Raw genomic sequence first — 40969 nt, forward strand, 5'->3', positions numbered from 1 at the left:
ATTAAGTAAGCCTTCCCTAATCAATGGAAATCAATTAGGGAAGGCTTACTTAATTTCTGTTTCAGATGCTTTCGCGCCGGATCGGGCACGACATGCAGCGCGGGCCGCCGCGGCCGGAGCCCAGCTCGGAGCCCGTGATGGCCAGGACCTCGATCCCGGCCTCCGCCAGGCGTGCGTTGGTTTCCACATTACGTTCGTACCCGACGACGACGCCCGGCGCGAGGGCGAGGGTGTTGTTCCCGTCGTCCCATTGCTCGCGTTCGGCGGTGACCGGATCGAGGCCGGTGTCGATGACGCGAAGCCGGTCGATTCCCATTGCTTCGGCGGCCGCGGTGAGGAATGGAGCCGGGCCTTCCACCTTCACCGAACCGTCGTCGGTCGGCCGCATGGTGAATGCGGTCAGCGAATCACGGGAAAGCGGATACATGACGACGGCGTCGGCCGCGACCATCGTGCAGACGGTGTCCAGATGCATGGTCGCGCGGGTCTGCTGGATCGGGACGGCGAGCACGGTGTGCGCGATCCCGTCGGCGAACACCGACCGGGCGAGGGATTCCGCGCCGGCCGCGGTCGTCCGCTCGCCGACGCCGATGGCGAGGACGCCCGGCGAGAGCAGCATGACGTCGCCGCCCTCGATCGGCGCCGAATGCGCGCCGTACGCGCGGGACGCGTGCCGGAACCACGGGTGATAGGCGTAGATGAGGTCCAGTACGGCGGTTTCGCGGACACGGGCGGGCATGGTGAGCGAGGAGACCGCGACCCGGTCGCCGATCCACGCGGACGAGTCACGGGTGAACAGCAGGTTCGGCAGCGGATCGACGGCGAAGTCGTTCGGGTGGTTCATCAGCCGGACCAGTGAGGCGCCCTCGGCGGCTGGCAGTTCCTCGAAGGTCATTCCGGCCATCAGGACCTCGGCCAGCGTCGCCGGGGCCGCGCTCGACAGGTGGGAGCGGAGCGAATCGGCCAGGTCGGGCCCGAGCCGCCGCTCGTCGACGGCCGCGTGCACGCCCGCCGCGTGGGCGCGGGTGTCCGAGAGCGCCGTGCGCAGCGCGTCGGCCAGCAGCAGCACCTCGACACCGCGGCCGCGCAGCACCTCGGCGAACGCGTCGTGCTCCTCCTGCGCGCGGTCCACCCACGGGATGGAATCGAACAGGAGCTGGTCGTTGTTGCGAGGCGTGAGCCTTTTGAGCTCGTTGCCGGGCCTGTGCAGCAGCACCGCACGCAGGGGGCCGACTTCGCTGTCAACTCGGGGTGGAGTCGTCTCGTCAATCACGGTTTCACACTAGCTAGGGAAGCCAGGAAACTCGCCCTTTGAGCAGCGCGTATCCGACGAAGGAAACGAAATCCAGCGCGGTGTGCGCGGCGATCAGCGGCCACAGCCGGTTCGTCTTCTGCCACAGCCTGCCGAACACCAGGCCCATCACGACGTTGCCGACGAAACCGCCGAAACCCTGATACAGGTGATAAGAGCCGCGAAGCACCGAAGACGCGACAAGCGCGGTGTTCTCGCGCCAGCCGAGCTGCCGTAGCCGGGTCAGCAGGTACGCGACGACGAGCACCTCTTCGGCGAACGCGTTCCCGAAGGCCGACAACGTCAGCGTGATCGGACGCCACCACGTCTCGCCCAAAGTGGACGGTTGCACCGACAGGCTGAACCCGAGGCTGTAGGAGAGGAAATACAGTCCCAGCCCCGGAATCCCGATCACCGCGGCGAGCAGGAGCCCGTGGACGACGTCGCGGCCGGGCCGCCTTTTGTCGAGCCCGATCTCCGCCAGCTTCATCCCGCCGCGCCACAACAGGTACAGCCCGAGCGCTCCCCAGCCGACCAGCTGGCCGGCGCTCAGGAGCTGCTTGAGCAGGTCTACCAGGCTCAGGGTCGCCTGGGGGACGTTCAGCTGGGCCTGTTGCTGCGCCAGCGGCACCGGCTGCAGCAGCGAGTCCACAAGGGACAGCAGACTGCGTAGCCCGGACAGGCCGAGGGTGATGCCGAAGACGACGACCAGTTCGATGACGATCGCGCGGCGGCGCGCCGGATCTTCCACGAATTCCGGCAGCGCCGGGCGTTCGGGACGCAGCCAGCTCATCGGCCGCACGTTACCGTCGGGTCATGCCAAGGAGTATCGCGACCAACGAAACCGTCGACCGGGCCGCGCTCGTCGACTTCCTGTCCACCCGTCACCGCGCCATCCTCATGACCACCAAGGCCGACGGCGGACCCCAGCTTTCCCCGGTGACCTGCGGAGTCGACGCGGAAGGCCGCTTGGTCATCTCCACCTATCCGAAGCGGGCGAAGGTCGTCAACATCCGGCGCGAGCCGAAGGTGTCCGCCTGTGTCCTGTCCGACGAGTGGAACGACCAGTGGGTGCAGCTGAACGGCACCGCCGAGGTACTCGACCTCCCCGACTCGGTCGAGCCGCTGGTCGACTACTTCCGCGCGATCTCCGGTGAGCATCCCGACTGGGACGAATACCGCGAAGCGATGGTGAAGCAGGGCAAGAGCATCATCCGCGTCACCATCGAATCGTGGGGTCCGATCGCCAAGGGCGGGTTCCCGGCGGAACTCGCCTAACCCTGGGGGAAGTAGGGGCAGCCGACCAGACGGCGGATCTCGCCGCTCAACTGCTGCGGCCCTTCGACCGGCCGCGAGAACGCGAGCCGGACGTCGTGGTCGCCGGAGTCGGCCTCGACGCGCAACCGCAGGCCGTAGCGGTCCAGCCCCAGTGGCCGGATCCAGCCGCCGCGCAGTTCGGCGGGCACGTGCTTGGCGAGCTGCTGGACGACGTCGGCGTGGTCGGTCTCCAGATGCCGCAGCCACGCGGCCTCGTAGTCGTGGAACGGATCCGGCGGCGCGGCACTGAACATATGCGGACGGAGCGAGTGGGTGCCCTCGGCGTCCGCGAGCACCAGCGACGCCGGAGTCAGCCTCAGCAGCGTCAGGCCGTGCCCGACGTCCAGCAGCCGCTCGTCCGGGCGGGTTTCGGCGATGGAGACCGCACGGGCCCGCGCCGACACCTCGGAAAGCGGCCGGAGCCAGCCGGTGATCCACAGCAGCCCGCGGATGGGCTCGCGCAGGTCGACCGGCGCCTGATCGGTCAGTTCGACCATCACCGCGAGCTCGCCGCGCTGTGCCTCGTGCGCGCGTTTCACCAGGTGGTGCTCGTCCGGCAGCAGGATGCTGACGCTGCCGCTCGTGTGCACGTGGTGCAACTCCGGGATGACACGGCCGCACTGTCCGGGCAGGTCACGCTGCTCGGCGGTCGGCATCAGCGTCGCCGGCCCGTTGCGGGTGGCGATCGTCTTCGCGCGTTCCGCGGGGTTCGGCGCCGGCGGGCGGCGGATGGACGTCGGTGTGGTCACGGCTCACCTCCTACTTAGGTGAGCCTAACCTGATCTGGCCGCCGAGTGGAAGTAGCCTGGATCACGTCTCACCGCACGCGTATACGTTCACCTGGTGGAAGACCACAGAATCCGGGTGCTCGAACCACCCGAAGGGATTCCGGCGAAGAACATGCCGGTCCTGACAGCCCTTCTCGACCGCAGCACCCTGACCGCCGGGACGATCACCGTCGCGACCGGACTGCTCGTGGTGCTGGGTGCCGTGCTCGCGGTTTCCGGGGGCTACGGGATCGCCGTGCCCTCGGCCCTCCTTGTCCTCATGACACCGTCCGCGCTCTACTTCGGCTACTCCGCCCTTGCCGGATCCTCGTCGATGCGGAAGCTGACCGGCAAACCGTTCCGCCTGGTGAGCGGGCTGGACGGCGCCCTCGTCGCCGGTTCACGGGTGAGCGTTCCCCTGGACGGGCGGTGGCTCGTCATGCGGCTCCCCGTCCCGCTCCTGGCACAACTCGCGGCCCGGCGGCGGCTCTGGGTGCTCGGCCGGTTCTTCGTGCTGCCCGGTGTCGTCGTCCCGCGTCGCGGCGCTGTCCGCGACAAGCCGGTGAAGGGCTCGGTCCCGTTCGCCTTCGAACCGGTGTCACCGGGCCGCATGCTCGCGACGCAGCGGCGACTTCTCTCGGCGTACTACTTCATCGGTGTCGTGATGCTGCTCGTCGCGAGCGCGTTCGGTTTCTGGACGTCGGCGGACTATCCGCGGCGGGACAGCGTCGTGGTGAGGAGCGCGTCGGTTTTCGGCTACGGCTGCGCGGTGGGTGCCGTCGGGCTCGCGATCGTCGCCGTGGTGCTGCTCAGGAAGCTGCCCGAGCCGCGGTGGACCGAACTCGCCGTCGTGTCCGGGCCGGCGTCGGTCAACCTCTTCGGCATGGTCACGTGCAAGGGCCGGACCGTCCTGCCCGGCGGTCGCGAGGTCACCGTCACCGCCGGCGGTTCGGATCCGTCGCTGGCCGCCAACATCGCCGCGACCGGACGGCTGTGGGTGCTCGGCGAACCGGCGGCCGGGAAGACGGCGCAGGCCGGAGTGCCGGGGTACGCGGTTTTCGGGCCGGTCAGATTCGGGCGGTAACGCGCCCTGATCCCCACGCGATCCACAGGCGGGGATCAGGGGGAGAAAATGCACGATTCGTCAGTTTCGCGTGTCCGTGTGCTCGAACCGCTTCGCGATCAGCTGGCGGTCGCCATGCCGGTCTTCGGCTCCGTGCTGGGAGCCATGCGCGGGGCCCGTGCTTTGTGGATCGTCGTGCCCTTGGCCGCGCCGGGGATGCCCGCCGCTTATCTGAGCGGACGTCTCGGTATCGCTCCGATGGTGGTGTTCCTCGCCCTCACGACGCCGGTGGTGTGCTGGGGGCTGTGGCGGTCGATCCCTTGGAAGGCCTTCTCCGAACTGGCGCGCAAGGCGCCGTTCCGCGAACTGTCCTTACCGCCGGAAGGGCTTTTCGCTGACAGGGCGAAGGTCTACTTCCAGCTTCCCGACGCGGATTCCGCGTGGGCCGAGGTCCGGCTGCCGAAAGCCGCCCGGCTTCAGCTCCAGGCACAGCGGCGGGTGTGGCTCCTCGGGCCCGACGAGAAGGGGCGCCGGTTCCTGCAGTTGCCGGGCGTCCTGTGGCCGCATCGGGTGAAGGTGGTGCCGGGCCTGCCCGGCGGCGCGGTGCGGCAGGACGAGGTCGAGCAGCGCATCGTCCCGCCCGAAGAGGACGTGGTCCTGATCGCGCACCGGCAACGGATCGTCCGTGGGATCCGCGTCTCGTTCGCGGCGGCGGTGCTCGTCTTCGTTCTTCTCGCGACGGTCCAGGTCTTCGCGGTCGTCGACGACGTGTCCAGAGCAGGCTCGGGAATCGCGCTTCTGACGCTCTACTCGATCGTGTTCCTGGCCTGGGGTACCGAGGCGGTCAAGGGGATGCTGAAACCGCTGCCGCGGGGGAAATGGACCGAGCTGGTCGCCGTTCCCCACCGGCCGCCGCAGATCGGCGGCACGGGCCTGGCGACCCTGGCCTGCCGGGTCCAGTGGCCCAACGGCTGGTGGAGCGACATCTTCCTGTCCAAGGTGGACCCGGCGCTCGCCGCGGACATCTTCGCCACCCAACGGATCTGGATCCTCGGGGAACCGTTCCGCGGTGCCACCACGTTCGCCGGCGTTCCCGGCCACGCCGTCCTCGGCCGCGTCAGATTCAACTGAGCGAGCGCCGCGTCGCCTCCTCGGTCTCCACGACACCCCGCCGGATCCCTTCCAGCTGCTCGCTCAGCTCGCCGATCGTGGTGGTGTCGAGCAGTGAATCGCCGGTGGCGGCCGAAAGTTCGGCCGCCCTGGCGACCAGGCCGTCGAGGCCGAGCGCGCCGGAGCGCAGCTGTGCCAGCAGTTTCCGTTGCGCGCTCGAAAGCCGGGTGTGCACGTCTTCCTGTGCCTGCACCGATTCGAGCGACTGGTTCAGGTCGCCGCGGATGTCGTCGTCGGCCGTCTTCAATTCCTTGCGCAGCCGGGCTTTCTCGGCCGACACCGCGCCGAGGTCCACACGCGCCAAAGCCTTCCCGGTGGAGGACGTGCGCGCGGCCAGCCGCCGGAGGGTGTCGACGGTTTCCTGTACCAGCGGCTCCATCGCGGCCACCCGATCCGCGAGCGGACCGGAGCCGAGCGAAGCGGAAATCGAGCGGAAGCCGTCGGCCGCCGCTTCCGCGCGCCGCACCCAGCCCGCCTCGGGTGAGCCCGGCTCGACGTCGGGAAGCGGCCGTTCTTCGGGCTCCGGCAGCGGTTTCGGTCGGGTGGCGGCGGCGACCCCGGCCCGGGCGGCGAGCACGGTCACGCCGACACCGAGCGCGGCGAGCACCGGCAGCTGCACGGCCCAGGCCGCGCCCGCCGACGTCGCCGCGAGGAGCAGTCCCCACGGTTCGGCGAGCTCACGGATGAAGCGCATATCCGAGGATCTCAGAAATTCGAGATCACGGCGGTGAAGACCTGATCGATCGAGTCCGGTTTGGACGAGTCGTACCCGACGCCCTGGGTGGTCTCGGCGATCTCCTTGAGCACGTTCAGATCCGCGTCCGAGCCGTAGGCGATGGTGAACAGCCGCACCGCCTCGCCACCGCCCTCGGTCCGCAGCTGCCCGACCAGGTTCGGCAGATCGATCCCGCCAGGGTCCTCGTTCCGGCCGTCGGTGAGCACGACGACCGCGTTGATCGCGTTCGGATCCAGCCGCTGCTTCATGAACTCGTAGGCCGCCAGCGACGAGTCGTAGAGCCCCGTCCCGTTCTGCGGGGTCAGCCCGTTCAGCCGCGACGCCAGCTCCTGCCTGCCCGGTTCACCGCCGATCGGCGACACCGGCCGGAGTTCGACATAGTCCTTGTCGCCGTCCAGTTTCGTCGAGAACATCCACAGCCCGACCTTGTCGGCGTCGCTGAACTGCGGCAACGACGCCACGGCGGCCTGCTTCGCGAGATCCATCTTGTTCTTGCCGGTCCCGCTGACGCCGTCGCCCATCGACCCGGAGACGTCGACGACCAGCAGCACGTTCGCCTTCTTCCGCAGGTCCTTCCACGACTTCAGCACCTCGGTCAGCACCGGCGGGCTCGGCGGGCGGATCAGGTTGAGCTTCGAGTCCGGCTCGGCGCCGTTCTCCTTCGTGGTCTGAGACCCGGGCCTCCCGTCGAACGTGCGGAAGCCGATGTCGCTGAACTTCTGCTGCGCTTCGGGGCCGCGCAGATGCGCGAGGAAGTCCGCCGAGACCTGCTTGCGGATGTCGTCGGTCCAGTTCAGCACGGTGAACGGGTGATCGGAGTTGAGCGTGCCGTCGCTCGGGTAGATCCCGACGAGGGGCACCTTCGGCGGCGCGTGCTGACCGCGTTTCGCCGGATCGTTCGTGGGATTGCCCTGGTTGTACCCGACGAGCGAGTTCTCCTCGACCGTCACCGCCGAGATGTACGACATCGCGGCGCCGCGGTCGTCGGCCTTCTGCAGATTCGTCAGGAACGTCAGCGTGTTGTCGCCGTAGTGGACGATGGCCTGCTCGACGTTCTGCACGAAGGTCCGCGCCTCGGGCTTCGCGAGCGCGTTCGCGGTGAGGTCCGAAGACGTGCCCGTCGCCGCGTAATAGGCGCCGATGGTGGCGTTCAGGCCGGAGGTCGAGATATTCGGATTCGTCTTGCCCAGCCGGAACTTCCCCCATTCCGGATGGCCGTATTTCGCCCAGCCCTGCGGATCCGTGGCGAGCGCGGCGAGATCCTTCCAGCCGATGCCCTTGCCCGGCCAACCGAGCGCTTCGGCCATCGGCTTCGGCATCGCGACGACCAGCGGCGCGTTCGCGACGGACTCGGGCTCGCCCTCCGGCACCAGCGCGGGGTGATCGGAGCCGGTGAGGTTCTGGCGCAACAGGTTCACCCAGCCGGCCGCGGCGGGCGTCCAGACGTCCGGCCGCGGGCCGTCCACCGCCTCGTTCCAGCCGCGGGCCAGCGCCTGCATCGCGGTGCCGGACGATTTCGACTGCACGAGCACGTCGACACAGCGCCCGGCCACCGTGCGGCCGCTGTACCCCTTGGCGATTTCGGCGACCACGCCCGCCTTCTCCGGCGATGACGACACCTGGAGCTTGACCGCGTCGCCCGTCGTGCACTTCGCTTCCGCGGCCTCCTCACCGGAGTCGCTCGTGAGCGCGCGCAGACCGATGATCAACCCGATCGCGACCACCGCGGCGGCCACGAACGCCAGGACCTTCCGGCCGCCGCGGGACTGCCCTGGATTCACGACCATGGAGAACCTCCCGGTGAGAAACACCGATTATCCGGAGGTTTCGCCTTGCCGGGCTTGGCGTTGCCGAACCGTTGCGGCCATGGCGGTACTTATCCCGCCATGGCCGCGACGGGGAAATCAGGCACCAGGGCCCCGGCCGGACCAGGTCCACGCGTAGCCGTGATCCTCCGACGCGTCCGCCGCCTCGCCGAGGTCCAGCGGCGCGAAGGTGTCCACCATGACCGCGGTCTCGTCGAAGAACTGCGCGCCGATCGACGCCTCCGCCGCCCCGGGCTGCGGCCCGTGCGTGAAACCGGACGGGTGCAGCGAAAGCGAGCCGACCTCGATCCCGGAACCCTTGCGCGCCTCGTAGTTCCCGCGGACGTAGAACATCAGCTCGTCCGAGTCGACGTTCGCGTGGTTGTACGGCACCGGGATCGACTCGGGGTGGTAGTCGACCTTGCGCGGGCAGAACGAGCAGACCACGAAGTTCGGGCCCTCGAACGTCTGGTGCACGGGCGGCGGCTGGTGCACGCGGCCGGTGATGGGCTCGAAGTCGTCGATGTTGAACACCCACGGGTACAGGCAGCCGTCCCAGCCGACGACGTCGAACGGATGGGTCGCGTAGGTGTAGCGCGTCAGCCCCGCACGGTGGCGCACGAGGACCTCGACGTCGGTGCCGTCGACGACCAGCGGCTCGGACGGCCCGCGGATGTCGCGCTCGCAGTACGGCGAGTGCTCCAGGAACTGGCCCTTCGCCGACAGGTACCGCTTCGGCGGGCCGATGTGGCCGCGCGCCTCGATGGTCAGCAGCTTGACCCCGTCGTCACCGTGCGGGAGCACGCGATAGGTGCACGACGTCGGGATGACGAGGTAGTCGCCGTCGCCGACCTCCAGCGAGCCGTAGATCGTCTCCACGGTCGCGCTGCCACCCTGGACGTAGAACAGCTCGTCGCCCGCCGCGTTGCGGTACAGCGGCGAAGGTTTGGTCGCGTGGACGAAGCCGATGGTGACGTCGGCGTTGCCGAACAGCCGCCGCCGGTCGGTGACCGCGTCGGCGTCGCCGAACTTGAGGTCGTGGGTCTTGAAGGCGCGGGGCTTGAGCGGGTGGTTCGGGGTGATCGGCCCGCGCTCGTCCTCGATCGCGACGGCGTCGACGATGGCGGTGGGCAGGCCGCGGTGGTAGAGCAGTGCCGAGTCCGCCGAGAAGCCCTCGACACCCATCAGTTCCTCGGCGTACAGGCCCCCGTCGGGCTTGCGGAACGCCGTGTGGCGCTTGTGCGGGATCTCGCCTACCTGCCGGTAGTAAGGCATCGGAATCTCCCCGGAACGTGTCCGTTGTGCGAACGATTTTGTCCTGATGTCGTACGCTACTAGCGTGTCAGTCGTGTCAAGCGCTGTGGAACTCACGCCACCCGGCCCCCGAGGAATCCCTCCCCTGTTCGCGCGGCTCGTCGACGACTCGGCGTTGTTCCCGCCCGGTGAGGCGTCCATGCCCGAAGCGCTGCGTGCGCACTTCGCGTCGAGGGCCGGTGAGCACTCCGGCGTCCTCGGTGTGTTCCTGTGCCAGGCGTCGCGGCTGCCCGAGCTCATCACCGAACTCATCAAGATCAAACCCAAGGAACCGCTGCCGCTGTCGCTGATCATCGACACCGGCCTCGGCGGGGTCCCGAAGGCGATCTCGATCGTCGAATCGCGCAGCGAGATCCTCAGCCTGCGCATGGTCGAGATGCCGGCGCCGTCGGACGTCGACGAGGTCTGGCTGGAGCGCGTCTCCGAGTTCGTGCCCGAGGACGTCATCCGCGTGGTCGAGCCGCGGCGCGGCGTCGGCTGGCTCGACGGCGTGCGGAAGGTGATCGAGCACGGCAGCTGGCCGAAGATCCGCTGCGGCGGCAAGGCGGGCGAGAACTTCCCCAGCGTCGACGAGGTCGCCGACTTCCTCGCCGTGGTCAGCGGCTCGACCGGGGCCTCGTTCAAGGCGACGAACAGCCTGCACCGCGCCGTCCGGCACACCGAGGAGTCGAGCGGCTTCACCCATCACGGGTTCCTGAACCTGATCGTGGCGTCCGCGCGCTGCCTCTCCGGCGGCGACGTGCGCGCCGCCCTCGAATCGACCGACGGCGCCGCGCTGGCCGCCGAGGCCAAGGGGATGTCGGACGAGGCGGCGAAGGCCGTTCGCGGGCTCTTCGCGTCCTACGCGGCGGCCTCGTTCGACGAGCCGGTCGCCGACCTCGGGGAACTCGGGTTGTTGTGACTCGTGAAGGGTCGCTGACCCTGGACAGAGGGCTCGCGCTGCTGCAAGCGGTCGCGGACGCCGGTGGCGAGGCGGCGACGATCTCCGAACTCGCCGTCGCCATCGGCGCGAGCCGGGCCGCCGTCTACCGGCTGCTCGTCCCGCTGTCCGAACGCGGCCTGGTGTGGCGCGACGGCAACAAGGTGCGGCTGGGCGTCGGCCTGCTCCGGCTCGCCGGGCAGGTCCTCCCGCAGCTGCGCGAGGCCGCACGGCCGGTGCTGCGCGAGCTGGCGGAGAAGGTCGGCGCGACGGCGCACCTGTCGGTCGCGCAGGGGGACCAGGCGCAGGCCGTCGCCGTCGTCGAACCGTCGTGGACGAGTTTCCACGTGGCCTACCGCGTCGGCACCCGCCATCCGCTGTCCGCCGGCGCGGCCGGCAAGGCGATGACACTGCGTCCCGGCGGCGGCGAAGGCTGGGTCACCTCGTCGGGTGAGCTGGAGGCGGGCGCCTCCGGGGTCGCCGCACCCGTGCGCGGTGTGCCGGGCCTGAAGGCCAGTGTCGGCGTCGTGTCCCTCGAGCCGCTGGACGCCTCCGTGGTCGGGCCCGCGGTCGTCGCGGCCGCCGTCCGGCTGGCCGAGGTGCTGAAGCAGCCCGAATAGGGCGTCAGCGGTGGCTGAGCAGCGGGCGCACCATCGTCGCCAGCAGCGTGAGGTCGACCGCGAACAGCAGCCGCTCGAACAGGCCGAGCGTGACTTCCTGGTGCGACGGGCCGGTGAGCATCGTCCAGACGAAGCCGCCGAGCACGATCACCACCGCGGCGAAGCTGGCCACCGAAAGCCGCCGGATCGTCGTGCGGCGCGGCTCCCACGGGCAGCGCGCGCGGCCGGGGCGGGTCAGCACCCAGGCGGCGGTGGGCAGCGCGAGGAAGGCCGCCAGGGCGGCGTAGTTGTGGATCTGGCCTGCCAGCGACCGGGCCTGGCCCTCGGGGTCGACGGGGACGAGCGCGAGGACGAACAACCCGGCGCACCACACGCCGAGCAGGACGAGGACGGACTCGTAGCCCTTGCGGTGCGCCTTCGCGATCCCGCCGAGCAGGGCGAGCGAACCGAACCCCAGCGCCAGGCACATCGCGCCGAACAACGGGGCCGCCGTCGAACCGGGCGAAAGATAGCCGTAGACGTACTCGGACAGCGTCTGCCAGATCGGGCTCACCTGGCTCGACAGCCTCAGGTGCAGATCGATCGAGATGGCGACGGCGACGGCCATGCCGAAGACCGCGAGCCTGCCGTGCACAGGGGAGACGGCGAGTGTCTTCGGCGAGGTCACGACCGGTTTCTCCTGGCACGTCGGGGCGGGTGTTCACCTTTTCGTTCCCGAAAGGTTACCCGGCGAACCTGTGAAAACCCCGTGCGCCTCAGAAGACGAGCTGGGCCAGCGCGAACAGGGAGAACCCGGCGAAGACGAAGCCCGCGACGCGCTGGATGAGCTTCGGGCGGATCCGGCTGCGGACCTTCGCGCCGATGAAGACGGCCAGACCGGCGACGGCGACCAGGGCGACGAAGGAGCCGAGGCCGACCGCGAACGGGTTGCCGAAGCGAGCCGTGAGGCTGGCCGTCGCGAGCTGGGACGCGTCGCCCCACTCGGCGGCGAAGAGCACGCCGAACGACGTCAGCGCGGAGCGGAGGAAGGTCGCCGGGCCGGGGCCGGAACGCGAGGCGTCCTCTCCGCCGTCCTTGGCGGGACTGAACCCTTCGCGAAGAAGCATGTACGCGCCGACGCCGAACATTCCGGCGACGATCGCGGTCACCAGCGCCTCCGGCAGCAAAGTGAGCACACTGCCGAACGTGGCCGCGATCGCGGATTGCACGGCGAATGCGGCGGTGACCCCGACGAATACCGGCCACGCGCGGAAACGAGTGGTGAGAACCAAAGTGGCGACAAGGGTCTTATCCGGCAGCTCCACGGCCAGTACCAGGCCGAACGCGCTGATCAGCGCCAGCATCGAGCTAGACATGATGGTTCTTCACCCCTTTCACTGCAACGATAAAGGGGCGATTCAGAGAAAGGCAAGCTGATGGCTTTTCCGAATCGGACGGCGTGTGCGGGCGAATTGTATTCCTCGGCCGGGCGGAATTGAGTTTTCGGCAAACCGAATTCTTTTTTCAGGCTTCGCTGGTAGCGTCGCCGGCCATGGACGAGAGAGCGCGGATCGAAGACGTGTGCAGGCGCCTGCAGGACCACTACGTGTTCCCGGACGTCGCCGAGAAGCTGACGGTGTTCCTCCGGGCGAGGCTGGGCGACGGCGTGTACGCGGGGCTCGACGATCAGGCGTTCGCCGTCGCGGTCACCGAAGACCTGCAGTCGGTCAACGGGGACAAGCATCTGCGGCTACGGCACCACGTCGACCCACTGCCCGAGGTGGACGGGGAGTCGTTCGATCCCGAGGAGTACCGGCGTGAAGCGGAACTGAACGGCCACGGCATCGCGTCGGCGCGGCGGCTGGCCGGGAACGTCGGCTACCTGGAGACCAAGCTGTTCTACGGGCCGGACATCGCGGGCGAGGCCCTCGCCGCGGCGATGACGCTGCTCGCGACCACCGACGCGCTGCTCATCGACGTCCGGGAGAACCGGGGCGGCGACCCGTCCGCGGTCGCGCTGCTGATCAGCTACCTCGTCGGCGAGCCCGTCCACTTCAACAGCATCTATCTGCGCGACGGCGACGTGACCAACCAGTTCTGGACGCAGCCGTACGTACCGGGCCGCAAGTTCGGCCCGGACAAGCCGGTGTGGGTGCTGACCGGGCCGACGACGTTCTCCGGTGCCGAGGACCTGAGCTACTCGCTGCAGCAGCTGGGGCGGGCGAAGACGGTGGGCGAGGTCACCGGCGGCGGGGCGAATCCGCGGAAGCAGTACAAAGTGGACACCCATCTGGATGTCACCGTCCCGGGTGGACGCGCCGTGAACCCGGTCACGGGGACCAACTGGGAAGGCGTCGGCGTCCAGCCCGATATCGCCGTCGCCGTCGAGGATGCTTTCGACACGGCGTACGCGTTGGCGCTGGCCCACGTGCTGACACTGGGGGACACGGGTCTGCGGCGGCAGGTCGCCGATGAGGCGCGTCTCACGCTCGCCAGCCTCGGCTGACCAGGGCGCGGGACCTACGTCCCGGCGAGATCGGGACCACTTGAACTGGCGGGCTCATCGGGCGTTGAGCAGGCTTGAGGCGTGGAGGTTCTCGATCTCGCTCGGTGGCAGTTCGGCATAACCACCGTCTATCACTTCCTGATGGTCCCGCTGACCATCGGGCTTTCGGTCCTGGTCGCCGGGATGCAGACGGCGTGGGTCCGCACGGGTGATCAGCGGTACCTGAAGATGACCAAGTTCTGGGGGAAACTCCTGCTGGTCAACTTCGCGATGGGCGTGGTCACCGGCATCGTGCAGGAGTTCCAGTTCGGGATGAACTGGAGCGCGTACTCGCGGTTCGTCGGCGACGTGTTCGGCGCGCCGCTGGCGATGGAAGGGCTCGTCGCGTTCTTCGTCGAGTCGACCTTCCTGGGGCTGTGGATCTTCGGCTGGGACAAGCTGCCGAAGAAGGTCCACCTGGCGTGCGCGTGGGCGTATTCGCTGGCGACCGTGGCGTCCGCGTACTTCATCCTGGCGGCGAACTCGTGGATGCAGCATCCGGTCGGGGTCGAGTTCGTCGACGGGAAGCCGACGATGAACTCGATCTGGGCGGTGCTGACGAACAACACCGCGCTGGCCGCGATCCCGCACACACTCGCGGGCGCGTTCTCGGTGGCGGCGGCGTTCCTGGTCGGCGTGGCCGGCTGGCAGCTGTGGCGCAAGCGTTCGGAGGACGACGAGCACCGCGCGGTGTGGCGTTCGTCGTTGCGTCTCGGCGGCTGGACCGGCGTGGTGGCGTTCGCGGTGCTGGCGATCACCGGCGACCTGCAGGGCAAGCTGATGTTCGAGCAGCAGCCGATGAAGATGGCGTCGGCGGAAGCGTTGTGCCATACGGAGAAACCGGCGAGTTTCTCGATCATCGCGATCGGCGACGTGCGGAACGCGAATTGTGAGGACGTCAAGACCTTCACCGTGCCCGCGCTGCTCTCGTTCCTGGCGCACAACGACTTCACGACCGAGGTCAAGGGCGTGGAGAACCTGATCACCGAGTATCAGGCGAAATACGGCACGCACTACCCGGACGACCCGCAGCTCGGCTCGCTCGCGGGCAAACCGATCGACTACGTGCCGAGCCTGCCGGTGACCTACTGGGGCTTCCGCGCGATGATCGGCTTCGGCGCGATCTCGGCCGGGATCGGGGTGCTCGCGCTCTGGCTGACCCGGCGCGGGCGGATCCCCGGGCAACGCTGGTTCCCGTGGCTGGTGCTCGGCGGGATCGCGACGCCGTTCATCGGCAACAGCGCCGGCTGGATCTTCACCGAGATGGGCCGTCAGCCGTTCGTGGTGGTGCCGAACCCGACCGGCGTCGACGGGGTGTGGATGTTCACGGCACAGGCCGTCTCGAAGTTGTCCACAGGTGAGGTGTGGACTTCGCTGATCGCTCTGACGACCGTCTACGCGGTGCTCGGCGTGGTCGAGGTCTACCTGATGCGCAAGTACGTCCGGGGCGGCGTCGACGCCGTCATGCCACCGAAGAAACCGGCCTCGACCAGCAAGAACAGCGACTCGGAAGGCGGTGACGGCGATGATGACGCGCTGGCCTTCGCCTACTGATCGCCTCTTACCCTCACGTACCCAGCCCCCCGCCCTTCCCGGGGGACGGCCCCGCACCCAGCGTATCGGGGGTATCGCTCAGGCGGGTTACCCACAGCCGATCTGTGGACAACTTGCGCGGTTGTGGATAACTCAGGGCGACCGGGGGGCGAGGGGGCGGCCCCGAGCGGCAGGGGCACGTTGCGAAAGCCACTTTCGCAACGCTCAAGGTTGCGAAAGTGGCTTTCGCAACCCTCGGGCCGGCTCCGCGACAGGCCACCGGGCCGAAGCACGCGAAGTGAACGAAGCAAGCAGGAGCATCCGATGACCCTCGAAACGATCTGGTTCTGCGTCATCGCCCTGTTCTGGCTCGGCTACCTCTTCCTCGAAGGTTTCGACTTCGGCGTCGGCATGCTCATGCCGGTCCTCGCGAAGGACAACACCGAGCGCCGCGTCATGGTCAACACGATCGGCCCGGTCTGGGACGGCAACGAGGTCTGGCTGATCGTCGCCGGCGGCGCGATGTTCGCCGCGTTCCCCGGCTGGTACGCGTCGCTGTTCTCGGCCGCGTACCTGCCGCTCCTGGTGGTCCTGCTCGCCCTCATCGGCCGCGGCGTCGCGTTCGAGTACCGCGGCAAGGTCGACTCCGACCGTTGGCGCCGCAACTGGGACCGCGTCATCGGCATCGGCTCGTGGATCCCGCCGTTCGGTGTGGGACTGCTCCTCGCCACCACCGTCCTCGGTCTCCCGCTCGACGCGGACGGCAATCGCGTCGGCGGCCCGTTCGCCGCCCTCAGCCTCGAAACGCTGCTCGGCGCGATCGCGGTCGTCGGGTTCTCGCTGGTCCACGGCGCCGCGTTCCTCGCGCTCAAAACCGAAGGCGACCTCCGCCACCGGGCGCGGAACCTGGCAGGCCGCCTGCTCCCGGTCGCGCTCCTGCCACTGCTCGCGTTCCTCATCGTCGTGCAGTTGCGCTCGGGCGACCTGTGGACGCTGTTCCTCATCGGCGTCGCGGTCGTCGCCGCGGTGCTCGCGTGGTTCAAGATCCGCATGGGCCGCGAAGGCCAGGCGTTCGCCGCGCTCGGCGGGGTGATCGCGACCTCCGCCGTCGCGATCTTCGTCGCGCTGTACCCGAACGTCTTGCCGTCCACTTTGGACGCCGCGAACACGTTGACGATCGCGGGTGAGGCGTCGAGCCCGTACACGCTGACCGTGATGACCTGGGTCGCGCTGTTCGGCGCCCCGGCCGTCCTGATCTACCAAGGCTGGACGTACTGGGTGTTCCGCAAGCGCATCGGCACCCGGCACATCCCACCGGTGCACGCACCATGACCGAACTTCCCGGCCGCGACACCCTTTCCGCCACGGAGTCCACAATGGACCCAGCGCGACCGGGGAAGGGTCCGCTCGGCGCGCTGGCTCCGCTTTCGAGTGCGGCGCGCCGGGCGTTGATCCTCAGTGGAATCCTCTCTTTCATCAATGCTCTGTTGCTGGTGGGACAGGCGTTCCTGCTGGCCGACGTCCTCTCCGCGGTCGTCCGCGGAACACCGGGGGACCGCGCCGCCCAGCTGGCCGTGCTGCTCGCGCTCGTCGCAGGGCGCGCGCTGACCGGCTGGGCGGTGCGGATCGTTTCCGTTCGCGCGGCCGCCCGCGCGAAGGAGGAGTTGCGCGCCAAAGCCCTCGATCACGCCTTGAAACTCGGCCCGGAATGGATCGCGCGCCGCGGCCACGGCGAGCTGACGTCGTTGACCACCAAGGGACTCGACGCGCTCGACGCCTATTTCACCCAGTACCTCCCGGCTCTGGTGACCGCCGCGATCGTGCCGCTCGCCGCCGGCGTCGCGATCCTGTTCGCCGACTGGCCGTCGGCCCTGCTCGTCGCGATCACCGTGCCGCTGGTGCCGCTGTTCGCCATCCTGATCGGCAAGCACACCGCCGAACGGGTCGCCGAAGCCGCCGACGCCGAACAACGGCTGTCGGGGCATCTGCTGGAACTCGTCCGCGCGCTGCCGATCCTCAGCGCGTTCCGTCGCGCCGGGGCGCAGGCCGAGACGGTCCGGAAGATCTCCGAACGCCATCGCCGCACCACACTCAAGACGCTGAAGGTCGCCTTCGCGTCGGCGTTCGCACTCGAACTGATCGCGACGCTTTCGGTCGCGCTGGTCGCGGTCGTCATCGGCGTCCGGCTCGTCTCCGGCGACCTGTCGCTGGCCATCGGGCTCGGTGTGCTGATCCTCGTACCGGAGTGCTACCAGCCGCTGCGTGCGGTCGGCGCCGCGTTCCACGCCAGCGAAGACGGTGTCGAGGCCGTGCGCCGGGTCGCGGACGTGCTCGCGGAACCCTTGCCGTCCAACGGCTCCGCGACTCCGGCCAAGGGCGAGGTCCACGTCGGGGGACTGCGTGTCGCCAGGCGGGGCGGATTCGCGCCCGACGGTGAGACGTTCAGCGTCCGGCCCGGCGAGATCACCTGGCTGCGCGCGCCCAGTGGCGGCGGCAAGTCGACGACGCTCGCCACGCTGCTCGGCTTCGTGCAGGCCCACGACGGGACGATCACCGTCGGCGGCACGGACCTCGCCGACGCAGACCTGGAGCGCTGGCGCGCGAACGTCGCCTGGGTGCCGCAGTCGCCGGTGTTCGGCGGGGGCACGGTCCTCGACGAGGTCGGCGCGGAAGACATCCTCGGCGAACTCGGGCTGACCGGACTCGCCGACCGGCCGGTTTCGAAGCTGTCGCAGGGACAACGCCAGCGTGTCGCGGTGGCGCGGGCGCTGGTGCGGATCCGGTCGGGCGCGTGGCTGCTGCTGCTCGACGAACCCACCGCGCACCTCGACGAGGTCAACGCCGCGCGCGTCATGGCCGCCGTCCGCGCGGCCGTGGACAACGGTGCCGCCGCGATCATCGCCGCCCACGAACGCGGCTCCGGTGTCGACATATCGACCGCGAATGGGGTCGAAGCCGGCGCCACCGCGGAAACCCGGGAAGTCCGGCCACTGCCTTGGCGCGAACTGCTGCATCCCAGGTTCTTCGGTGGCGCGTTGCTCGGCGCCGCCGCGTTGCTCGCCGGGGTCGCACTGACCGCGCTTTCGGGCTGGTTGATCGCCAAGGCGTCGCAACAGCCGCCGATCCTGACTCTGACGGTGATGATCGTCGGCGTGCGAACGTTCGGCCTTGGCCGCGCGGGGCTGCGTTACCTCGAACGGCTGGTCACGCACGACGCCGCGTTCCGGATCGCCGGATCCCTGCGTGTCCGGCTGTGGGAGTCGCTGGTGCGGCTCGGCCCGGCACGGGCACTTCGAGCGGGTGAAGAGCAGCGTCGGCTGGTCGGCGACACCGACACCGTGCGTGACCTGCTTCCGCGCGTGATCACTCCGCTGATCGTGGTCGCGCTGGTGGCCGTCGGCGCGGTCGCGGTCCAGGCCGCGGTGCTGCCCGAAGCCGGGCTCGCGCTGGCGGCGGCCGTGCTGGTGAGCGCGTTCGCGCCGCTGCTCGCGCTCCGGGCCGAACGCCGCGCGACCAGTGCGCTGGCCGCCGGACGGCGTTCGGTGTCGGCGCAGGTGCTGAGCCTGTTCGAGGCCGCCGCCGAACTGATCGCGTACGGGGCCGACAAAGAGCGTCGTCGACGAATCGCCACGACCGACGCCGCGCTGACCGCCGAGGCCCGTCGGCAGGCCTTCGGCGCGGGCGCGGCCGACGCCCTGATCATCCTGGCGACGGGGGCCGCCACCGTCGTGAGCACCGGGTTCGCCGTGAGCGCCGTCGCCGCCGGCGCGCTGAACCCGGTGCTCGCGCCTGTGGTCGCCTTGGTGCCGCTCGCGCTGGCGGAGGTCCTCTCCCTTCTTCCGCCCGCCGCGCAGCACTGGGACACCCTGCGCCAGGCCCGTCTGCGCCTCGCCGAGTGTCAGGAAAGGGTCGTTCAGGACGAAAAACGTCAGGAACGACCCTTTCCTGACACCGGCGGGGTGCGGATCCGCAACGCCGACCTCGGCTGGCCCGGCGCCGAGCACCCGGTCCTCACCGGCGTCGACCTCGACATCGCGCCCGGCACGCACGTCGCCGTCGTCGGCCCGAGCGGCGCCGGGAAGTCGACGCTCGTCGCGGCCCTGCTCGGCTTCCTCCAGCCGAGCAAGGGCGACGTCGCCGCACCCGCGAACGTCGCCTGGGCGCCGCAGGAACCGATGCTCGTCTCGACCACGGTCGCCGAGAACCTGCGCCTCGCCAAACCGACGGCGTCCGAGGCCGACCTGCGAAAAGCCTTGTACGAAGCCGTTCTCGAAGACGTCGAGCTCACCACGATGCTGGACAGCGCCGGGGCGGGTCTTTCGGGCGGGCAGGCACAGCGGGTCGCGCTGGCGCGGGCCGTGCTGGGCGCCGAGCAGGCCGATCTCGTCCTGCTCGACGAGCCCACCGCCCACCTCGACGAGCCGACCGCGCGCACCGTCCGCGAACGGCTCGGCGAGGCACTCGCCGGGAAGACCGTCGTCCACGTCACGCACCACGCCGTCGAAGCCGAGGAAGCGGACGTGATCCTGGAGGTCCGAGAGGGCCGCGTCACAGCGCGCGCCTTGGCCGGAGCCGACTAATGTCGATAGCGCTCATGGATCCCACGCTTGCCGCGCGCGCACTGTCCGCCGCCACCGAGATCACCGGCACCGCCCTGTCCGGTGACGACCCGGGTGACGTGCTGGAGACCGTGGTCGCCCGCGCCGTCGAACTGGCCGAGGCCGACCTCGGTCTCGTCATGGTGCGCGCGGACGACGGCCAGGTGGTCGCCGAGGCCGCGCACGGGGCCACCACCCAAGGCCTGCGCGGGCTGGCCTTTTCCGCCGATTCCGCGGCAGGCCAGGTCGCCCGCGGCGGTGGGCCGGTGGTCAGCGAGGACTTCACCGTCGATCCGCGCACGGCGCCGTTCGTGCCGCCGGAACTGCAGGGCTTCGGGCCGTTCGCCGCTTCGGCGTTCGGCGCGGGCGGGCGCGTCCTCGGCGCGCTCACCGTGTACCGCCGCCACGGCGGGGAACCGTTCTCCGCCAGCACGGTCGAGGTGCTCACCGCGTTCGCCGCGCAGGCGGGCGTGGTGCTCGCGCTGGCGGAGGGCGCCAACGCCCGGCACCGCGTGACCCTCTACCAAGAGCGTGAACGCATCGCGCGCGAACTGCACGACGTCATCGTGCAGCGCCTCTACGGCGCCGGGATGCAGCTCGACCGCGTCCGCAAGAACATGCGGAAACGCTTCGCGCAGGCCGACGGCGCGCGGCTGTCCGAGGCGATCGACCAGCTCGACCAGACCATCGAAGAGATCCGTGGCACCGTGCGCGCCCTGCGCAGCCCGGAACCGGCGAACCAGGCCGTCACCGCCACAGACCTCGCCGAGTCCGCGCGGGGCGAGGTGCGCATCGCGGGCGAGCTCCTCGGCTACCCGCCGACCCTCGAACTGTCGGGCGAGCTCGCCGACATCCCCGCCGAGCAGGCGGACCACATCCGCGCCGCCCTGCGCGAAGCACTGTCCAATGTGGTCAGACACTCCGGAGCGAGCGAAACCCGCGTGACGCTCAGCCGCGACGCGGAAGGCGTCAAACTCCGTGTGCGGGACAACGGATCCGGGGTCCCGCAGGGGGTCGCCAAACGCGGTCTCCGTCATCTCGCGGAACGCGCGACGACGTCGGGCGGGCGTTTTTCGATCAATTCTTCCCCGAGTCTGGGGACTTTGGTCGCTTTCGACGTTCCGCTCGACTGAACCGTGTAACGGCTGGGGCCGGGGCGCGACTCTATGTGCATCGAACGCGCCCCGAGCGCGGATTCCCAGCGAAAGGACTCCCTATGTCCTCGGTTCGTCGCGCCCTCGGCACGGCCGTCATCCTTGCCGGATTCTCCTTGTTCGGCCCCGCTTCCGTCGCGTTCGCGCTGGCCGAAGCGCCCGCGATCGCCGATCTGAACTGTCGTGACTTCCAGTATCAGGAAGACGCGCAGGCCGAACTCGAAAAAGATCGGTCCGATCCGCACAACCTGGACGATGACAATGACGGAATCGCCTGTGAAACGCGGCCCAAGCGTGGCACGGCAACGAGTAAAACGATCACGCCCGTCCCCGTGCCGACGTTCAAGGACAAGGATTGCGCCGATTTCCCCTCGCAGGCCGCCGCACAGGCCGAGCTCAAGAAGAACCCGCGAGACCCGCACAAGCTCGACGGTGATCACGACGGATACGCCTGCGAATCCCGGTTCGGGGAACCCGCGAAATCCGGTCAGGTGAAGGTGAAACCCGTCGGCGGCGTCGCGACCGGCGGCGGGGACGCCGTCGAAGGCAACGGTGGGTTCCTGGAGGTCACCGCGGTCGCGTTGACCGGCGCCGCGTTGCTGACCGTTTCGGCCGCGGGCGCGTCCCTGGTCCTTCGGCGGCGTGCGGAGCGATGATCCGGCCTTCCTGGCGCCGGTGGCCGGTTCCGCTGGTCGTCGGCACGCTCATCGGGGTGGTGCTCGCGGCCGCGCTGACCGCGTGCGCCGTCCCTCCGCCGGGCAAGGTCGCGTCACCGGCGCCGCCTTCCCCGGTGTCTTCCGTCGCGGAGGCGCCTCCGCTGGCGCCCGCGAAACCGGCCAGGCTCGAGATCCCGGCGATCGGGGTCCGCACCGGCGCGATCGTCGACCTCGGCCTGGCCGGTGACGGCACCCTGGAGGTGCCGCACGACGCGGTCACCACCGGCTGGTTCACCGGCGGCCCGGCGCCGGGCGAGGTCGGGCCCGCCGTCCTCGCCGGGCACGTCGACTACAAGAAGGTCCCCGGCGTCTTCGTCCGGCTCAAGGAGCTGAAGGCGGGCGACGAGGCTCTCGTCCACCGCGAGGACGGGATCACCGCGGTGTTCACCGTGTACGCCGTCGAGCGGCATCCGAAGGTGTCCTTCCCCACTGAGAAGGTCTACGGCGACACGACCGGGCCCGAACTGCGCCTGATCACCTGCGGCGGGGATTTCGACTCCTCGACCGGCAACTACCTCGACAACGTCGTCGCCTTCGCGAAACTGACGCGCGTTTAGATTCTCCGGATGCGCACCGTCTACGTCGTCACGCATCCGGAGGCCACGCATCACGTCGATCGCCTGGTGGGTGGGTGGTACGACTCCGAACTCACCCCCGCGGGTGAACGCGCGGCCGCCGCCGTCGCCGAGTCGCTGCGCGCGAAGGTGCCGGACGAGGTGGAGCTCTACGCCTCGGATCTGCGCCGCACCGCGCGGACCGCGGAACTGATCGGCGAACGGCTCGGCGTGACCCCGGTCCTGGACCGGCGGCTGCGCGAGAAGTCGTACGGGGAAGCCGGAGGCAAACCGCAGGCTTGGCTGGACAGCCGGTTCGTCCCGCCTCCCGCCGTGGGCGAGCGGCTGGGACACGACGAAGGAATCCCCGGCGCCGAAACGAAAGGCGCGATGGCGGCGAGGGTCTACTCGGCCATGGAGTCGATCCTGGGAAGCCCGTGCGAGCACCAGATCGTCGTCACGCACGGTGGCGCGCTGACCTTCGTGATCGCCGCGTGGATCCGGATGCCGCTCGAAGCGGCCGGATACGTCGACTTCCGCGGGTCACCCGGCAGCGTCACCGTGCTGCGTGAGGACGACTACTTCCACAACCGGCAGGTCGTGACGCTCGCCGGGAAATGAAAGGATCTCCCCGGACCGTCGAAGACCATGTGGGGAGATGACATGCCGAGGTTCCTGCGAGCAATGGCCCTTGCCGCCGCCGTGGCGGTCGTACCGGTGACCGTGCCCGGCACGGCCACGGCATCGATCGCGCCGCCCTGCCCGCAGCTGCGGTTGGCCGACCACTGGTACGGCGACAACGCGGCGAAGATCCAGCAGGTCATCTGCGGTAAGAAGCACGGCGAGCGGCCGGTCGCCGTATTCGATTGGGACAACACGGTCATCAAGAACGACATCTCCGACCAGACCGTCTTCTGGATGATCCGGCACGACAAGGTCCTCCAGCCGCGTGACAAGGACTGGCGCACGACCAGCCGCTACATGACCGACGCCGGCGCGAACGCGCTGAGCAAGGCGTGCGGCACCGCGACCCCGGCCGGAAAGCCGCTTCGCACCAGCAAGAACGTCGCCTGCGCCGACGAGCTCCTCTCGGTGCGGAAGAGCGCGAAGACGACCACCGGCGAAGAGGTCTTCGCGGGGAACAACCGGCGGTACATGGAGGCGGCCTACGCCTGGGTCGCGCAGATCAACGCCGGATACCGCCCGGACGAGGTTCGCGCGATCGCCCGGCAGGCCAGGGCCGCGGCGTTGCTGGCGCCGGTCGGGGCCACCCAGAAGGTCGGTTCGAGCACCCAGGTCGCGTGGATCCGGTACTACCCGGAGATCAAGGACCTGATCGCGACGCTGAACAAAGCGGGCTTCTCGACCTGGGTCGTTTCCGCCTCACCCAAGGAATTCGCTGACGTGTGGGGCTCCGCCGTCGGCATCCCGCCGAGCCGCACGCTCGGGATCTACTCGCAGACCACGAACGGCCGGATCAACGGACACCTCGAAGGTTGCGGCGGGCACGCCGACGGCGCCGACGAGATCATGACCTACATCGACGGCAAACGGTGCTACATCAACGAACGCATCCTCGGGATCCGCGGCGCGAAGGCGATGGAACCGGCGCCGGCGGACAAACGGCAGGTGCTCGCCGGCGGCGACGCGACCACCGACGTCACGATGCTGCGCGACGCCACCGGAGTCCGCGTCACGCTCAACCGCAACAAGGACGAGCTGATGTGCCGCGCCTACGACAACGCGGACGGGAAGTGGGCGGTGAACCCGATGTTCATCGAGCCCTTCCCGGCGCTGAGCCGCACCTACCCGTGCTCGACGTCGGCGTACGAAAACGCCGACGGCACACACGGTCCGGTGCTGCGCGACGACGGCACGGTCATCCCGGACCAGCGGGACACCGTTCATCCCTGAGCGGGTTCACGATTCGCTGGAGTGAGTGAGTAATTCTGTTAAAGTCGCCATAAGGTCGTGGAAGGGGAGAGACATGACTGCAGAGGCGATGATTCTCGGCTATAGTGCTACGACACTTGGCTTGGTTCTGGTTGTTCTCACTGTTCATGCGGGTTCATGGATGGTCCTGCTAGACGGTTTGGTGCGGTTCGGCGCAAGAGTTTTTTATGGCGAGGAGTTTTACGGTAAAAGTTCAACGTGGAGGAAATTCGCCCGAGTGGTGTGGCTTGTCTTCGGAATCATCGTGGCTCTTTCTGTAGCGGAGACGGTTGCGATCGGTTTCGCGTTTCTGAGTTGGCGCGTGACTCTGACTCTTCCGCTGTTCTTAGGGATCTTGGCCGCCCCGGTGGTTTATGTGCTCCTCTACCTGGCGTCGGTCGGCTGGATTTACGGGCGAATCCGTTCGCGTATGGACGAGGAGGCCGTGACCGTTCCGGGGATCGAGGACATCAAGGGCCTGATCAGGGAGTTTGCCGTGTCCAGGGCCCGTGATCGAGGAGTTTCGTTGTTCTTGGTCTTTGGCGCCGTCCTGCCCGCGATCTGGGCGGGCGTGGTGTACTCGATCGAGGTTTTCCCGGTAGGAGGGCGCACCGGCCCTGAAGCCGCAAAGCTCGGTTTTGCGACCGCATTGAGTGCCAGTGTGGCTCTCCTCTGGATTGGCCTGATTAAATGGTTTCTCCGTATTTCGTCTCCGCAGCAAGGATTGATCGATGATTCATTCTCTATTCTTGAATTCCTTGCCATGCGGCGGCCGGACGAGTCTTACCGGCGACCGCCGCATCTGCCCTGGTCCTTCCGTGCGTCCCGGTCGCGGAACCTGATGCATGAAATGGGCTTCGGTCTGGCGCGCCATGTCGAACGGTATGTCCGCGGAACTGAGCGCCGTCTCACTCCGCACGACTACGAGCGCCTGCGAACCACATATCAGGACGTCGCCTGGGCGCTTCGGAGTGAATCCATCGGCGCTGCGCGGAGCGCAGAGAACACGCAAAGGTATCGAGAACTCGTCATTGCGGGGTTGGCACTGGTCTCCGTGGAGGAGTTCAATTTGCTTCCCGACCGGTACGCGTCGCTAGTGGCGAACGTGCCGGAGCAGCCGGTCACCCGGCCACGCTGGCAACGGTGGGTGGAGACAGCCGACACGGTTCTGCAGCGAGGCCGCGCGTTCATCAGCGTTCTGATCGTGATGGCAGGCATTCTCTTCTTCCTGGTGACCGGACAAGTGGCCGAACTGCTGGGCCTCGTCAAGTAGCCGTAGGACCCCTGCCTCACGGTGAGTGACGTGCATGATCCGCGCTGCTAGCGTGTCGGATACAGCTGTGAGGGGGTTTACAGGTGACCGATCCGTTTCAGGCGGAGCTCGTCAAACAGACAGTCGCGCTGGTGTTCACCGGTGGGGGCAAGGTCGCCGAGTACCTCTGGAAGAAGCTTTCGGGGCGGCGGGACGAGAAACGCCTGCGTTCCGACCCGGCCGCGCTGGAGGCCGCGGTTCGCCGCCTGGCCGCGGAAGATCCCGCCGTGGCGGGGGAATTGCGCGAGCTGGTCGGAAGCATGCTCGCGATGGGTCACGACCGGCCGCGGATCGTGCCCCGGTCACCGAACCTGTTCGACCGCGTCGGCGCTCAGGCTCAGCTGGGCGGCACGGGCGTCGTGGTGCTCTCCGGCCCCTCCGGGGTGGGCAAGACGACGCTCGCCGAGCACTACGGGACACGCTCCGGCGGGGCGTATCCCGATGGCGCGCTGCTGATCGACCTCGCGGACCATCGCGACGGCCCGGGCGCGCCGTTGAGGATCAGCCAGGTGCGGGAGGCCGTACTCCAGGCGTTGGGCGTGGAGCCGAAGCTCATCACGCCCGGTGCCGGGGAACTGAAGACCCAGTACAACGACGTCCTCGGGCCGTTGCGCCTGCTTCTGGTCTTCGACTCGGTCGAGAACGTCCGCGATCTCCAGGCGCTGGTGCCTCCGGCGCCGATGAGCCTGGTGCTCGCGTTGACGGAAGGGCCGTCCGACGAGCTCGTGACGCAGTATCCCCGGCATGTACCCCTCAGCAGGCTCGAAGAGGGTGCGGATCGGATGCTTTTCGAAGCGATCGCGGGGACCGACCTCCTCGCCGCCGATCCCGAAGGCGCGCTCGAAGTCCTCGTCGAATGTGACCGTTTCCCGGCGACGGTGGTCGCCGCCGCGATCGCGGCGAGGCAGCGGGCGGCACTGGCGGCTCGGCCGCTCCAGCTCCTCGCGAAGGAACTGAGCAGCGGGCGCGCACTCGGTCCCGTGAGTGCCGCCTTCGATCGGGTTCTCGCCGGGCTCCCGGCGCGGGAACGGGATCTTTGCCTGGCGCTGAGCGGAATTCCGGGACCGAGCTTCACGCACGAGGCGGCAGCGGCTGTCGCCGGTTGCGAACCGTTCGAGGTCCTCGACGGGCTGGTGCATCTCCAGTCGGTCTTCTTCGTGACCGAGGAGCCCGGCAAGCGCCTGCGGCTGACCAAACAGGCGAGGCAGGCGCTCACTCGCGCGGGGCATGAGGGGGACGGCGAGGGATTCCCGCGGCTCGTGCGTTTCCACCGCACCAGAGCGGTGCAGGCGGATCACTGGAAGATGGGCGACCGGCGGCTGAGGCTGTACGACCAGACGCTGCCGGAGGGCACCCGGCCCTTGGACCTCGCCCCTGGGCAGGACGCGATCGATCTGCTGGTCGCCGAAATCCCGACGTACCGCGCGCTGGCGAAACCGGCCCACGACGCCGGGCTCCATCGCGAGCTGACGCAGATCTGCGGCGCCTTGGAAATCGTCGGGCTGCACCGGGGACATCTGCGCGAACTCGCGGAGATCAACGAACAGGGGATCGCGAGCGCGGAGGCCCTCGGCGACGTCCCGCTCCAGTTGAGGACCATCGCACAGCAGGCACGGCTGCACTCGTTGCTTCAGGAGTTTCCGCGGGCGGAGAAGGAGTTCGGCAAGCTGGGAGAGCTGCTGCGACGGCTCGAGTCGCCCGAGACCGAAACGAATCGGCAGCTGCGGGCGTCGCTTTGGGAGTTCCGCGGGCTCTTCCACCGGGAACGAGGCCAGTACACCGAGGCGTCGGCGTGTTTCTTCGAGGCGCTGAAGATCAGCCGGACGTTGGGCGGGCTTCCCTTCCGAGGGCAAGGGCTGCACGCGAGGATGCTCGCCAACGTCCAGGTGCTGCTCGGGGACCTCGCCGGGGCGTTCCAGCTGTTGGAAGAAGCCGAGGCGAACACGGACCCCGGCAACAAACGTGACCTCGCCCAGGTGTGGCTGGTGCGGGCGAAGGCGCTGAGCCGATCGGGGACGGCGGAGGCCGCGCGGCAGGCGCTCGATCTGGTACCGGAGGTCTGGCGCATGGTGGCTCCGACGGGGAGCGATCAGTACGACCTGGAGATCGCCGAGGCACTCGGGGACGCCGCTTGGGCCGCCGGGGACTTCGGCAAGGCACGCGAATACTGGTCCGGCGTCTGGCAGCGGTTGCAAGCGGTCAAGCACCCGCGTGCGGGCGGGGTGCACGCCAAGATCTACACCGAGCCGCCGCTCATCCGGTGAGCACCGAGGCGACGACGTTCCGGACGTGGTGGCCCTCCCGCACGCGGAACGACCCGGTCGCCGGGAGGTTTCGGCTCCTGCGCCAGTAATAGGCGGAAATCGCGGCCAGCGGCTCACCTCGCGTGGTGAGTTCGACGACCGGTTCCCCGGCACTCCAGAGCAGACACCGCTCCGCGCCGATCCCGGCGATGAGCCCGGCATCGGGACGGCGCTGGGCGATTTCCCTTGCCCAGCCGTCGAATTCCGCATCCTCACCGGTGAACTCGCAGTAGACCGCGGCGGCACCTTCGAGTTCGTCCAAAGTGGACAGTTCCTCGTGGGCGACGACATGGCGATCGAGGGAGCCGGACCGTCCGGTCTGTTCGGTGGGGAACCGGGAAACCGTCAGATGGTCCGCGTGCTGCCGAACCTCGACGGAGAACGTCGCGGGCTCCGTGACGTCCGGCACCGGATCGGGAACGGGGAGGAAGACCGCCCGGGTCTCCGGCTCCGTGAGCCGCATCAGTTCGTAGAGAACGGGACGAAGAAGCTCCGCGCACTTGCCGGAGAACTCGACCGCCTGCGCCGCGACCTCGGTGAGCGGTCCCGCGGCGCACGCCTGGTCGACCTGTTCGCGTAGATCGCGTTCCTGGTCGAGCCGCGGGGCCCTGGTCAGTAGTTCCGCGAGCGGGGAATCCGGCACCACGGTGGCGGGTTCCCGGCTGCCGATCAGCACCGGGATCCGCGCGGCGGCCGCGTACAGCGCGATGGAGCCGCCGTCGGAGATCAGGCAATCCGCGGAAACGACGGTCGCCTGCCAGCCGCGTTGGGGCGGGATCACGGCGAGCCCCGCTCGCCGGGCCCGCGACAGCCACGCGCGGAGCTGCCACGGACTGTGCGCGGCCCAAGCGCCCGGATGCGCGATGAGGCTGAACTTGTACTCGTCGACGGGGAGCTCGGTGAGCAGCCGTGCGGGCAGGCCCGGATCGGTGCCCAGCAGGGAATCGGGCCCCCAGGTGGAGGCCAGCACGACATGTTTGCGGTCACGGACGTCGAGCAGGCGCCGGTAGCGGGCCGCGCGGTTGAGACTGGCGAGCATCCGGTCGTGACAGGGGTCGCCGACCACGACGGCGTGCGGTTCGGCTTGCGGACAGGTCCGCCGGAGATAGCGCAGCTGATTGCTGTGCGAAAGGCCGATCCGGCTGGGGACGACCTGACCGTCGCGGACCAGCCGCGCCGGGTTCAGTCCGGAAATGACCGTCTGGTGCGGGTAGTGCTTCTGGTGTCCGATGCCGTGCGGCACGAGCAGGACGGGCGCGTTCACCCGGTGGAGTTCGTCGTTCTCGCTGGCGGCGATCGCCAGGTCGAACCGGGTCTCGACGGCCTGCTCCCAGGAGATGACCTTCGCGTCCAGCGAGGCGAGGAACTCACCGACCCCGGAGGAAAGGATCGCTGGCTCGCGCTCGTTGTGGGTGAAGACGATCTGGACCCGCGGATCGTCTTTCAGCAGCGACACGACGTCGAGCAGCCGGGTCAGGGTGGTGACGGTGCGGACGACGACCAGGACGCGGTGGGAGAACCGGACCGTGAGCCACTGGTCGAACTCGGGATCGACCGGGACCTTCGCCCAAAACGACGGGGGGGGGGTACCTTTTTCGCGCACTACCTGTCCCGGCGCGCGATCCACGCCGCGGCCTGCGTGCGGCGCTGCATGCCCAGCTTCGCGAGCACGGACGTCACGTAGTTCTTCACCGTCTTCTCGGCGAGGAACAGGCGCTCCGCGATCTCACGGTTGGACATGCCCTGCCCGATCAGGTCCAGCACCTCGCGCTCGCGTTCGGTGAGCGAGCCGAGTTCGTCCTCGGGCGGATGCCGCAGCTTGTCGAGCACCCGCGCCGTCGACAGCGGGTCGAGCAGCGACCGGCCCGCCGCGACCTCGCGGACCGCGTTGACGACGTCCTGACCGCGGACCTGTTTCAGCAGGTAACCGGCCGCACCCGCCATGATCGCGCCGACCATGGCCTCCTCGTCGTCGAACGCGGTCAGCATCAGGCACTGCGGCGGGTTCGGCTTCGAGCGCAGCTCGCGGCAGAGCGCGATGCCGTCGCCGTCGCCGAGCCGCACGTCGACCACGGCGACGTCCGGCTCGACGTGCATCGCCACGGCGAGCGCCTCGTCCACCCCGCTCGCCTCGGCGACCACCTCGATGTCGGGCTCGTCGGTGAGGAGGTCACGCAGACCGCGCCGCACCACCTCGTGGTCGTCGATGAGCAGCACCTGGATCGGCATACCCCCACGTTACTTCGAGGCCGCCCAGTAAACCGCCTTGGCCACCTGCGAGTACAAGCCCTTCGGGTGATCGCGGAACAGCGGTTCGGTACCGAACAGCACTGCCCGCCCGCCGAGCCCGGTAGTCCCGGACACGACGGCCGCCTGGCCCGCCGCCTGCAGTGGCCCGCCGGTCCCGTCGTCCCGGGTCCGCCAATGCCCCGCGACCAGGGGGTTCCCGCTCGCGTAGCGCTGTTCGACGGTGACCGAGGAGCCGAGATCGGTGAACCAGAACGGCCCGTAGACGAACGAGTCCGGCAGCGCGCCGGCACCGACCGGGCCGGTCCCGTTGACGACCGAAACGACGCCGTTCCCGTCCTCCCAGCCCGCCACCGGACGTGCTTCGAGAAGCCCCGCGTCGGTGTTGAACCGCGCGCCCGTGGCACCGCGGGTGACCACGCCGCCGCGGGTGAGGAAGGCACGCAAAGCGTCCTTCGCGGCCGGAGTGAGGTCGGTGTACCGCAGTCCCGATGAGACGAACAGCAGGTCCACCCTGGACCAGTCGAAGCCCGCGTTGAGCACCGCCGCCGACACCGGCCGCACGTCGAAGCCCATGTCCCGCAGCGCTTTCAGCTCGTCCGCCCCGACGGCGGCCGCGATCGTCTTGCGGCTCAGCGGGGTCGCCGTCCCGTGTGCCTCGGTGAACCGGACGCCGTAGCGGTCCGCCACCTCGGCGGCGGCCGGGCGGGCCGACGCGGGGACGACGATCGTGCCGTCGTCCGTGCGGCCGAGGGCGAGGCCCCGGTTCAGCAGGTCGTTGATGGCACTGACGTCCTTGGCGTCGACCAGCTTCAGCGCGAGGTCCCGGCCGGGTGCGGCGTCGACGCCACCGGTCGGCGACGCCGCGACGACGTCGTGCGCACGGACGTCGAGCCTGCCCTGCTTCACGATGTCGACCGACGCGCCCCAGAGCAGGCGATGGCTCCAGCCGGAGATGTCGTACATGACCGGCACCTTCGCCGAGATGTCGCTACCCTGCTCCAGCATCACGTTCGCCAGCCCGCGTTTCGGCTGGTGCATGTCGACCAGGTACGAACCTGCCGGGTAGCGGCGTCCCGCCAGCGAGAACGGGCGATCGGCCTGCCGCACCCGGACGTCGTTGGCCACCAGATGGTCGACCAGCCGGGAAGCGGCGACGGCCGAACGCTGGTCGGCCCCGGTGGGGATGACGTACGCCCGCGGGAACTCCGTGCGGTAGCGGTCTTCCGGCCCGAAACCGGGCACGAACCCGTCGGGGATCTCGCGCTGCGCTTCACCGGCCGTGCCGCGGCGGAACATCTCGATCTGGTTCGCGATGAGTTCGCCGCGGTTGCGGTCGACGTAGCTCAGCGTGCTGCCGATGGTGGCCTCGACGACCTCGGTGTTGATCACCGCGCGCCGCTGGAGTTCCGCCACCGGCTGGTTTTCGTAGTCCGCGTTGTTCACCCGCATCGGGATTTCGATCGTGAACGACACCGCGCCGTGGTACATCGCGTACTGGGCGGTGTAGATCGGTGCCCAGCCGTCCCAGCTGCCGGGGTCGTAGTCGCGGAACGGGATCTCCGGCTTCGCCGTCTCCGGGCGCCCGAGCGCCTTGACCGCCTGCTCCATGCCGAGCCCGTTGGCGTACCCGTGCTTGATGTAGAGGTCGAAGTCGTAGTTCTGGCCGTGCGGCGGCGTGGTCGGCTCGATGAGCGTGTTCTCGACGTAGCCGTGTTCGTCCAGCATCATCAGCGGCTGCTTGCCGATCGCGATCCCGCGCATGGCCCGCACCTCCGGCTGCGACGCGGTCACGAAGTCGCGGTTGGGGTCGAAGCCCTGCGACGTCTGCCGCGTGCCTGCGACGCGGCCGTCCGGATTGGCCGTGACGTTGAAGTAGAAGCGGTTCCGCTTCAGCAGTTCGACGGTCTTGGGATCGTTCGACGTCGCCAGCTTCTCGATGACGCGGAGCGCGCCGTCGGTGCCTTCCCATTCGTTGCCGTGGATGTTGTTGTTGATCCACACCGGCGCCTTGTAACCGTGGCGCAGGAACGGGTCGCGCGCGGCCCGCGCCGGATCGTTCTCGATCAGCGACCGCCAGGCGTCCTGCCGTCGCGTCTCGGACCGGCTCTCCGGCGCGGTCAGCGTCACCAGGTAGAGGTCGCGGCCCAACCCGGACTGCCCGGCGATCTCGACCGAGATCCGGTCACTGCGCGCCTGCAACGCGTTCAGCTTCGGCGCGATCGCGTGATACGGCGCCAGCCCGAGCTTGATCGACTTGTCGGCCGTGTTCTCCGGATACACGCGCAGCTTCGTCTTGCGCGGATACCCCGAATGGTCACCCGCGACGTTCTCGCCCGCCGCGGCCCGCGCGACGCTCATCGGCGGGTCGGTCGCGGCCACCTCGTTGCGCTCCGGCCCGTTGCCGGGATCGCGATGCGGCGCCGTCGGCGGTGGCGCCGCGTACGCCGGCGCGGCGACCGCGCTCAGTGACAGCATCAGGGCCAGGAACACGGTGCGAGCCGAACGCGACAAGGGCCACCTCCAGGGACGTCGGCACAGTGTTTCCGCCGAACGAACGCCCCACAAGACCCGAAAGGCGGCTAACCGGGCGCCGGGAACCGGTGTTCGTTCCGATCGATCTTGGCGTTGGCCGCCTCGATCAGGTCCACCCCGAGGCTGTTCGCCAGCTGGAGGAGATACAGCGTGACGTCGGCGATCTCGTCGACGACGTTGTGCGCCAGCTCGGGATCGGAGCGCCACTCCGCCGATTCCTCCGGGGTGAGCCACTGGAACAGCGAAGTCAGCTCACCGACTTCCCCGGACAGCGCCATGACCAGGTTCTTCGGGGTATGGAACGGTTCCCAGGCCCGTGCCGCGGCGAAGTCGCGGAGGCGCTGGTTGAGGTCGTCGAGAGTCACGTGCCGTGCCTACCAGATCGTCACGGTGCGCTAACGGCCGTATGGCGGACGAGCGTTGACGTGCAATTTGCAACTTGCATAGCGTCGCTGGGCGTCGGGGAACGATCCGGAAGGAAAGTCTTGACGTACCAGCGAAGCCTTCGGTCTCGCATGCTCTCCATCGCGTTCGTGCCGAGCGCGGCCTTGGTGCTCGTCGCGTTGTTCATCGGCGGATTCCTCGTCCAGCAGGCCATCCAGGACCGCGACGACGCCGAGAGCGGGGCCATCACCCTGGCCGAAGCGAGCCGAGGGATCGCGTCGCTGCAGCGGGAGCGGGCGGTCGCGTTGCGGGCGCCGGGCAGCCGTTCCGCCACATACACCGCGTACGCCGACCGCATCGACACTTCGCTTTCCTCCTTGCGCGAGGTCGCGCGGGCCGCTCCGGACGCCGAAGTCGGCTTTCAGCAGACGATCGCCGTCGAGCTGCTCACCGCCGTCGAAGGCATGGACCGCAGCGATTCCCTCGCGGTCGCCGGGATCGACGACGAGGGGCGGCGCGACTACGCCGCGGCCGTGGGCGCTTACCGGTCCAGGCTCGACGCCGTCGCCGGAAAGCTGACGGAAAGTAGCCGACGGACCTACCGCGAACTCGTCGGGAGCGTGGACTGGAGCCGGTTCGGCGCGGTCGAAACCGCGTTGAGCGCGGCCACGCCGCCGCCCGTCGGCCAGGACGCCTGGCGTGTCGCGGCCGGCGTCGTCGGCCGGACCCTCGGCGATCTCGCCGCACGCCAGATCGAGCACTCGGCGCAGCTCGCGATCGACGGCGGACGCCGGGTGCTGAGCGGCGCCCTCGCCGCCGCCGCGGCGATTTCGCTGCTCGCGGTGGTGGTGATGGCGATCGTCATGCAGCTGGCCAAGCGGCTTCCGATCCCGATCATCCGCTGTCCGTCCCGGCTCGACGCGGTGCCGCTGACCTGGTCACACCTGGTGAGCGATTACGCCGAAAAGAGCACGCTGTTGGCCCACACGAGTCGGCGAAGCGGTCGGGCAGACTTGTCCGGGTGAGTTCCCCGACGGATCTGCGCCCCTACCTGCGTACTTTGGACGCGGAAACGCTGGCGGACCTGCTGCACGCCCAGGCCGAGCGTGACCCTGAGTTACGGCAGGCTCTGGAGAACCGTTTCGCCACCCAGGGGAGTGATGTCGCCGAGGCGCACCGCCTCCTCGACACCGCCGTGCTGGCGGGCAACGTCGAGTACGCCGCGAAGGTCGGCTCCGTCCTCGACACGCTTCAGCGGCTTCTCGACGCCGGCAGCCGGGCCGACCTCGCGCCGCTCGCCCGCCGGACCGTGGACGACATCAGCGAGATGCTGGAGCAGATCGACGACACCTCGGGCGAGGTCGCGGACCGGCTGGACCGGGCCGTCGAGCTGTACGCGCGGGCCTGTGCGGCCCGTCCGCCGGATCCCGAAAGCCTGGCCGCCTGGATCCTCGAGGTCGAGTTCGACGGGCCCGGCCGGCCCGTCATCGAGCTGGCCGACTTCGCCTCCGCCTTGGGGGAAAAGGGAATCGCGCGGATACGGTCCACTGTGGACGCGGTACTGGCGGAGCGGCCGTCCGGTGCGAAACGCGAGACGGCCGAGCGGCTGCGCGAGGAGCTGGCGGAGGTGTCCGGCGACGTCGACGCGCTCGTCGCGATCCTCGCCGCCAAACCGCCGCGGGTGGACGTCAGCCTCAAGATCGTGCGCGTGCTGCGCGCGGCGGGACGGCACAGCGAGGCCATCGCGCACGCGGCGCGGGCACTCACCCACGACAAGAAGGAAGAAGCGCCTCAGGCGGAAAAAGATCCTTTGTCGCGTAAGGACTTCGACGAGAACCCGACGGCCGCCACCTACCTCGCCCTGCGCGAGGAGTCGTTGGAAGCGGGGCGCTGGGTCGCCCAGCGGAAGACCGCGCTGGCCCGTCTGCGTGAACTCGCCGCCGGCAGCACCCCGGCCGCCGACGAACTCGTCCGCGCGTTGCTCGGCGAGGACCGCGCCGACGAGGCATGGCGGGCGGCGGTGCGGTTCGAGGCCTCTTTGCCGATGCGTGTCGAACTCGCGGACGCGCGTTCCGTCGCCCATCCCGCCGAAACCATTCCCGTGTATCGGGACCATGTCGAAGAATTGATCACGCGGAAAGATCCGCACTCCTACCGCGAGGCGGCCCGGCAACTGCGCAAACTGCGCACGGTGCACAAAAAGGCCGGTATGGCCGAAGAATTCAGCTCGTACCTCGGCACATTGGTGGAAATACACAAACGCAAGACCCGGCTGATCGCCGAGGTCAAGGCGGCGAGAATCGCGATTCCGAAACCGGTCGGCGCGTAACCGCTCTCGCCGGCCGTCGTTATTCGAGTGAACCGAGGAAACCCGGCGAAGAAGGTCGAAGTCGCGGTGGTCCTGTAACCGGTTTCCGTCCGCGTCCTCCCCGCGGACGGGACCCGTGTTCCGCGCCCAGGGCCACCGCGACGAGCCCGATCGGGCCCGCGTGAAAACATGTCGCCATGAGTCCGGTCAGCCGTGCCCGCAAGAAGGCAGCCCAGCCCTCCACCCCGAGTGTGACGGGCCTCTTCAAGGACGTCCTCCGGGACTTCTCGACCCTTGGCGCCGAACCCGAGGTGCTCGACGTCGAGCTGCTGACGTCCGAGGTGCTCGGCCAGTGGTGGGACATCGAGGTCGAGGAGGACGAGACGCCACTGGGCCTGGAGCTCATCGCGTTCGCCGAGCGGAAGATCACCCCCGCCGCGGCCGCGCTGCTCGCCGCATTGCGCGTCTTCGCCGAGACCGAGGAGGAGCGCGAGGCGGCCGCTTCGGCGCTCGGCACCGTGCTGGGCCGCGGGATCCCGGAGCCGGAGTGGGCCGGGGACCTCGCCGCGGTGACCGTGGGGGACTGCTGGCGGACCGGCGACGTCTTCGGTGACGAGTCCTCCCTGCTCTGCGTGTTCTCCCGCGGCGGTGTCGAGCACGGCCTGCTCGCCCTGGTCGACTTCGCCGAGGGCGGCCGGATCCGCGACGTCGTCGTGGTCGACAAACCGCAGGACGTGCTGGCCGAGATGCGCCAGCAGGCCGCCGACGACCCGGACCTGGTCACGCTGGAGCGGGTGCTGCCCGAGCGGGCCCACCAGCTGCTCGCGGACGGCCTCGCCGCGACGGACGTCGTCGAAGAACCCGACGTCAGCGAGGATTACGCGCGGTTCCACGCGCTCGCGCTGGCCTGGATCCGGGCGCTTCCCGAGCCCGAACCGTCGCCCGAGATCTCCGAATGGCCCGAGCAGGTCCGCGAAGAGGTCGTCGCCGACTTCATCGGCTCCGGACTCGTGGAGGACACGGACGCGACGCGGTTCTACGCGCGCCTGCTCGTCGATTACGGCTGCGAGACCGAGCCGGGCAGCCCGCTGCGGGTCGGGCCCGAGAAGCTCGCCCGGTTCCTCGAATCGCTGCTGGACGGCGAGTTCGAGATCGACGAGGCCTACGAAGACGCGCTGGAGCCCGCCCTGCTCGGCTGGGTCACCTGGGCCGCCGACCGCGCCGGGCTGCCCGAGGCCGCGCGGGTGGCGCTGCTGGAGAGCGCGACCGAGTTCCTGGAGGAGTTCGCGCAGGACGAGGACTCGGCGTTGGACGTCTACTTCGACGGCTCGGAAGGGATCGAAGACCCGGCGGAACTCGCGGACGCGCTGGCGCGCCGGATGTTCGCCGTCCCGACGGTCTACGCGGAGATCGGCGACGAGGAGCTGGAACTCGAGCCCGCCGACCCCGAACAGCGCCGCCTGCTGGTGATCGGCGAGCACCCCGAGTACCACGAGGCGCTGGCGGAGGAGACCTTCGACGGCGAGCCGAGGATGCGGCTCGCGCTCAAGACCACGATCGTCGACCAGCTCTGGGACGACGAGCCCGCCGAGGTCTGGCAGGCCGTGCTGCGGCTGAGCGAGACCGGGCAGGAGCGCGAGGAGATCTTCGACCGCCTCATCGAAGCGTTGTCCGCCCAGCTCACCGAAGCGGGCGAACACGAGATGGACTACGACGTCGACGACTACCGGAAGGCGCTCGACGAGCTCTGAGCGCCGGAGGCTCAGCTCAGCGGAGCCGCGGGGGAGCCCTTGGTCTCGGCGACTTGGGGCTTCTTCCGGCGGCGGTCCCCTCGGGCGTCGTCGAAGTCGACGACGAAGGCGCCGGCGGCCATGGCCACCAGGAGTGCGAGTCCGAGAATCGAGCCGACCCAGGTCAGGATGATCGAGAACATCGTGACCCTCCTCCCTGCTCAAGGTCCTTTCGAGACCTTTCGTTCCCCTGACACAAGGGTCGCGGTGGGGGGCGGTAGCCGGTATCGGCCAACCGGTTACACGTACTGAGCGTGGATCGGCCGATCGGCCGAGGAAACCCGCTCGGCGACAGCGGTGCGCGACGAGAGGACATCACCGGCTCGCCGGTGGTGCGAAGGCTCCTGCTTGTGAGGGAACGGCGGGGAGCGGGAAACCCGCGATCGTCCGGTTACGCGGTGTGTCGATCAGAGCTTGCGCAGCCGGACCCGGTTGATCGTGTGGTCGGCGTCCTTGCGGAGCACGAGCGTCGCCCGCGGCCGCGTCGGTTTGATGTTCTCCATCAGGTTCGGCTCGTTGATCGTGTGCCACAGGTGGCGCGCCTCGGCCCGGGCTTCGTCGTCCGGAAGGCCGGCGAAGTGGTGGAAGTGCGACGCCGGGTCCGCGAAGGCGGTGTGCCGCAGCTTGAGGAAGCGCTCGATGTACCAGCGTTCGATGTCGCTCGTCGGCGCGTCCACGTAGATCGAGAAGTCGAACAGATCGGAGACGGTGAGCCGGGGGCCGGGCTGGAGGACGTTCAGCCCTTCGAGGATCAGGATGTCGGGCTGCTGAACGACCTGTTCCTCGTCGGGAAGGATGTCGTAGGCGAGGTGCGAGTACACCGGCGCGCTGACCCGTTCGGCCCCGGACTTCACCTCGGTGACGAACCGCAGCAGCGCCCGCCGGTCGTAGCTCTCCGGGAAACCCTTGCGGTGCATGATTCCGCGCCGGACGAGCTCGGCCCGCGGGTAGAGGAACCCGTCGGTGGTGACCAGGTCGACCCTGGGGTGATCCGGCCAGCGGGCGAGCAGGGTGCGCAGGATGCGCGCGGTGGTCGACTTGCCGACGGCGACGCTCCCGGCGATGCCGATGATGTAGGGCACCTTGGTGCCCCGGCTGTCCTCACCGAGGAAGGTGGTGGTGGCTTCGTACAACCGTTGCCGGGCGGCGACCTGGAGATTGATCAGCCGGGAGAGCGGGAGGTAGACCTCGGCGACCTCGGCCAGGTCGACCTGTTCACCGAGACCGCGCAGCCGCAGCAGTTCCGCGGCGGTCAGCGGCAGGGGAGTCGACCTGCGCAACTCGCGCCACTGCTCACGGTGCAGCTCGACGTAGGGACTGAGCTCACGGACCCGCGGCATCGCACACTCCTCGCCCGTCGCCTGCGCTGGCGCCGTACAAAAACCGTGTTGACGAGTTCTCGGCGGGTGAACGTGCCTCGAACCGGATGAAGCCGCTTTAACGGTAGGGCTTACGGCTCGTGAACGCGCCGCGATGTGATGTAGCCCGCTTCGGGGCGCTACCGTCCGTTACGAGGACGACCGGGCGTGAAGACCTCGTCCCAGGCCGCGGCGACCTGCCGGGCGCAGGAGGCGGGGGCGACTCCGCCGACGCCGGTACCGAGCCCCGGCATCGCGATCGTGTGCACGAGATCACGGACGCGGCCCTGGTCGAGACGGCCGTCGCGCCACTGCTGGAACACCGCGCGGGCGGCCAGGTACGGGTGCACGGTGTCGCGCGGGAGGCGTTCGCCGGGTTCCCGCATCGTCGGCGCGCTGATCAGCCAGGCGGGCTCCGCCTCGCCGGTCGGCACGATCACCGCTTCGCCGATCGGCAGCTCGCCGCCGTGGTAGGCGAGGACCGCGCTGCGGACGTTCTGCTCGACGCCGGGATACGCGCGGGCGTAGACGGCGTCGATGCCGCCACGCATCCAGCCGTAGGAGTTCGCGGGGCTGACGACGGCCTGCGCGACGACGTCGAGCACGGAGCCGCGGTGCACGAAGACCCGGCCGTCCACGGTGTCCGCGACGGTCGTCCAGGCTTCGGCGAGCAGGTCATCGACGGCGCACAGCACCAGCTCCGGAGTGGGATGGTCCGGCACGGGAGCGAAAGAGGAGCCGCCATCCTGGTGGCCGGTGTGGGTGCCCGGTTCGGCGGTCACGCCCTAAGCATGGCAAAAAAAGCCACCCGGCGTAACCGGTGCGCGTACCGGCTGTCCGAGTGAAAGTCGCCACCCGCGCCGTGCGTAATCTGGCGGGGTGTCACGGATCGCCTACTTCGGCCCCCAGGGAACCTTCACCGAACAGGCCGCGCGCCGGCTCGCCTCCGGTGAGGAGCTGATCCCCGCGGAGACCATCCCGGCGGCACTGGCCGCGGTGCGCTCGGGCGCGGCCGACGCGGCCTGTGTCCCGATCGAGAACTCGGTGGAGGGCGCGGTCACCGCCACCCTCGACAGCCTGAGCGAGGCCGAGCCGCTGGTCGCGGTGGCGGAGGTGCTGCTGCCCGTCCACTTCAGCGTGCTGACCCGGCCGGGGACGACCGAGATCCGCACCGTGGCGAGCCATCCGCACGCGCTCGCCCAGGTCCGTCACTGGGTCGAGGCGAACCTGCCCGGCGCGCATCCGGTCGCGACGTCGTCCACGGCGGCGGCCGCGGTCGCGGTGGCCGAGGGCGAGTTCGACGCGGCCGTGACCGCGCCGGTCGCGGTCGAGCACTATCCGCTGGAGGTGCGGGCCACCGAGGTCGCCGACGTCCGCGACGCCAAGACCCGGTTCCTGCTGGTCCGCGCCCCCGGCGAGCTGCCGGAGCCGACCGGGGCCGACCGCACGTCCATCGTCGCCGCCGCCACGAACCGGACCGGCGCCCTGGCGGAGCTGCTCACCGAACTGGCGGTCCGCGGGATCAACCTGACCAAACTGGACGCCCGCCCGACCAGGAACAACTTCGGCGAGTACCGCTTCTTCATCGACTTCGAGGGGCACGTGGCCGAGCCCCGGATCGGCGACGCGCTGGCCGCGTTGCGCCGCCGGTGCCGCAACGTGCGGTTCCTCGGCTCCCACCCGCGCGCGGACAACGGCACGACCGAGATCGAGCCGGGCGCCGCCAACGAGGATTTCACCGACGCGATCGACTGGGTCCAGTCGGTACGGAAGGGAGCACAGGCGTGAAACTTCTCCTCGTCCGCCACGGCCAGACCGACGGCAACGTGCGCGGCGCGCTCGACACCGCGCTCCCGGGGCCGCCGCTCACCGAGCTGGGCCGCGAGCAGGCGCGGGACCTCGCGAACCGGCTGGACGGCGAGCCGATCGTCGCCGTCTACGCCTCGCAGGCGATCCGGGCCCAGCAGACCGCCGCGCCGCTGGCCGCCAAGCTCGGCCTTGACGTCCAGGTCCTCGACGGCGTGCACGAGGTCGCCGCGGGCGACCTCGAAGGCAAGACGGACAAGGACTCGATCACCACCTACATGAGCGTCGTGCGCCGGTGGACCCTCGGCGAACTCGACCCGCCGATCCCCGGCGGCGAGACCGGCGCGCAGGTCCGCGCCCGGCTGCTCGACGCGGTCACCCGGCTGCGCGCCAAGCACGAGCAGGCCGACCCCGACGGCACGGTGGTGCTGGTGAGCCACGGCGGCGCGATCCGGCTGGGCGGCGAATGGCTCGCCGGGAACGTGACCGCGGAGATCGCCAACCAGGGCCTCATCCCGAACACCGGCATCGTCGAACTCGTCGGGACCGCCGCCGGCTGGACCTGCCTCACCTGGGCGGAAACCACCGTCGAACCCTGACCGGGGACTGTCAGGTCTCGGCTGGGAACGCAGGTGCGGGCGTGCGTAAGGACGTAAGTCGCGTGATCAGGTACGTAACTCGCGTGACTGGAAGCGGCACTCGCGAGTTCCGCCGCTGATCACGCGTGTTCCGGCTTCGAACACGCGAGTGCGGCGCCACCGCACGCCTTGTGAGTGTTAAGGACGGTTAAGGCCAAGGGTGTCTCCGCGGTGGGTTGCGAAAGCCACTTTCGCAACCTTCAACGTTGCGAAAGTGGCTTTCGCAACGTCGGCCGTGGCCGGGCCCGGTGCCACCCTGGCGATCATGTCGCGAA

At 69.3% G+C, this 40969-nt stretch carries 36 protein-coding genes; 21 read left to right on the plus strand and 15 right to left on the minus strand.

What is annotated here, in order from left to right; genetic code table 11:
• Nucleotides 1–61: 61 nt before the first annotated feature.
• Both AVR91_RS27385 and AVR91_RS27390 read right to left on the minus strand, forming a co-directional pair.
• Complete coding sequence (locus AVR91_RS27385; protein WP_076857447.1) at nucleotides 62–1273, minus strand: arginine deiminase; 1212 nt, start codon at nucleotides 1271–1273, stop codon at nucleotides 62–64.
• A 13-nt stretch (nucleotides 1274–1286) separates the two neighbouring features.
• Nucleotides 1287–2084, minus strand: a complete 798-nt coding sequence (locus tag AVR91_RS27390) for a CPBP family intramembrane glutamic endopeptidase (protein WP_063275958.1) — start codon at nucleotides 2082–2084, stop codon at nucleotides 1287–1289.
• A 23-nt stretch (nucleotides 2085–2107) separates the two neighbouring features.
• Here AVR91_RS27390 and AVR91_RS27395 point away from each other — a divergent pair, with 23 nt between their 5' ends.
• The gene (locus AVR91_RS27395; protein ID WP_063275959.1) at nucleotides 2108–2569 is read left to right on the plus strand and encodes a PPOX class F420-dependent oxidoreductase; all 462 of its coding nucleotides are present in this window, start codon (nucleotides 2108–2110) and stop codon (nucleotides 2567–2569) included.
• On the opposite strand, the gene AVR91_RS27400 is transcribed toward AVR91_RS27395, so the two are convergent.
• Nucleotides 2566–3357: a DUF2470 domain-containing protein gene (locus tag AVR91_RS27400; protein WP_063275960.1), complete on the minus strand. Its 792-nt coding sequence runs from the start codon at nucleotides 3355–3357 to the stop codon at nucleotides 2566–2568. The two genes, AVR91_RS27395 and AVR91_RS27400, sit on opposite strands and share 4 nt — an antisense overlap.
• A 94-nt stretch (nucleotides 3358–3451) precedes the next feature.
• Here AVR91_RS27400 and AVR91_RS27405 point away from each other — a divergent pair, with 94 nt between their 5' ends.
• Together AVR91_RS27405 and AVR91_RS27410 are read left to right on the plus strand one after the other, a co-directional pair.
• A complete protein-coding gene (locus tag AVR91_RS27405; protein ID WP_063275961.1) occupies nucleotides 3452–4459 on the plus strand; it encodes a hypothetical protein in 1008 nt (335 codons plus the stop codon).
• Nucleotides 4460–4507: 48 nt separating this feature from the next.
• Nucleotides 4508–5569 carry a hypothetical protein gene (locus AVR91_RS27410; RefSeq protein ID WP_143254118.1) on the plus strand — a complete coding sequence of 354 codons (1062 nt, stop codon included), beginning with the start codon at nucleotides 4508–4510 and terminating at the stop codon, nucleotides 5567–5569.
• Here the strand turns inward: AVR91_RS27410 and AVR91_RS27415 are convergent.
• From AVR91_RS27415 to AVR91_RS27425, 3 genes are all read right to left on the minus strand, one after another.
• On the minus strand, nucleotides 5562–6302 hold the full coding sequence (locus tag AVR91_RS27415) for a hypothetical protein (RefSeq protein WP_063275963.1): 741 nt from the start codon (nucleotides 6300–6302) through the stop codon (nucleotides 5562–5564). The genes AVR91_RS27410 and AVR91_RS27415 overlap by 8 nt on opposite strands.
• Nucleotides 6303–6313: 11 nt before the next feature.
• Entirely contained in the window at nucleotides 6314–8131 is a 1818-nt protein-coding gene (locus AVR91_RS27420; protein WP_063275964.1) for a substrate-binding and vWA domain-containing protein, read from the minus strand.
• Between the two features lie 117 nt (nucleotides 8132–8248).
• Nucleotides 8249–9424 (minus strand): homogentisate 1,2-dioxygenase, encoded by a 1176-nt coding sequence (locus AVR91_RS27425; protein ID WP_016330605.1) that lies wholly within the window; start codon nucleotides 9422–9424, stop codon nucleotides 8249–8251.
• A gap of 85 nt (nucleotides 9425–9509) precedes the next feature.
• Here AVR91_RS27425 and AVR91_RS27430 point away from each other — a divergent pair, with 85 nt between their 5' ends.
• Nucleotides 9510–10364, plus strand: coding sequence for a hypothetical protein (locus tag AVR91_RS27430; protein ID WP_016330606.1), 855 nt, complete (start codon nucleotides 9510–9512; stop codon nucleotides 10362–10364).
• Nucleotides 10361–11002, plus strand: a complete 642-nt coding sequence (locus AVR91_RS27435) for an IclR family transcriptional regulator (RefSeq protein WP_016330607.1) — start codon at nucleotides 10361–10363, stop codon at nucleotides 11000–11002. The genes AVR91_RS27430 and AVR91_RS27435 overlap by 4 nt, the downstream gene beginning before the upstream one ends.
• Before the next feature lie 4 nt (nucleotides 11003–11006).
• Here the strand turns inward: AVR91_RS27435 and AVR91_RS27440 are convergent, their stop codons facing one another.
• Nucleotides 11007–11669, minus strand: a complete 663-nt coding sequence (locus tag AVR91_RS27440) for a DUF998 domain-containing protein (protein WP_143254119.1) — start codon at nucleotides 11667–11669, stop codon at nucleotides 11007–11009.
• A gap of 88 nt (nucleotides 11670–11757) precedes the next feature.
• Nucleotides 11758–12345, minus strand: a complete 588-nt coding sequence (locus AVR91_RS27445) for a TMEM165/GDT1 family protein (RefSeq protein WP_063275965.1) — start codon at nucleotides 12343–12345, stop codon at nucleotides 11758–11760.
• Between the two features lie 188 nt (nucleotides 12346–12533).
• Here AVR91_RS27445 and AVR91_RS27450 point away from each other — a divergent pair, with 188 nt between their 5' ends.
• The 11 genes from AVR91_RS27450 (at nucleotide 12534) to AVR91_RS27500 (ending at nucleotide 27589) form a co-directional block, all read left to right on the plus strand.
• Nucleotides 12534–13487 carry a S41 family peptidase gene (locus tag AVR91_RS27450; protein ID WP_063275966.1) on the plus strand — a complete coding sequence of 318 codons (954 nt, stop codon included), beginning with the start codon at nucleotides 12534–12536 and terminating at the stop codon, nucleotides 13485–13487.
• 81 nt (nucleotides 13488–13568) lie between these two features.
• Nucleotides 13569–15080 carry a cytochrome ubiquinol oxidase subunit I gene (locus tag AVR91_RS27455; RefSeq protein WP_063275967.1) on the plus strand — a complete coding sequence of 504 codons (1512 nt, stop codon included), beginning with the start codon at nucleotides 13569–13571 and terminating at the stop codon, nucleotides 15078–15080.
• 303 nt (nucleotides 15081–15383) lie between these two features.
• On the plus strand, nucleotides 15384–16391 hold the full coding sequence (gene cydB, locus AVR91_RS27460; RefSeq protein WP_063275968.1) for a cytochrome d ubiquinol oxidase subunit II: 1008 nt from the start codon (nucleotides 15384–15386) through the stop codon (nucleotides 16389–16391).
• Nucleotides 16388–19639: a thiol reductant ABC exporter subunit CydD gene (gene cydD, locus AVR91_RS27465; RefSeq protein ID WP_083737763.1), complete on the plus strand. Its 3252-nt coding sequence runs from the start codon at nucleotides 16388–16390 to the stop codon at nucleotides 19637–19639. Before cydB ends, cydD begins: the two co-directional genes overlap by 4 nt.
• Before the next feature lie 14 nt (nucleotides 19640–19653).
• The gene (locus AVR91_RS27470) at nucleotides 19654–20790 is read left to right on the plus strand and encodes a GAF domain-containing sensor histidine kinase (RefSeq protein WP_043847838.1); all 1137 of its coding nucleotides are present in this window, start codon (nucleotides 19654–19656) and stop codon (nucleotides 20788–20790) included.
• 83 nt (nucleotides 20791–20873) lie between these two features.
• The gene (locus tag AVR91_RS27475; protein WP_063275901.1) at nucleotides 20874–21467 is read left to right on the plus strand and encodes an excalibur calcium-binding domain-containing protein; all 594 of its coding nucleotides are present in this window, start codon (nucleotides 20874–20876) and stop codon (nucleotides 21465–21467) included.
• On the plus strand, nucleotides 21464–22084 hold the full coding sequence (locus AVR91_RS27480) for a class F sortase (protein ID WP_063275902.1): 621 nt from the start codon (nucleotides 21464–21466) through the stop codon (nucleotides 22082–22084). Before AVR91_RS27475 ends, AVR91_RS27480 begins: the two co-directional genes overlap by 4 nt.
• 9 nt (nucleotides 22085–22093) lie before the next feature.
• On the plus strand, nucleotides 22094–22702 hold the full coding sequence (locus tag AVR91_RS27485; RefSeq protein ID WP_063275903.1) for a histidine phosphatase family protein: 609 nt from the start codon (nucleotides 22094–22096) through the stop codon (nucleotides 22700–22702).
• A gap of 42 nt (nucleotides 22703–22744) precedes the next feature.
• Nucleotides 22745–23995, plus strand: coding sequence for an HAD family hydrolase (locus AVR91_RS27490; RefSeq protein ID WP_063275904.1), 1251 nt, complete (start codon nucleotides 22745–22747; stop codon nucleotides 23993–23995).
• A 73-nt stretch (nucleotides 23996–24068) separates the two neighbouring features.
• The gene (locus tag AVR91_RS27495; RefSeq protein ID WP_143254120.1) at nucleotides 24069–25286 is read left to right on the plus strand and encodes a hypothetical protein; all 1218 of its coding nucleotides are present in this window, start codon (nucleotides 24069–24071) and stop codon (nucleotides 25284–25286) included.
• 83 nt (nucleotides 25287–25369) lie between these two features.
• Nucleotides 25370–27589 carry a hypothetical protein gene (locus AVR91_RS27500; protein WP_063275906.1) on the plus strand — a complete coding sequence of 740 codons (2220 nt, stop codon included), beginning with the start codon at nucleotides 25370–25372 and terminating at the stop codon, nucleotides 27587–27589.
• Here AVR91_RS27500 and AVR91_RS27505 read toward each other — a convergent pair.
• The 4 genes from AVR91_RS27505 to AVR91_RS27520 form a co-directional block, all read right to left on the minus strand.
• Entirely contained in the window at nucleotides 27579–29231 is a 1653-nt protein-coding gene (locus tag AVR91_RS27505; RefSeq protein ID WP_063275907.1) for a hypothetical protein, read from the minus strand. The two genes, AVR91_RS27500 and AVR91_RS27505, sit on opposite strands and share 11 nt — an antisense overlap.
• A complete protein-coding gene (locus AVR91_RS27510) occupies nucleotides 29231–29857 on the minus strand; it encodes a response regulator (RefSeq protein WP_016330621.1) in 627 nt (208 codons plus the stop codon). The genes AVR91_RS27505 and AVR91_RS27510 overlap by 1 nt, the downstream gene beginning before the upstream one ends.
• A gap of 9 nt (nucleotides 29858–29866) precedes the next feature.
• On the minus strand, nucleotides 29867–32389 hold the full coding sequence (locus AVR91_RS27515; protein WP_143254121.1) for a M14 family zinc carboxypeptidase: 2523 nt from the start codon (nucleotides 32387–32389) through the stop codon (nucleotides 29867–29869).
• A gap of 68 nt (nucleotides 32390–32457) precedes the next feature.
• Nucleotides 32458–32775 carry a nucleotide pyrophosphohydrolase gene (locus AVR91_RS27520; protein WP_063275908.1) on the minus strand — a complete coding sequence of 106 codons (318 nt, stop codon included), beginning with the start codon at nucleotides 32773–32775 and terminating at the stop codon, nucleotides 32458–32460.
• A 150-nt stretch (nucleotides 32776–32925) separates the two neighbouring features.
• Here AVR91_RS27520 and AVR91_RS27525 point away from each other — a divergent pair, with 150 nt between their 5' ends.
• The 3 genes from AVR91_RS27525 to AVR91_RS27535 all read left to right on the plus strand — a co-directional run bounded on the left by AVR91_RS27525 (nucleotide 32926) and on the right by AVR91_RS27535 (nucleotide 36853).
• Nucleotides 32926–33819 (plus strand): nitrate- and nitrite sensing domain-containing protein, encoded by an 894-nt coding sequence (locus AVR91_RS27525; protein ID WP_063275909.1) that lies wholly within the window; start codon nucleotides 32926–32928, stop codon nucleotides 33817–33819.
• Complete coding sequence (locus AVR91_RS27530) at nucleotides 33816–35123, plus strand: hypothetical protein (RefSeq protein ID WP_143254122.1); 1308 nt, start codon at nucleotides 33816–33818, stop codon at nucleotides 35121–35123. Before AVR91_RS27525 ends, AVR91_RS27530 begins: the two co-directional genes overlap by 4 nt.
• Nucleotides 35124–35299: 176 nt before the next feature.
• Complete coding sequence (locus AVR91_RS27535; protein WP_063275910.1) at nucleotides 35300–36853, plus strand: DUF1841 family protein; 1554 nt, start codon at nucleotides 35300–35302, stop codon at nucleotides 36851–36853.
• Between the two features lie 11 nt (nucleotides 36854–36864).
• Here AVR91_RS27535 and AVR91_RS43425 read toward each other — a convergent pair whose 3' ends face one another.
• The 3 genes from AVR91_RS43425 to AVR91_RS27545 form a co-directional block, all read right to left on the minus strand.
• A complete protein-coding gene (locus tag AVR91_RS43425) occupies nucleotides 36865–37035 on the minus strand; it encodes a hypothetical protein (RefSeq protein ID WP_170064567.1) in 171 nt (56 codons plus the stop codon).
• Between the two features lie 264 nt (nucleotides 37036–37299).
• A complete protein-coding gene (gene coaA / locus AVR91_RS27540; RefSeq protein WP_038507400.1) occupies nucleotides 37300–38232 on the minus strand; it encodes a type I pantothenate kinase in 933 nt (310 codons plus the stop codon).
• Between the two features lie 158 nt (nucleotides 38233–38390).
• Complete coding sequence (locus tag AVR91_RS27545; RefSeq protein WP_063275911.1) at nucleotides 38391–39032, minus strand: macro domain-containing protein; 642 nt, start codon at nucleotides 39030–39032, stop codon at nucleotides 38391–38393.
• 97 nt (nucleotides 39033–39129) lie between these two features.
• On the opposite strand from AVR91_RS27545, the gene pheA reads away from it, so the two are divergent.
• Both pheA and AVR91_RS27555 read left to right on the plus strand, forming a co-directional pair.
• A complete protein-coding gene (pheA, locus tag AVR91_RS27550; protein ID WP_063275912.1) occupies nucleotides 39130–40038 on the plus strand; it encodes a prephenate dehydratase in 909 nt (302 codons plus the stop codon).
• Nucleotides 40035–40655, plus strand: coding sequence for a histidine phosphatase family protein (locus AVR91_RS27555; protein WP_063275913.1), 621 nt, complete (start codon nucleotides 40035–40037; stop codon nucleotides 40653–40655). Before pheA ends, AVR91_RS27555 begins: the two co-directional genes overlap by 4 nt.
• The last annotated feature ends 314 nt before the right edge of the window (nucleotides 40656–40969 follow it).

Origin of the sequence: Amycolatopsis keratiniphila subsp. keratiniphila, from assembly GCF_001620365.2 — a bacterium.
Classification (GTDB): Bacteria; Actinomycetota; Actinomycetes; order Mycobacteriales; family Pseudonocardiaceae; genus Amycolatopsis; species Amycolatopsis keratiniphila.

Coding starts and splice junctions, on each gene's coding strand:
- AVR91_RS27390 (WP_063275958.1), bottom strand. CDS start 2,084: ATGAGCTGGCTGCGTCCCGAACGCCCGGCGCTGCCGGAATTCGTGGAA.
- AVR91_RS27395 (WP_063275959.1), top strand. CDS start 2,108: ATGCCAAGGAGTATCGCGACCAACGAAACCGTCGACCGGGCCGCGCTC.
- AVR91_RS27410 (WP_143254118.1), top strand. CDS start 4,508: ATGCACGATTCGTCAGTTTCGCGTGTCCGTGTGCTCGAACCGCTTCGC.
- AVR91_RS27415 (WP_063275963.1), bottom strand. CDS start 6,302: ATGCGCTTCATCCGTGAGCTCGCCGAACCGTGGGGACTGCTCCTCGCG.
- AVR91_RS27420 (WP_063275964.1), bottom strand. CDS start 8,131: ATGGTCGTGAATCCAGGGCAGTCCCGCGGCGGCCGGAAGGTCCTGGCG.
- AVR91_RS27425 (WP_016330605.1), bottom strand. CDS start 9,424: ATGCCTTACTACCGGCAGGTAGGCGAGATCCCGCACAAGCGCCACACG.
- AVR91_RS27445 (WP_063275965.1), bottom strand. CDS start 12,345: ATGCTGGCGCTGATCAGCGCGTTCGGCCTGGTACTGGCCGTGGAGCTG.
- AVR91_RS27450 (WP_063275966.1), top strand. CDS start 12,534: ATGGACGAGAGAGCGCGGATCGAAGACGTGTGCAGGCGCCTGCAGGAC.
- cydB (WP_063275968.1), top strand. CDS start 15,384: ATGACCCTCGAAACGATCTGGTTCTGCGTCATCGCCCTGTTCTGGCTC.
- cydD (WP_083737763.1), top strand. CDS start 16,388: ATGACCGAACTTCCCGGCCGCGACACCCTTTCCGCCACGGAGTCCACA.
- AVR91_RS27470 (WP_043847838.1), top strand. CDS start 19,654: ATGGATCCCACGCTTGCCGCGCGCGCACTGTCCGCCGCCACCGAGATC.
- AVR91_RS27475 (WP_063275901.1), top strand. CDS start 20,874: ATGTCCTCGGTTCGTCGCGCCCTCGGCACGGCCGTCATCCTTGCCGGA.
- AVR91_RS27480 (WP_063275902.1), top strand. CDS start 21,464: ATGATCCGGCCTTCCTGGCGCCGGTGGCCGGTTCCGCTGGTCGTCGGC.
- AVR91_RS27485 (WP_063275903.1), top strand. CDS start 22,094: ATGCGCACCGTCTACGTCGTCACGCATCCGGAGGCCACGCATCACGTC.
- AVR91_RS27490 (WP_063275904.1), top strand. CDS start 22,745: ATGCCGAGGTTCCTGCGAGCAATGGCCCTTGCCGCCGCCGTGGCGGTC.
- AVR91_RS27495 (WP_143254120.1), top strand. CDS start 24,069: ATGACTGCAGAGGCGATGATTCTCGGCTATAGTGCTACGACACTTGGC.
- AVR91_RS27510 (WP_016330621.1), bottom strand. CDS start 29,857: ATGCCGATCCAGGTGCTGCTCATCGACGACCACGAGGTGGTGCGGCGC.
- AVR91_RS27525 (WP_063275909.1), top strand. CDS start 32,926: ATGCTCTCCATCGCGTTCGTGCCGAGCGCGGCCTTGGTGCTCGTCGCG.
- AVR91_RS27535 (WP_063275910.1), top strand. CDS start 35,300: ATGAGTCCGGTCAGCCGTGCCCGCAAGAAGGCAGCCCAGCCCTCCACC.
- AVR91_RS43425 (WP_170064567.1), bottom strand. CDS start 37,035: ATGTTCTCGATCATCCTGACCTGGGTCGGCTCGATTCTCGGACTCGCA.
- coaA (WP_038507400.1), bottom strand. CDS start 38,232: ATGCCGCGGGTCCGTGAGCTCAGTCCCTACGTCGAGCTGCACCGTGAG.